Genomic DNA, 56,645 nt, shown 5'->3' with positions numbered 1-56,645 from the left:
TAACATCCTCATCGTAGGGAGCGCCGTCGTCCGGACCAATAATCACCGTCGGGCGAAGCCCTCTATCGGCGTAAGCGCGCAGATGTGACTGTTCGGCCGTGGGCCTGACGCGTCTGCGAGGGTGGGGGATGGGTAGGTGACGATCTGACGTCAAACAGGTCACAGGCTTGTTTTCGGTGTGACGAGTGAAAGCCGGCGCGAGGCCTTTCCGGCGGGAAAAGCGGCTTTAAAAGGCTGAGCGGTGGCGAACCCCCCGGTTCGCCGCCGCTCATCCCCCCAATGTGTGAGCGCCTCCCCAGACGCCACGATCACACGTTTTCCATTATCCCAGGTTCTGTACAAAACACATCCGTGATCAGATCACCGTTTGGTAAAGGTTCGCGTGCTGACTACTTTGTCATCGGCTCTCAGGGAGCGATGCCCGACGAATCCACCCGCCCAGAACCACCGGCCAGGCCTGGCTGGGTCTTTGCGTCACCTCGCCGCGCTCTGTTAGAGTTTTTGCCCGGAGCCCGCCGCGCCGGATACCCCCCAAGTCCGGAGCGGCGGGCTTTTCCATGTGCCGGAAAGGTCTTGCCACGCGGTCCGCGAACGGTCCGGTGTGGCGCGGAGCCCGGCCTGCGGATCAAGTCCGAGGAGGACAGACCATGAGTATGGACCGTGCGGCGATGAGCTCCCTGTACAACCTTTCCCGTGCGCAGGAGGGCAGGCGTCCTTTCTCCCGGGAGACCATCCGCCGTGTTCTCGCCTTCGCCGTCCCGCATCGTGCGCGCTTGGTCGGGTTCATCCTGCTTTCCGTGGTGGCCGCCTTCCTGGCGGTGGCCACGCCCCTGCTGGCAGGCCAGGTGGTCGATGCGATCGTGGCGGGCAGGAACGTGGACCTCGTCGTGCGGCTGGCCGTGCTGATCGCGGTCGTCGCCGTGGCGGAAGCCGGGGTGGGTCTGCTGGTCCGCTGGTTCTCCGCGACCATCGGTGAGGACGTGATCCTGGATCTCCGCACGGCCGTGTTCGACCATGTGCAGCGGATGCCGGTGGCATTCTTCACCAGGACTCGCACCGGGGCGTTGGTCAGCCGGCTGAACAACGACGTGGTCGGCGCCCAGGCGGCTTTCGCCGGAACGCTGTCCTCCGTGGTGAGCAACCTGGTGTCCCTGACGCTGACCCTGGTGGTCATGCTCGACAAGTCCTGGCTCGTCACTCTCCTCGCCTTGGTGCTGCTGCCGCTCTTCCTGGTGCCTGCCCGTCTGATGGGAGGCCGGCTGGCCGCGCTGCGGCGTGAGGCCGCCAGCCAGAACGCCTCGATGGGCACTCAGATGACGGAGCGCTTCTCCGCTCCCGGGGCCACTCTCATCAAGCTGTTCGGCCGCCCCGCGGACGAATCCCGGGAGTTCGAGGTCCGCGCCCACCGGGTGCGGGACATCGGCGTCCGGACGGCGATGCTCCAGTTCACGTTCGTCACGAGCCTCACGCTCGTCTCGGCGCTGGCGCTGGCCCTCGTCTACGGCGTCGGCGGCTGGCTGGCCCTGCACGGCACGCTGGGCGCGGGCGACGTCGTCGTGCTGGCACTGCTGCTGACGCGGCTGTACGTGCCGCTCACCGGGCTCAGCAACGCGCGCGTCGAGATCATGAGCGCCTTGGTGAGTTTCGAGCGGGTCTTCGAGGTCCTCGATCTCCGCCCGATCATTCAGGAGATCGAGCAGCCGCGCACCCTTCCCGCGGGCCCGCTCGCGGTGGAGTTCCGGGATGTCCGCTTCTCCTACCCCTCGGCGGAGCAGGTCTCCCTCGCTTCCCTGGAGGATGTGGCGGTGCTGGACTCGCGCGGTGGCGAAGAGGTGCTGCATGGCCTGAGCTTCCGCGCGGAGCCGGGGCAGACGGTGGCCTTGGTCGGGTCGTCCGGGGCGGGCAAGTCCACGGTGGCTCAGCTGCTGGCCCGGCTGTACGACGTCGACTCGGGCGCGGTGCTTCTGGGTGGCGCCGAGGCGGGGGACGGCGTCGACGTCCGCGAGCTGAGTTTCGACTCGCTCCGGCAGGGCGTCGGCATGGTGACGCAGGACGGCCATCTGTTCCACGAGACCATCGGGTCGAATCTGCGGTTGCCGCGACCGGAGGCGAGCGACGATGAGCTCTGGGACGCCCTCCGGCAAGCTCGCCTGGAGGACATGGTCCGTTCCCTGCCCGACGGCCTGGACACGGTGGTGGGGGAGCGGGGCTACCGGCTCTCCGGCGGTGAGCGTCAGCGCCTGACGATCGCGCGGCTCCTGGTGGCCGGTCCACGGGTCGTCATTCTCGACGAGGCCACCGCCGCGCTGGACTCCGCGAACGAAGCCGCCGTCCAGGAGGCGCTGGCGGCGGCCCTGAGCGGGCGGACCGCCGTGGTCATCGCGCACCGGCTCTCCACCATCCGGGACGCGGATCAGATCCTGGTGGTCGAAGGCGGGCGGATCGTGGAGCGCGGCACGCACACCGAACTGCTGGGTGCGGGACGGCGTTACGCCGAGCTGTACACCACGCAGTTCGCCGAGGCGCATGAGGCCCTGACCGAAGCGGGTCAGGACCTCACGGCTTCGCCGTCAGACGACGGGGAGGGCGGTCTCGCGGCCGAGAAGTGACCGGGAGCGCTCAGCGATCTGGCGACTGGCGGTGCCGTCGCCATACGGGGAGGGCCTGTCTCTCAACGCGTCGCTCCACGACGTGTCCGCCAGGGCTGCCGAAATTTCGGACGCAAGGTCCAGGTCAGGAGTGATCAGGCGGGAGAAGCCGGCATCAATGGATTCCGGACGCTCAGTTGAGCGACGGACCACGAGGAGGGGCTTTTTGAGCACGGTGACTTCCTCCTGCACGCCGCCAGAATCCGAGACGAGCAGACGTGCATGCGATGCCAGCTCCAGGAAATCGGCGTGGCCCACGCCCGTGAGGACTTCGAACCCGTCCAGGTAGCGCTGAAGGCCGAAACGTTCCACTGCTGCCGCAGTTCGGGGGTGGAGCGTGAAGACGACATTGCACCCGACAGTGGACAACGCGGAGACCACCCGTTCCAGTGACTCCGCGGTGTCGGTGTTTTCGGGACGGTGGATCGTCACCAGGACATAACCCTCCTGGAGCGCTTTTTCGCTCACCAGGTCCTGGACTTCGCGATGAGGAAGTTCTCGTGCCAGGAGCGTCGCCTCCACGACGGTGTTCCCGGTGATCAGGACGCGGGACGGCTCGATGCCTTCGCGAAGCAGATTCTCCGCGTTCTGTGGAGTGGCCGCGCAATGCAGATCCGCGATGGCCCCGACCACGAGGCGGTTGATCTCTTCCGGCATGGCACGGTCATGGGACCGCAGACCTGCCTCGACGTGCACCACGGGGACATCCAGATAGTTGGCAGCCTGGGCGCCGATCGTGGTGCTGTTGGTGTCTCCCTGCACGATCACTGCGGTGACGGGATGGTCCTGGAAGTGAGCCGCCAGTTCGGAGATGCCGTTTCCCACCTGAAGGCCACGGATCTGGCCCTCCACGGTTTCGAGCCGCACATCGGGTTCTCCGATGCCGAGATCCCGGAAGAACTTACCGGCCATGTCGTCATCCCAGTGCTGACCGGTGTGAACCGTGCGGGCGCGTGGGCCGAGGTGACGGATGATCCCTGCGAGTTTGATGATTTCGGGCCGGGTACCCAGCACGACGGCGATATCCCCCAGGTCCGGTGCGGGAACGTTGAGCACAGCCAAGATGCCCTCCTCAAATGAGCTGTCGAGGAAGTGGTGCCTGTGCAAGGCATGGCCAAGCGATCCCGTCTTCCCCTCACGACGAGTGATGAGCCGCGGCCACCTCAGCGGCCGGACAGCTTCATGGTATCGGATGCCTGGAGCGGCAGGGCTGTGAACGGGAGGCGTTGAGGTATATGACTTTCAGACCCGCGGTCTTGACGGCTCAGCGCTCTGATTCAGAGGCGGAGGTCATGGCTTCCCGTTCACGGTGGAGCGTTCCGGGGGCGTGAGCGGATTCTGGCTGAACGCGTCCCGGGGCTGGAGGGAGAATCCCTGCCAATGCACGTCCATCGGGCTCTGGTCCTCGTCTCGGGGCACGTGGTGATAGGACACCGCCACCCAGGAGACCACGTCGCTGAGCTTCTCCCCGGAGAGGAACTGCGGTATCCCTGAGCTGGGGCATCCGGCGGACAGGTTCTGCGTGGCGTAGCGTTCGCAGTCCCTGAATTGCGTGAAGGCCACGTCGTAACCGAACGCGGCGTCTCCCGCGCCGGGTCCGTCCTGTCCGGCGTGATCACCGTGGCTGTGCGGTGTGTACCCGTCGCTCTGGTCCAGCTGGATGCGGTACGAGATCTGATGTCCGTCCGGGTTCTTCCCGTCACCCAGAACCCGCCACCAGCGACGGTCATCGCGGAGCCTCTGCGTCTCGGTGGGCAGCGGGGTGAAGGTCCCGTTCACGATCGCCGCGTCCTTGCCCCGCTGCCCCGTGAAGTCGGCGTTGTACTCCTGGACGCTCTGCGGGCCCGGCAGTCCCCAGTGGATCCGCCAGACGGCGTTGTGGCTGTGGCTCGTGGCAGCTTCGGCGCCGCCCGGACCGACGGGCGAACCGTGGGCGGCGTCGTGCGAGTAATCCTCGGGGGAGAGATCGCCCGTGGCGCCGAGACGGGGCGTGATGCTCCCGTCCTCGCCGAAGCTGTACAGGGAGAGGTATTCGTACCAGCCGACCACGGAGAGCGTGCTGATCTCGAAGGACCGCCCGCGCTGGGCCACCGGGCTTCCGGTGTACTCGCTGCGGCGGCCCAGGCCGGCGTCGACCTCTTCCGTGCAGAGCACCTCACGGGTCTCCGAGCCGCCCACGGCTCCCGTCCCGAAGTCCGGCAGGGTCGCGGCGATCCGGGAGCCGGCGCATTCGGCGGAACCGAGCGTCTTCATGTTGCGGCCACCGAATCCGTGCTCGGTGATGTCCTTGGTGGTGCGTACTCCGGTGTCATACGGGACCTCCAGCTGCGAGAGCGAGATCTCCCCGAGCACGGGAAGAGGCTCCTTGCCCGGAGCCGTGTAGGTCACCCGGGTGAGCGTGAGCCCCTGCTGGGGGTCGATGCTCCAGCACATGGTCCAGGAGCTGCCGGCGGGGAACCGGTGGCTGAGCGCTGTGGCGCCGTCTCCGCAGTCCTGTGCTGCCGGAGCACCTTCCGTCTGGGCGGACGACGGCGGCGCAGGGTCCGCGGCGGCGGTCCGGCCGGGTGCCGCGAGAGTTCCCCCGGCCCACCCGCCGAGGAAGACGAGTGCGGCGACGGCCAGGGCGAGAAGGATCTTGTTCCTCCGGGTCAACATTCCTCCAGGAAGGGTCTGCGGCGGGGCCGGCGGGGCGCCGGTGGCGGACACGCCGAGGGTGCGCCGTCCGGGAACGGCACACCCTCGGGTCAGGCAGGAGCTGGTCAGCAGCCGGCCGGGGTCGCTTTCGTGGTGGACTTGCCCAGGTCCAGACGTGCGCCGTCGGCGGACTTCAGGAAGGACAGACTCAGAGCCGAGAGCGAGTGCGAGCTGGGCACCGGGGTGCCGCCCGCCGGGGTGCAGGTTGCGGTGCTCTGGCTGTTGACCTTGACCGACACCACCTGCGTGGCGGCGGTGAAGACCGGCTGGAGCATGTTCACCACGGTGGAGGTGAATCCGAACTTGATCTGGTTGATCAGCAGATCGAACACCCCGTCACCGCCGTTCGCGATCACCAGGTTGTAGACCGGACGGAAGACCGTGCCGACCACATTGGCCGACTTGGCGAGGGTGGTCACCAGGGTGCCCACCAGACTGCCGAGCAGGCCGCTGCTGTTGTTGACCGGGGCGGGGAGCGTGCCCGTCGCAGCCTGCTTCAGGGTGAAGCTCCAGCTGATGTTCAGCCCGTTGGGGCTCAGGAGCAGCGGGCCCACCCAGCTGAGCTTGATCTTGACGGCGTCGAGCGAGTTCTCCACGGCGCCGACCGCGATGTTGGTGGCGTCATGCATCAGATCGTGAACCGTCTGGGCGATCAGCGGGTAATCCTTGGAGTCGATGAGCTCCTTGTTCGGGCTCTGGGAGTTCAGCCCGCCGGACGCGAGCTGATCCAGGTGGACCTTGACCGTCCCGGTGGACAGGTCGACGGTGACGAGCTTGTTCTTGGACGTGAGCGGCTGAGCCAGCAGCTTCGCGAAAACCTTGTCACGGGTGTTGCTCTGGACGGTCATCGTGGGCGTGGGGAGCACGACGCCGAGCAGGCCGTTGAGCTTGTTCAGCGGGATGCCCTGGTTGACGATCTGCTCGATCTTGCGGTCCACCGCACCCAGGCCGTTGTACAGCTGGGAGGCCGCGTTCTTCACGGCGGAGGACTTGACCGTCACGTCCGCCTGACCCACACGGTAGCGGCCCGGGCCGCCGACTCCGTCCGGATCCTGCAGACGGCCGTTGACGAAGCTGGTCTCCGACGCGAAGGCACCGAGGTCCAGCGTCACACTGTCCACGAGCCCGGCGGGGATGGTCGATCCGGCGCCGGCCTTGATCAGATCGATGTGAGCGGCCTGGGACGGGTCGCCGGTGGTCGGGAACGTGAAGTTCTCCCCGAGCGCCCCTGATGCGCCGCGGGAGTTGAGGGCGGAACTCGCCTGGCTGATGCTGGTCAGCAGACCGCCGGAGTCCAGCCTGACGAAGCTGGAGAGAGCCACGGATGAACCCCCGATGTTCGTGCTGGCGGATCCGAGCTGCACGTCGTTCGGAATGTAGCCGTAATTGGGGCCGGGGTTGGACGGGTAGGCGGCGGAGCTGCCGCCCCAGGTCACGGCGTTCTTCCCTGTAAAGGACACCGAGACCGGAGCGGAGGAGGCCGTGGACGACGAGGGCGTGTCGGCCACTGCGGGGGAGAGCCCGGCACTCACGGTGGTGAGGGCCACGACGGCGGTGACGGCGCCGATGCGGCGTCCCTGTTGCCATCGCACGGAGGCGTGAGAGTGGAGTGATGAGGTCATGACAGATTCCTTAGGAGTGAATGAACGATGAGATTTCTCTCAAAGGATGTTGGAACTGACATCACAAACGTTGACATCTTGGTAAATCGGTGTCAATAAGTGTCCACATATATGGCGTTTTCAGAATGCCGGAGAGGTGCTCCGGATAGAAGCTTGGCGTCTTTCGGGCGTGCCGCTGAGCTGGGAGCATGCTCTTCGCGGTAGGGAAATTCCATTGAGTGGAATGGGATCGGACAATGGAGCGGAGGTTCTGTCACTCCGGAAAAGAACCCCTATTCAGCGCGCCCCGTGGGCACGTGGAAAGGCCCCGGATGCGCTGCGGCATCCGGGGCCTTTTCCTTGTGTGGCGAGAGTCAGCCGTGGCGTCCTTTGAGTTTTCGGGAATCCTCAGGTCCTGTGCGCCCCGTGGAGGATGGCCCGGGATACGTCCGGCGCGCGGTGTCTCAGCGAGATCCGCGCGCCTGGAGAAGGGTGGGGAGCACGTGTTCGGTCAGGAGAGGGGCGAGGTCCGCTGGCCACTCCCGGTCCAGATCGAGCCATCGGACAGCCTCGATCTCCGCGGCGGGGACGGCCTGCCAGGTGCCGGGCGCCGTGAAGACACTGGCCCTGATGACGGTGTTTTCCTCATTGGCCGCGGCGGCATCCCATGTGCCCAGGTGCTGAAGCTCGTCGGCGCCGATCCTGATGCCGACCTCCTCCTGGAGTTCCCGGGACGCGGCCTGGGCCGCGGACTCGCCGGGCTCGGGCTTCCCGCCAGGGTGCATGAACTTCTCCGTGCCGCGTTTGCGCACGGTCAGGAGCCGACCATCCTCGTCATAGACACAGACTGCGGACACGATGAGGAGGTGGGGTGAACTCATGGGTCAGTACCCTAGCAAGCCCGGATGAATGTGGGGCTGGAAAGCGCGGAACCGCGGCACGCGATGGCGTGCCGCGGTCCGGCGTCGAACGATGTGTGCCCTCGATTGGATTCGAACCAACGACACCGGCTTTAGGAGAGCCGTGCTCTATCCCCTGAGCTACGAGGGCGGGCGAACAACGCCTTTAAGCATACAAGCTCGGAGCAGGGCCCTAGGCCTGGGCCTTCCTCCGGCCGGGCAGCAGAACGACGACGGCGCCGATCAGACAGAGCACGAAAAGCGCCCAGCCTGCCACGACGAGGAAGGAGGCCCACGCGACCGCTCCTGCCGCAGGGGCGGCGGCCGAGAAGAGGGAGTCGATGGCGAAGTTGCCGACGATCCGGACCACCACGAACAGGCCCGTGAGGGACCAGAGCGCAGTGCGGAACCAGGAACGCGCGGTGTTGACGCCGATCAGCAGGGCCCAGGCCAGACCGAAGAGCAGGGGGAAGAGCATGCCCGCCGTCTTGTGCACCCAATTGAGCTGGCCACGCGCCGCATCGTCCATGGCTCCGCGCAGCTGATCGATGGCCGCCGCGTCGAAGCCGAACACTCGGGAGTCGGGCATGGCGAGGCCGCCGGTGAGCTGCGTCATCTGGGACAGGACCATCAGGTGGAAATACCAGAACATGAACAGCGCGGCGACCACCGCAGCGATGACCAGCATCTTCGCGTTCGACTGAGGCTGCTGGGCAGGCTGTCCCGGGGCGCGCTGCCCCAGAGCACGTTGCGCCGTCGGGTTGATGACGGGCGGGGGAGCGGTGTCCGGGACGTCGGCCCGGGAGCCGTGCTTCTTGATGCGCTGGGCTGGCGTTTTGGACATGTCCTCCATTATCGCGGATACGCTGGAGACATGAGCATTGGCCGCCACAGCACCGCCAACCCCGACCCTTCTCTGAGCGACGCCGCGCTGGCCGAAGTGCTGGTCCGGGAGGCCGGCACGCTGGCGCAGTTGATGCGGGCCGCCGGAGTCACGTCCCAGCGGAAGACGAACGTCGCCGATGTGGTGACCGAGGCCGATCGTGCGGCCGAGACGTACATCGTCGAGCAGCTCCGCCGCTGCCGTCCGGAGGACGGGATCCTCGGGGAGGAAGGCTCGTCCCATCCCTCGTTGAGCGGCCGCACCTGGATCATCGACCCCGTGGACGGCACGTACAACTTCCTGCGGGGTTCCACCTACTGGTGCTCCGCCGTCGCGCTCGTGGCCGAGGGGGACGGTGAGCGCCGTCCGCTCCTCGGCGCGGTCTACCAGCCGGAGGAGGACAAGCTGTGGCTCGGGGGCGAGGGGCGCGCGGCCACGCTCAACGGCCTCGCGCTGAGCGGGCCGGCCGGCAAGGACCTGGCCGAGTCGAGCGCCGCGACGTACATCCATCCCACCTGGCTGCAGGACCCTCTCTGCGCGATGCCGTGGCACGCGGCCGCCGTGGGGGCGGCGTCCCTGAGGATGCTGGGCTCCGGATCCTGTGATCTGGCCCGCGTGGCCCAGGGCGAGCTCGATTGCTGGTTCCAGCACTCCTGCCCCGAGTGGGACTGGTTCCCGGGAGCCGCGCTCGTGCTGGCTTCCGGTGGCGCCGTGGACGTCGTGTCCGTCAACGGTCTTCGGTGGTTCCTGGCCGGAAGCGCGACGGCGGTGGCACAGCTGCGTGCCGCGATGCTCAGCACGCACATGGGCGGCTGAGCGGGCGGTCTCGGCGGCGGGACGTCTTGCTCGTTCCCCTTGACGGCCAGAGGGCCCCAGGCGAATGCCTGGGGCCCTCTGTGTGCAACCCGATCGGCTTACGGGACGGGAGTCGCCGTGGCCGTGTAGTTGAGGGTGCCGACGCCGTTACCGACCAGCGGGACGTTCGCGACGATGCCGGTGGCGAGGCCGCTCAGGTTCCAGGTCAGCGTCACCGGGCAGGTGATCTGCAGCAGCGAGGGCAGGCCCACGAGAATGACGTTCACCGTGGCCGAGATCTGAACCGGGTGCACCTTGCTGTTGTCGCCGAGGATGTAGGTGCCGTTCGGGATGTTGATCCCGCTGAACAGCCAGGTCCCGGGAAGCACGCCGATCTGGCCGAAGGTGCCGGTGGCGGTGCCGAGGCCCGATCCGGCGTAGGTGCTGCCGTCGCTCATGGTCAGAGTGGCGGAGGTGATGATCGAGGTGTAGGCCGGCTGGAACAGCGTGAGATCACAGCTGCTGGAATCCATGCCGAACAGGCCGGCGAAGGCCAGCGTGCCCTTGTTGTTGGCCACTACGATCTGGGTGGTGGTCACACCGCCGAGCAGGACGCCCGGCTTGATGCAGGTGGGGCAGACCGGTCCTCCGGAAGCGGCCGCTGCGGGGGTGCCGATGGCCGCAGCCAGCACCGGAGTAGCCCAGGCGGCGCCGCGGAGAACCCGGCGTCGCTCAATGGACTTGTTCGTCTCATTACTCATTATTGGCTCCTGGAAGATGCGTGTGATGAGCCGGATCCCTAATTCCGGCTTCTAGAGAGTTGTATCACGATGTCAGCGTCACTTGTCAATCAATTAAAACTCTGCGACAGATAGTCATACTTATTTGATAGGTGTCTCTCGGGAGGTTCTGGCTGGGGCGCGAGAGCATCGGTGGGCTTCCTGCAACCGGGATATTCCACCGCCATTTCTGCGGGCGGCGGTGGAAACACGACGACGGCGGGGCGGCCGCCGTCGTCGTGTTTCTGGAATTATGCGCCTCGGACGGATTGCGGGACTTTCAGTGCTGCTCCGCAGCCTCACGCAGGACGTCCGCTATTTCCTCGACGAAACTCTCCATCTCCTCCAGACCTTCCACGGGGCCGCCGGCCAGATAACCGTCCGCTCCCAGGAGGACCGCGGACGGGGAACTCGTGAGCCCCAGGGCCTTCCAGGCGAGGCTGTCGTGATCGTAGAGAACCCCCTCGGCAGTGGGGATGGAACGACGGAGCGGCTTGTGCGGCACCGTGCTGAGGATCCGCACATCGACCTCCGGGATGCGTTCGCTCCACTCGGCCACCTTGCCCGCGGCCACGTGGCTCGGCTTGCAGACGCAATTGAAGGCCACCAGGAGCTGGGCTTTGGCCGACGCGAGCTCACGCAGCGTCTGAACGCCGCCGTCTTCGGACTGCAGCAAGGCCGCGGGAATAGGGTCGCGGCTGAAGTCGTCGTCTTCGGAACCCGGATCACCGGCGCCCGAAGCCTGCGCCACGGCTCCCGGCCGGCTCGCCTCATTCGAGCGGTGGACGATCAGACCGGCCAGCACCAGCAGAAGGGCGCTCAGGACGATCCACCACAGGGCCGACGGATCGCCTCCGATCAGGGAGATCACGGTCCCGCCGCTCAGAGCCAGCCAGAGGGTCAGCGCGCCGAGAACCACCAGAAGGGAATTCCGCACGAGCGTCTTGGCCGAAACACTCTGATCACCGATGCGGCCGAAGCACCCGCAATCAGGCCGGGGATCGAAGGTCAGGGCGCGTGCGATAACGCCCCAATAGCCCACGAACAATGCCAGGGACAGCACTGCGGCCACGCTGAATACTCCGGACCAGGGGGAGAACAAGAGAAGGGCCAGGAGAATCTCGCCCACGGGCAGGGCCCAGGCGAAATAGTCACGGCGCAGGAATCCCGGCAGCCGGAGTTCGGTCACCACGCTGAGTGTGGATTCCCGGTCCCGCAGCTTGGCGATTCCACTCAGCACCAGAACGGCGGCGAGACCGATCGGGGCGAGGACCAGCGCATCCGGTGTCAAACTTCCTCCTCTGATTCCGCTGTCGCGGGAAAGCCTGGGAAACGCTCAGTTCCCGTTTTTAAGATTGTTGGCTGCGACGAAGTCGGGCATCTTCCCGGCTTTCATCGCATCGGCCAGGCCCTTCGCCTTGGCGGTGTCCAGGTTCACGATCGACTGCCCGTCGGAGGACCAGCCGGTGCCCAGGGTGGGGAGCGTGAACATGACGGTGTTCGAGGGCCGGATGTCCTTGAGATCCAGGGCGAGTTCTCCCGCCTTCTGTCCGGTGAGGGCCGAGTCGACCGTGATGTACGGGGAGATCTCATTGACGATGGAACTGAGGGTGCCCGGATTGGCGAGGACCTCGGGCTTGGCGACCTTGGTCATCAGGGAACGCAGGAAGATCCGCTGGTCCCGCACCCGCTGGTAGTCCCCGTCGTTGAAGGCGTAGCGCTCCCGGACGAAGGCCAGAGCGGTCGTCCCGTCCATGTGCATGGTGCCCTTGGGGTAGTGGACGCCCTTCTTGCCGTAACCGCTCGAGGTGAAGGCCACCGGCACATCCACATCGACGCCTCCGACGGCATCGGTCAGACCTTTGAACCCTTCGAAGTCGATGAAGGCCACGTGATCGATCCGCTGCTTGAGAAGACCTTCGACGGTCTGGACCAGGAGCGGCACACCGCCGAAGGCCAGGGCGGCGTTGATCTTGGCCTCGCCATGGCCGGCGATGGGAACCCAGGTGTCCCGCATGATGGAGACGAGGTAGGCGTTCTTCCGGTCGGCCGGCACGTGGAAGAGCATGAGGCTGTCCGCCCGCTGATCGGACGCGTTACCGGCCTCGGCGGTGTCCACACCGGCGCCGCGGCTGTCCGAACCCACCAGCAGGATGTTCACGGCCGCCTTGTCGCCCACCTTGGTGACCGCCGGACGCTGGCTCTCCGCAGGAAAGGCGGAGGGGAGCTTGGCCGTTTTCGAATCGAAGGTGTTCATCAGCCCGGCGACGTAGATGAAGGCGGCCACGCCTGCCAGCACCACGATCGTGGCGAAGCTGACCAGGGTCCAGAGCGCGATCCGCTTCTTCCGCTTGCGGGGCTGAGTGGAGTCCGCGGGGGTATCCGAGGGGAGGTCTGTGGGGCTCATGGCTTCCTTGAGGTTGCTCGAACGGGAAGAACTGTTCCCGGGATGGTCTCGTGGTCTTTTCCTGTAGCCTGCTGAGGTTGTTCCGCTGGAGAAAGGGGTCCCATGACGCGCGGATGGCTGCTTGCGGCTCGCGGTGCGTTCGCCATGTACATCGTGGCACTCCTCCTGGTGGTGCTCCTGCCGGCGGACGACGCGCGCCAGGTGACGGGCTTCGTCTCCGTCATCGCCGAATTCCTCTCCACCTTCGGGATCCCCCGTCAGCCGGCCGAAGTGGCGGTCGAGTTCGTGTCCAACATCGTCCTCTTCGTCCCCTGGGGTTTCTTCCTCAGGCTGTTGAGCCGTCCGCATGTGCCGGACTGGGCCGTCGCGTTCAGCGGGACGGTCCTGTCCACGGTGATCGAGGTGCTCCAGCTCGTGATCCCGGGACGGGTGACCGCGCTCTCCGATGTCATCGCCAACACCCTCGGCACTGTCACCGGGCTGCTGTTGCTGAAGGTCATCGTGATCATCCGTGGCCGCCTCAGCGCACGAGGTGCCGACTGAGTCCTTCGGCGATCCGCTGGGTCAGGTCGTTGATCTGCCGGCCGACCGCGCGGTGCACGTCTTCCGGTTTGTTGATCGGGTCCCGCACGTCATCCTCCGGGGAGAGCGGTGCCAGGTGACGGGCCGACGACGCCGAGCGCACGATGCCGCTCAGCGCGGAGCCGGTCGTCGCTCTCGTCGGCTGACCCCACAGAGGTTCGCCGGCCGCCGTCGCACTGTGGCCTGAGACCGGCAGAGCGGCGACGATCCTCCCGAATTCGGCCAGCGTGAAGGTCCGCTGAGCGGCCGTCGGATAGCGCTTGACCAGATCGTCGCGCTGACCGCGGGTCATGGTCAGGACCAGGTCCGAGGCTCCCACGATCTCCGCTGAGAGCTGCTTGCCGACCGCGCCCGTGGGGTCTGCCCCGTACTCCTGGGACAGCGCGGCGGGCCACGGTTCCATAGGCGCCCCCACCACGGCATGCAAGCCGGCGCTGAGCAGTTCGAAGTCGCCCGCCCCCGCCTGCCCCAGGCGCGCCCTCAGGAGCTGTTCGGCCAGGGGCGAGCGGCAGATGTTGCCGATGCACACGGTCAGAACGGTCGACGGCGGCCTGTGGGCAGACTGGGCGGAACGGGACATCAGGCCCTGCTACGGTCCCGGCGGCGCATGTGGCGCTGCGGTTCGAGCTCCACCGGGTCGGTCTCGCTGACGGGGGTCGACTCGGTCACGGGAACGTGGCTGGCGCGCGGTGACTTATCGCCGGCGTCCTTCCGGTTGTAGTACGTGTAGTACTGGTAGCCGTAGCCGGATCCCGCCGCGGACTTGCGCGGCACGCCGTTGATGATGATGCCGAGCGGACGGCCCTTGACGCGCTCCAGGTTCTGCAGTGCGCGCTTGAGCTCGTCGTAGGTGCTCTTGCCGGAGCGCGTGACCACCAGGGCGCCGTCCGTCTGAGCGGTCAGGATGGCCGCATCCGTGACGGGGAGCAGCGGGGGAGCGTCGATGAGGACGATCGCGTGCTTGGCGATGTCCTGCAGCATCTTCTGCATGACGTTGGAACCGAGCAGTTCGCTGGGGTTCGGCGGAACGGAGCCGGCGCCCAGGACATAGAGGTTGCCGCTCTCGCCCCACGGCTGGAGCACCTCGTTGAGGTTCGCCCGGCCGATCAGGACGTCGGTGAGGCCGATGGTGGTGAGCAGACCGAACGTCTTGGCGACGGTGGGGCGGCGGAGATCGCCGTCGACCACGACCACGCGCTGGCCGGACGCCGCGATGGTCTGCGCGAGGTTCGCCACCACGGTGGTCTTGCCCTCGCCGGGGAGCGCGGAGCTCACGACGATGATGCGCGGCGGGTTGTCCACATCCATGAACTGGAGGTTGGTGCGCAGCTCACGGATGGCCTCGGCCACCGCGTGGTCCTGCTGGCTGGTGTTGTCCAGATCGTTGCCGCCGTGCGACGCGACGATGCGGTGGGTGCTGTCGAAGTCCTTGTTGAAGGGCACGGTGCCGATCACGGCCAGACCGGTCTCCGATTCCACCTGGGCGGCGGAGCGGACGCGGCGGTCGAAGATGTTCCGCAGGAGTGCGTAGAGCACGGCCAGCACCAGGCCGGCCACCAGACCGATCACCAGCGCGAGCTTGGTGTTGGGCGAGGTGGGCGAGGTGGGCAGCTGGGCGGCGTCCAGGGACCGGAAGCTCACGATGGACTTGTCCTTGGAACCCGCGGGGCCCTTCTCCAACTCGTCGACCTGGCTGCCGACCGCACGCACCCACGCTTCAGCGAGATCGCGGGCGCCTTCAGGCGTCGAGGCCTGAGCCGTGAATTTGAGCGTTGCGGTGTCCTGGGGGTTCTGAGCGGTGACCCTGCCGATCAACTGTTCGGGCGTCGTGTTCTGCAGTTTGAGGTCCTGGATCACAGCCTCCGCGACCGAACGGGACTTGGCCGCGTCCAGGTAGGCCTTGGCCCGGGATTTCGAGTAGCTCTCGCCGATCATGGCGGTGCTCAGATCCTTGTTGACGCCGACCGACACGATGCCGCTGGCGTCGGCGCTGTACACCTTCGGCTGCAGCAGACTCCAGCCGAACGCCACGAGGACGCCCAGGACTGTGATGCCGAGGACGGAAACCCAGTGTGCTCTGAGAATTTTCCAGTAATCGGTCAACTCCATGTAGATATCCCCTTGGTGGTGCGGTGAAGAAAAAGTCCCGGCGCCAGTGCAGAGGCCTGGCATCCTGAACATCCTAGCGTGTGGATCTAAAGTGTTACTCAATAACTTTGGTATGACATTCGAGTCGCAAGCCGGACGGGCCGACAAGCCGGTGTTGCGTAAATCCGAGGTGTGGACAGCGAAAGGCTCGTGGTTCGTGTGGTGGGGGGAATAGTGGTGCGGCAGGATATTCTGGCGGGCCGGGTGAAGGCGACCGGGCTGCCGACGCTGGACGGCGGGTTGCAGGAGCCGGAAAATCCGGAAGAGTGCGTGGTGGGCGAAATCGCCCTCTGCCATCGGGAGGGAGACCTTTCCGCGCTCGAATTTCCCACCGGCTGGGTGGACCTCTACTTCCTGAATCGTGCGCTCGTCGTGAATCCGGCTGACGGTCTGGCGAAGGAATGTGGCGGTGCCTTGCTGGTGGTGCCTGGTGGGCAGGACGTCGAATCCCCGTTTCTGGGCTACGGCGACGTCGATCGCATCCGGCTGGCCCGCGGCACCGCCGAGACTTTCGCGCCGCACGCCCTGACCGGTGTCCAGTTCTTCCCTACCCTGACCAGGCTCGACCGAGCGGCCCACAGTTTCATCCGCGCCATGATGGGACATCCGGTGGAGCACCGGAGATCCTCGATCGAGGATTACGCTTCGGAGCAGATCCTCCTGGAACTCGCCGGCAGCGTCCTGCTGGAGCACTGTGGGTCGTCGTGGGCCCCGGGCTCGGCCTCGTCGGCTCTGCGCGATGAAGCCATGGCGGTGATCGCCCAGCGGTGTGCCGATAAGCATCTGAAGCCCGAGGCCGTGGCGAAGGCCGTGCAGTCGTCATTGCGCAGGGTTCAGGCCGCCTTCGCTGAAGTCGGCAATTCCATCGCGGCCGAGATCAGGAGACAGCGAGGCCGATTGGCGAAGAACCTGTTGACCGATTCCCGCTACGACGTGCTGAGCGTGCAGCAGATCGCCGAACAAACCGGATTCGGCACCACGACCGCCCTTCGGCGCGCGCTCGATGAACTGTACGGCTGCGGCCCGCGTGAATTGCGTGAAGGCCGCTGGTCCGGCGTGGAATAAATCCGGTTTAATAAGTGAGAGAAGCCTCCTGGAAAGGCGGGGAGGTCTCCGTCTGACGATTTTCGCCGGTTCGCTCCGCCCTGGGCGTCGCGGAAGGTGCCGAGGCGTCGCCATAAAGAACATTGCGCGCAGATCTTGTGTCGTTAAGCGCCAACTTTCCCGGAATGGTCTCCGGCGATCCGCCGCCATGGTTAGGCTCGGAATCATCCGGGGGGAACCAGCATTCGCAGGGTTCCGTTGCCCACAGACTTTTAGTCGTGAATCGAAACATTGAGGAACCATGAGCGCAGATCTTAAGCTTTCCAACTCCACCACTCGCCGTGCCGTCGTCAAGGGTGCCGCCTGGTCGGTGCCCGTCATCGCCGCCGCGGTCGCTGCTCCGGCCGCCAGCGCCTCCACCTCCGAGCTCGGCGCCCTGGCGCTGAACGGCACCTGTGGCATCCTCGGCGTCATCGGCCCGGGTTTCACCCTGACCGCGTCCGCCACCGCTCCGATCCCGGCCGGCACCGTCATCAACATCACCGGTTCCGGCGTGGCCAACATCGGCGTCTTCAGCGTCACCGGTGGCCTTGCCTCCGTTGCTGTCCTGAGCGGCACCGACCGCCAGATCACGCTGACCGCAGATCTGCCGGCAGGCGGCACTCTCAACCTGCGCACCACACTGTCCATCAGCGTCGCCTTCAGCCTGTCCGCAGCGCTGACGCTGCCCAGTGGTTACACCGCCACGGGCGGCAAGCTCACGGGATCGGTCAACTCGACGCTGATCCTCTGCAACGCCGGCTGATCACCCTTTCGGGCTCCGCCGTGAGCCCGTTCCGGATCGCAATGCCTCTGCCGGCGCCGCCTTTCGGAACGGCACCGATGAAACTCACCACTCCGTATTTTTCGGTGCGGACGGGTCTCGTGAAACGCGTCAGCAATTCTGCTGGCGCGTTTCGCGCATCCTGAAGAGTGAACTAGGGTATTCGGAGAGTCTGCGACGTCGTCGTGCGGTGTGACTTTGCGGTTGAAGAATTCATTGCTGTGGGGGGAAATTGCAGTCCAACGACATTCTGGTGAATGCCTTGGGCGGGGTGGTCCGGGTGCGCCTTGACTTCGCCGGTCATTCTCTGGACGAGACACGCCTTCGGGCCCTGCAGGACCCGTGGATGGACGCCAGGCCCCTGGACCAGGATGCGGCGACCAGGGATCTCGACGTCTTCGAGCTGAGCTGGCCGTTTCCAGACGAGGAAAGCCTGCAGCGTTCGATCGCCGATCTGTCCACGCATGCGACCCTTGCCGCCATCGAGGGACGCCGCGGGCAGTTGCTCATGCTTCATGCCGCCGGCATCGCCGATGACACCGGGAAAGTGCTCGCCTTCATCGGCCCATCCGGCAGGGGGAAGACCACACTTGCGAGGACCGTGGGGCAACATTATTCGTATGTCACGGACGAAACCGTGGGGATCGAACCCGACGGCACGGTCCATTCCTACCGGAAGCCGCTCTCCATCATCCGTGAGGGAGAGGACCACAAGGAACAGGTGGCGCCTTCCCTTCTCGGGCTGAAGGAACTGCCCGACGCTGAGCTGCGCCTCGGCGGTCTGGTGCTGGTCTCCCGGTTGCCCGAGCTGCCGGAGGGCCCGGAGATCAGCCGCTTGGAGCTGTGCGAGGCCCTCGCCGCGATCGTTCCTGAGGTCAGCTACCTCGCTGACCTGGATCAGCCTCTTCAGACGATGGCGCGGCTGGTGGACCGCTGTGGTGCCATCCGGCAGGTCACTTACAGCGAAGCCGCGGACGTTCCGGACCTGGTTCCCCGGCTTCTGGCCGCCGCGGAGCCTGATCGCTGGGAAGCCGTCCTTCCGGAACCGGATCCTGCCGGAGCTCACAGTGCCCCGAACGGGGAACGGTATGTGCCCGCTCGCGTGCTGGACGCGGTGGAGTCCGCGGGACAGACGGCCATCATCGACAGCAGCCGTGTGGTGCACATCCTCGACGGCGTGGGCCCCGTCATCTGGCGCTCGCTCTGCGCGGGTCGGGACTTCGACGGCCTCGCGCGCGACGTCGAGGCGCAGTTCGGTGTGCCGCCGGAGCGCAGCCTGGAGGAAGCGGTCAGCATGGTTCTGCGTGCCCTGGCCGACGCCGGCCTGCTGCAGCGATTTCCTGACAGCGCGGCATGAGCACCGGAATGCCGGGCGGCTCTCAGCCTGAGCCGCAGAACACTGCGCCGGACAGCGGGGAGCGGGGCGCGCCGGCTCCAGCGGCCGCGCGCCGTCGTCGTCCGCTGCTGAAGTCTCTCTGGTTCCAACTGCTGATCGCCGTGGTCGTGGTGGCGCTCGTTCAGGGATTCTTCGTCAAGGTGTACCAGGTCCCCTCCGGTTCCATGGAGAACACTCTGAATGTGGGAGACCGGCTGCTCGTCAACCGTGTCGCCTATGCGGGGTCGGCGCCGCAGCGGGGTGACGTCGTGGTTTTCCGGAAGCCTGCTTCCTGGGGGCCGCAGAGCGAGCATGGAGCCGTCCGGACCGCGATCGGGTGGTTCGGGGACCTCACGGGCATCGGCCCCGGCAACACGGACTACATGGTCAAGCGCGTGATCGGCGTGCCCGGCGACTCGGTCGCCTGCTGCGACGCGCAGGGCCGCGTGATGGTGAATGGCGCGGCGATCGATGAACCGTACGTCTACCAGGATCTTCCCTGGACTGCCGGGACGTCGAAGTGCACGGGAACCCAGTGGACGGCACGCTGCTTCCACAAGGTCACGCTCGGTCCCGATGAATATCTGCTGCTCGGCGACCACCGCTCGAACTCCGCCGATTCCGTGATCTCCTGCCGCAACGCCGCGGCCACGAGCGGGTGCGCCAGGACGGCGTCCCGGGAGGAGATCATCGGCCGCGTGGACTGGTTCCTCTTCCCGTTCAGCAAATGGGGCAGGCATGTTTGAGGCCACGATAGAAGCCACCGTGATGGTGGGATGGAGCGGGTCCTCCCGGACCGCGCAGGGGAGTGTGCATGGGTAATCTGAATCGACTGGTGGCCGGCCGTACGGTGCCCGTGGTGGTCTCCACGCAGCGTCAGCTTCTGAGCAGAGGCAAGCGGATCGATATCGAATCCGGGGTCACCGCTGTGCTTTCTCCAGCCAGTTATGGCTCCTTCGGCGACGAGGGGATGATGCAGGGCAGCCGCGACAGTATTCTGGCCGCTCACGGCCGTCCGGAGCTCTTCACCCCGGGTGATGGCGAATCGTGGAGTGAGATGGGCGTGGACGGGGTGGCCTCGTTCGACGGCGTGATCGCGGTGGGCGGTATGCATGTCGATGCACGGAAGTTCGCTCTGCTCACCAGCGCCGCTCGAGTGGTGGTTCTCGGGGCGGACTCCATTGACGGGGCGTACGGTATTCGTTCCATTGCTCAGCGGGTCAGTCTGCTCAACGTGGCCGTGGCCCAAGGCCGTTCTGCGGAGCTGGCCAACTTCAGTTTTCGCAAGCATGCCAGCCAGGATGCGCTGGCTGCGCTCCGGCACCTTGATCCTCGCGTGCGGCTCACTGCCCGTGATCGCAACTCGCAGAAGCGGATCGTGGCCGCCTTGCGGCGGGAGGTCGGTGTCTTCCCTGATGTGGCTGCGTACATGCAGCCCTCCTCGACATCGGCAGTCGAAGAATTGTCCGACTGGATCGTCAGCCGGGGCAGGCCGACGGCCGTGCTCGTGCCGAACACTCACTTGGCCGCGTTCAACGGAACCGGTCACGAAGAAGTGCGGCGACGTTTCGCCTCCTACGTTTCTGCCCTGGTGGGAGCGGGTTTCGCAGTCGTGGTCCTGGCGCACGACATCCGAGAGGAGCCCGGCGATGTGGCGCTTTCCCACGAACTCGTCGCGGGGGCGGATCCTCGGACGTGCAGAGTGGCGGTTCCCCGCAACGCGCAGGAGGCCAAGGGCATGCTCGGGGCCGCCAGCGTCGTGGTGACCGCTCGCATGCATGCCGGTGTGGCCGCCCTCAGCCAGGGGATACCCTGCGTCGGCCTGGACTACGTGGACAAATTCACCGGTCAGTTCGAGTGGTACGGGGCTGACCGGTACGTGGTCGCCTGGGAGGACAAGCCTTCTCCCGACCACGTCACCGGACTCGCTCAGCAGGCGTTCGAAGCCGCGGCTGTCCGGGAAATGAGCACCCCTGCATTCGTGAACGCGCCGCCATCATGGTTGCTGTAGCGCAGACAGTCACGCGACGGCATCACGCGCTCAATGCGGTGGGGTCGATCCTCATACCGATGAGCTCGCTGCTCGTGGCGCCGCTATTGACGCGCTCTCTCGGCCCAGCGGGACAGGGCGATTTCTCCACCAGCCAGTCGGTGATCGTCGTATCCGCCTCCCTGCTCGGTCTGGGGGCCTCGGACTCCCTCGCGGTCTACAGCAATTACTGGAGCAGGAAGTTTCGGTGGGGTATCTGGGCGGCCGCTGTCGTGGTGGCACTCCTGATGGCACTCGGCGCTGCAGGATCATTCGCGCATGCGGGGCTACTGCATGATGAGCTGGTGCTACCGCTGGCGGCGGGGGCGGTGATCTTTGCCCTTGCGCTGGTTCAGCGCGGTGAGGTGCTCAACCGGAACATGATCCTTGAGACGTCCGTCGAGAAATGGATCACGGCCCTGACGCGTCTGGCAATGACCGCGGGACTTTTCGTCACGGGTCACCTCAACCTTCAGACAGCGGTCCTTTCCCTGGTGCTGCCGCAGGTGTTCGGTTTCCTTTACCTTTCCCTGGCCACTGCGCGCATACCGCGCCAAACGGCCGAGATCACGACACGGGTCATGCGGCGAGTGACAGACCGTCCTCTGAAGACTGCGGCCTGGGCTGTTCTGGGCGGCCTCGGGGGTGTGCTCCTGGTCAATCTCGATCCGATCGTTCTCAGGCCCCTGATCGGGGCGGAACAGTTGGGTTATTACGCCATTGCGATGCTGATCGCGGAGCTCTTCACGGTGGCCGCCAAGCCCTTCCGGGATGCCGCCCTGGCCGGCAGCAGTGGTTTGCGCAAAATCCACGAATTCACCACGATCATCAAGTGGTGTGCCCTGGTCATGACTGCGGGGCTTCTGGTGTGTGTGGGAACTCTTTGGTTCCTCATACCGTTCGTATTCGGCCATGCTTTTCAGGGTGCAGTGCTTCCTTCCATGATCCTGGCAGTAGGAGGCTGGGCCAAAGGCTTGGGCTTCCTGGTCAACGGGATACTGGTCCGTACCGGGCATGCTCGGATGCGGGCATATGCCACGCTGACTGCGGTGGCCTTCAGCGTCGGAGGGATGATTCTTCTGTCGCCCTGGGGGGCCTGCGGCGCGGCGGTGGCTGGAGCTTTCGCCTACGTGGTGATGCTGGCGCCGGGCGTGATCTTCTTGCGGGGCAGACAGAGGATTTCGAGGAGGGGACGCTAACGAATGCAGCAGGAATCGGAATATGCCAGGACGACCTCGGTCTCACTCCCGATGTCTTCCGCGACACCACTGGCCTACGTCATGGTGGACCGTCTGGCGCGGAAGCACGATATCCGTGCCCTTGCGATCAAGGGGCCGGTATTGGCTGAACTGGGATTGCGGCCCAGGAAAGTCTCCAGTGATGCTGACATCCTGGTGGAGCCGGGCCGGATCGCCGAACTCTGTGCTGTTCTGGAAGCCAAAGGCTGGAAGGACCGCGAAGTCCGGTTCTCGCCCAGCATTCTGGATCCCCACTCACGGACTTTGATTCACCCGGAATGGCCGTGCGACATCGATGTCCACTCCTACTTCCCAGGTTTTTTCGGTTCTCCTGAGGACGTCTTCGAATCGCTTTGGGCGGGGCGCACGCGGGTCCGCATGGCCAATATGGACGTTCAGACACCCAGTCGGGTGGCCAACGGGGTGGTGGCGTTGCTTCACCTGAAGCGGAACTCTCCGGACTCGAACGACAACTCTTACCACCGCGCCTTGATGGAAGCACTCGTGGAGAGCGATGGCCCGGGGCAAAGGGCCGAGCTCGAATATCTCGCCAGGGCCGGCAGGTTCCGGCGGATTCTCGAACCCGAGTTGCGCTCGCTGGGTCTTGAAGGGTCCTTCGATGATGTCTCGGACCGGGACATGGCTCGATGGGAGATCAACCGGACGACGCACGCTGAGGCGACGACCGGAAGCTGGCTTTACGCGATCCGCACGGCATCAGGCTGGTCCAAGATGACGGTCTTCGTGAAAGCCGTCTATCCGAGCAGTGCGGAATTACGGAAGGATCCCGGAATGGAAGAATCCGGTGTGTTGCGGCTGATGGGAGTTCGCACCAAGCGCCTGGTCCATGGAGTCAGGACGCTTCCGTCTGCGGTGGTCAGCCTGTTCCGGAACTGGAGGCAATAGTGGTGTCTGCGTGGTATCGGTCCCCGGACGTTGCCTTTGAGAGCCTGGGAGAGGATATCCATCTCCTTGATCTCCGTGATCTGAGCGGGTTGCTGATCCCTCGTGCCTTGGAGGGGCCCGCTGCCGTCATCTGGCTTGCGCTCGGCAGCGAGGAGGCTCCTCAGGCAGAGGGAACTGTGGTGGGCCGGGTTGCTGAGCAGTTCGGTCTCGAGGAAGAGGACGTACGTGCTCAGACCGTGGCCTTCCTTCAGGATCTGGCGGACCACGGATTAGCTCGCTTGACGGGGAATGTCTCCGGCTGATCCCGATTTTCCGCACGACGAAGCCCGATTTGCCCGAAGTCGTGCTGCTGTCACGGTCGAATTCCCGCAGCCCTCATGGGATAGAATTTGTTCAGGCTCACGTTTAGGCACCGGGCCGTATTCATGTTGACCGGGCATTCCATCGAAGCCCTGTCATTTTTTGGGGGGAAGAATTGATGGAACCGATTCATCGGTCCCGGCGTCGGCTGCTGCAGATCGGCAGTGAGGGTTTGCTCTCAATCTGCCAAAAGAGATTCGTGCCGGGGGCTGCCGCCTGGGAAGGGCGCTGCCATGCCGGCTGAGGTCTCGGCCGTTCGGCCCCTCGTGGACGAGAAGAATCCCGTCTTTGTCAGCTGGATCGATTTTCATGGACGCAGCGAGGGCATTGCCCGCCGTCTGGGAATCGAGGAATGGGCACAGGGCGGCGGAAATGGTCCGGTTCCTTTGCGCTACCTTCGTCTCTGGGCTGCGACGTGGAAGTACCTTCGTCGGAAGAAGCCAACCGAAGTCATCGTGATGCAGCCTCCTGTCGTCGCTCTTCTTGCCGTCCGTGCTGCGGTGGGCCGCAATGTCCGGATCTGCGGGGATCTCCACACGGGGACGTTTTACGATCCGAAGTGGAAATGGTCCACCAAGCTTGTCCTGAAAGTGCTGAAGGCTCCGAACATATCAATCGTGACCAACGACGCTCTGGCTGCGAAGGTACGGAGTCTCGGTTCTGAAGCAGTGGTTCTTCATGACCTGATTGAAAGCTACGAGCCTGCCGAGGCGCTTGGTCCATTTGAGGACCCGGCACTGGAGTCACTCCTGGAATGCCCCTATGTGCTGGTGCCGATCACGTATTCCTATGATGAGCCGCTCGACGAGCTGGCCGCTGCGACCCATCGAACGCCCGGCGTCCGATGGGTCTTCACCGGAAGACCCCCGGCGTCTTTCGTCGAACAATGCGATCAGAGCAATACCGTTTTCCCCGGGTTCGTGTCCCGCGAGGAATACCTTCGGCTGCTGGCCCACGCCAATATTCTGTTGGCGCCCACCACTGAAGAGGACACCATGCAGCGCGCGGGCTACGAAGCCATGTGCGCCGGCAAGGCGCTTGTCACGTCGGATACAGCCGTCCTGCGTGACTTCTTTGCCGATGCTGCTCTCACGGTGCCGCCGAAATCGGAACGTTTTGCGGCCGCAGTCCTTCGGGCAGCGGAGGAGCAGGAGACGTTCGAGGGCAGGATGAAGGATCTGAAGGTGCGTCGCGAACAGGAACAAGAGGACGCGCTGGCCCGGCTCGTCGAATGGATCAATGAGGGTAAGGGGAACCAATGACGTCCAAGGCAGGTCTTTTCAAGCGACGCAAGCGCGTCTTTGACCTTCCCCTCGATCTCCTCACCATGGATGAGTCGGTGGAGCGCTGCCATGAGCTCATTGACGAGCGCGGGCACTGGCGTGCCGATCTGAACGCATCGATCGTGCTCGATGCTTTGGACGACCACAAGCTTCGCGAATACGTGGAGACCAGCGCCATCAGTAATGCGGATGGTCAGTCGATCGTCTGGGCGAGCCGTCTCCTTGGTGCGCCTGCGCCCGAGCGTGTCTCCGGCATCGATCTGTTCCTTGAACTGATCCGCCACGCGCCGAACCGTGGTGACAAGGTGTACCTGCTGGGTGCGGAAGAAGACGTCGTAGCAGCCGTGGCCGAGATCTTCGCCGCGCAGGGCGTGGACGTGGTCGGGTACCGCAACGGATTCTGGACGGCGGACGAGGAGGACGGAGTGGTGCAGGCTATCGCGGACGCCAAGCCGGACATCCTGTTCTTGGCTCTCCCCAGTCCGAAGAAGGAGCATTTCGTCCTACGCCATAAGGACCGCCTGGGCATGGGCCTGGCTTTCGGCGTCGGAGGTTCCTTCAACGTCGTCTCCGGTCAGTTGAAGCGTGCCCCGCAGTGGGTTCAGCGTTTCGGGATGGAGTGGTTCTATCGTTTCATCCAGGAGCCTCGTCGACTCTTCAAACGGTACTTTGTGGGTAACGCCAAATTCGTCATGCTCACGCTGAAGGCCCGGCTCAAGAGCCGCTGACCAGGGACCGTGATTTCGTAGTGGGAAGCATTCAGAAGTTGATGACCCATCGGGACTGGCGGGCGACCCCTTTGTGGTCCTGGGGTGTCGTCTTGCCATTGCTGGTGGGGCTGACCTATCTGGCCGTGGCGGATCACACGATCGCCATAGGGGCTCTGGCAGTCCTGATTTCGGTGATTGCGCTGTGGAGCCATCCTCAGTCAGCGGTGCTCTTCTATGTGATTCCACTTTTGATCGGTGAGCAGGCCTTGGCGATCGTCCTGGGCGGGGATCAAGGGAACACCGTGCAGAAGGTATCACTCATCGCGGTGACGATCCTTTGTGCTCTTCTTGCCGGACTCCGGCGCCCACCGGCTGCGGTCTTGTTCGTCATCAGTGCTTACTTCGTCCTCCTCGGCGTGTCGCTGCTGGTCAATCTCCGGCCCCCTCAGTCGGTCACGAGCTTCCTGACATCTACAGCGGGCTACTTGATCCCGTGGTTGATCTTCTTCGTGGACTGGCGACGAGTGACAGTGGTCACGATCATGCGGACGATAGCTGTCGTTCCCATCGCCACCTTGATGTGCAGTATCGCGCTCGATGCGGCGGGCGTCGTCCCGCTCTTCACGTCGGGAACATTCGACATGTCTCGACTGGGTGGAACGCTCCCACCCGCATACCTCGGGGCAGCTGGCGCATTCGGTGCCATCGCTTCGTTCTGGCTGTGGCTGAATCGCGCCAAGGGTGCGCTCATCACGTTGGTCTTCGGGCTTGTCGTGGCCGCCGCAAGTGCTACCCGTGGGCCCATTGTCGTGATGTTCTTTGTGATCCTTTGCTTGGTCATGTTCAGCCGCCGATTGCGGAGCAGGATGGCGGGCGTCATACGCATCGCGGTGCTCGGAGCGCTCACCGTGGGCGCCGGGCAGATCGCCCCGGTGCTGATCGAACGTACTACGGACCAGGATCAGTACCACGGCGGCGGTCTGTCCGGCCGGAATCTCGCGTGGGACTATTTCTGGTCACGCTTCTTGGAGCAGCCCTGGCTGGGGCATGGCCCGGGAGCAAACGCTCTGCTTTCGCAGGAATCAAGCGTTGAACTGGTGCGCCAGTACTTCATCGCCCCCCACAACACCTACTTGCAGCTCCTGGTGGACTTCGGGATCGTGGGTGCCATCCTGATCGGTCTGGGGATCGTGCTGGTGTTCGTGTCGGTCGCGCGTCGGCTCACGGAGCGCCGGGACAAGGTCCTGGTGGTCTCTCTGGGCCTCGCCATGCTTTTCTACGCCTTCTTCGACAATGTGCTCGCGGCCCCGCAGATCTACATCCCGATGGCGCTGATTCTGGCCTCGCTGTCGGCACACGGGAAGGCCGCGGGAGCTGAGGCCGAAACGGAGCCCGGGGAGCCGGAAACCGCGGGCCAGGATCAGGAAGGTCTCCGGAAGGAGCCGGCCCTGGCCGTCTCCTGAGATCGCCAGGCTTCGATCCAGCACCGACTCGCGTAAACCCCGGACGGATTGCGTCAGGTGCGGCTGAAGGCGTCCGGCATGGCTTTCACGGGCCGGGCTCTGGGGATCAAAGCGGCTCCGACGACCAGCCAGAGGGGAACGGTGGCATTCATCGAACCGGCGGTCTCGGCGAGCATCGCGATGATCAGCGCACCGAACGCCAGATACTGCTCCCAGCGGGCGGGCTCGCGGAGGATGTTCACCACCAGCCGGCCCAGGGCCAAAGCATAGATCACCACTGCCACGAGGCCCACGGCGGAGAAAGCGATGCCCGAGAGGCTCTCGGAGGCCTCTTGCAGCGTGCCCAGTTTGCCGGCGAAGTTGCCGACATACCCGAAGCCCCGCCCGATGACGGAGTCGATTGCATGCTCCAGTCCGATCGTCAGCCCATCCACATGTGAGTCGGAATTGCCGAGGTCCGCGATGTTGCTGCCAGCCATGATGACGGGGACACTCATGGCGGGCAGGGCCACCAAGGGGTGGAGCTTGCGGGAGAGGAACGGGCCCACCAGTCCGATGAGCATGAGAAGGATGCCTGCGCGGCTGATGGTCGCCACCGTAGCGAGTCCGAAAGCGATGACCAGGAGCAGTCTCCACCGGGAGCGGTAGACGTAGTTCACGATGACGGCCGCAGTGCCGGTGGCAATGCCCGTCGTCGGCGGATTCAGGAAGAGACCGCCCGCCCTGGCGACCAGATCGCCGCTCAGGTTGTAGGACATGTAGTACCCGGGCAGACCGTTCGGGTAGATGGCCGTCTTGCTCAGCAAGGCGAACGGTGTCGGATTGATGATGCGGATTCCCGCGGCCTCCAAACCGATGTAGGCCGCGTTGAGTCCGATCACGGTGACTGCCACGGCGATGATCCACCGCCATTCCCTGCGGGTCATAGCGAGACCGGAGACGATGACCAGGACGGGCATGCACACCTGTCGGAAGAGGAAGAACGCGGAATCCGAAGGGAGAATGCCCTCGTCGATCGTTCTCCAGAGCGCGACAGCGCAGCTCACCATCCAGATGAGGCAGACCAGTCCTGGAGCGCTGAAACGCCGGAGCATCCGCAGGAGAGCCACCAGGAACATCAGAACGATGCACGTATCGTCCATCAGGTTGAATCCACCGAAAGAGGAGTAGGTCAGGAGGATGTTCTGCGCGAGGCCGGTGAGAATGGCCCCGATGGCGAGAAAACCGAGAAGCCATCCGCGATTCTCCGGAACGAAGGAGTTGTTCAGCCGGGCAGGATCTGGCGAGGACCGTCGTCGGGGCGCGGACGGGGAGGAGAGCTGGGTCTTCATGCGATCCCTTTCAGGGATGGCCAAAGACGGAGACTGCACCCGGTCCGGGGGAGAGTACTGGGGTGCGGCGACCGTGATGGGGGGGGAGGGGGGAGTCGTGCGGGAGGGGTGCTGCTTTGACGGGCTCTGGCCCGGAGCCCTCAGGGCGGTCCGGTGGGGAACCGGTCAGCCGCAAGGCTCATGCCGTTCCGGGTGGGCCCGGCTCGGCTCGAAGGGATTCGGCTCGGCTCAGTAGGCGCCGTCCTTGCCGAACACCGCTTTGGCGGTCCGGAAGAGGATCAGCAGATCCTGTGCCAGGGACCAATTCTCCACGTAGTAAAGGTCGAGCCGGATCGATTCGTCCCAGGAGAGATCGCTTCGTCCGCTGACCTGCCACAGCCCCGTGATCCCAGGTTTGACCAGGAGACGGCGGTGCGCAAAATTGTCGTAAAGCGCCACCTCTCGGGGAAGCGGTGGACGAGGCCCGACCAGACTCATGGTGCCATTGAGCACGTTGAACAGCTGAGGCAGTTCGTCGATCGAGAACCGGCGGATCCAGGAACCCATACGAGTGACTCGCGGGTCCTTCTTCATCTTGAAGAGGACGCCGTTGCCTTCGCTCTGATCTTGAAGATTGATCAGCTGCGCTTCGGCGTCCGTGCGCATCGAACGGAATTTGATCATCTTGAAGGGCTTTCCCCGCTTACCCACGCGTTCCTGGAAGAAGAGCGCGGGTCCTGGGCTGTCCAGCCGCACCAGGAGGGCCACGATGGCCATCGGAATCGCGAGGACGAGAAGGATGCAGGACGCCACTGCGATGTCGAAGATCCGCTTGGCGAACGCCTTCACTCCTTCAAGCTTCGGCGTGGTCACGTGGATGAGGGGCAGGCCGGCCACGGGCTGCATGTGGATCCGGGGGCCGGACACGTCCGTCAGGGCGGGAGCCATGATCATGCCCACTTCGCGAGCCGACAGAGCCCATCCCAGGTGGCGCAGGAAAGTCGGGTCCAGCTCGGCGCCGCTTGAGATGGCCACGGTATCGGCTCCGGAACGGTCGATGGCGTCGAGAACCAATTCGACCGTCGGGAGGCCATGGAGAGCAGGCAGCTCGCCGCGAATGGCGCCGGAGTCCGTCAGCACCGCGGCGACCGGCTTGTACCCGGAAATGATGTGCTGCTCGAGTTTGCTGTTCAGGTGGTCCACGCTCGACGAAGCGCCGATCAGAAGGACTCGGTGAAGGTTGAGGCCCTCCTTGCGGGTCTTCTGAAGAGCCTTGCGCTGGACCCATCGGGAGGTGACCAGGAACAGCACACCAAGCGGCAGTGCGACGGCGACATAGCCGCGGGCGGTCTGGAGCTGGAAGACGTAGGAGAACACCGCCACTGCGCCGAAGAGCCAGAGAGAGGTCGCCGTGACCCTGCGGTACTCCTCGATGCCGGTGCCGATGAATTTGGTGTCACGGGACCCGGTGTATTCCAAAGCCGACCACCACGCGATGATCAGCAGCAGGGACACTGTCACATAGGAGAATTCCGTGATCTGACCCCGGAGCGCGGCATCGTCATTGGAACCGAAACGAAGGGTGTAAGCCCCGCTGACGGCCAGCACGATGCAGAGGAGGTCCAGAATGCGCATCCGAATGGCATGGGAACGCAGCCATGTGGCGGAATTGATGGGGCGGAAATCGCTGGCGGTGGTCACCGAAGCAGCCATGGCGGAGCCCGTCAATTCCGCGAGTCAGACGAACGCATGAGGCCCGGTGCGGAAAAGACCGGCCTTACTCGAACGAGACACCTATTCATGTTTTAAGCCCCCACAGCTTCCCCCTGAGTGCCTCACGGCAGACCCAATAATATGACGTATCAGAAGTGCGAGAGTGCTTGACTTGACACGTCGGGTTCAATCCTAAATCCAGACCACTTAGGGTACAAATTGTTTCCGCCTGCGTCGGGGGTTTTTCGCCCGATTCGGGAATTTAACCGTTTCAGGCCCGCCTCCACCGCTCGAGGACCCCTCTCGACCGGTTCGACGCTGACTGTCAGACGCCCCGCCTAAACTGGAGGGACCATGGACATGCTCTTCGATCCCTATGCCACCACGCCCGCACCAGCAGCCTCTCGCGGAGAGCGCGACGCGGGGGAATCGGTGACCGGCGCCACCGGGGGCGGCCGGGCCCCGCAGGAGCGAGGGGGCGTGCACAACCCCTCGGCCGAGTCACTGACCGAAGGCCTCAACCCGCAGCAGCATGCCGCCGTCGTGCATTCGGGACGACCGCTACTGATCGTGGCCGGCGCAGGTTCCGGCAAGACGCGTGTCCTGACCCACCGGATCGCGTACCTTCTGGCCACCGGGCGGGCGCACCACGGCGAGATCCTGGCCATCACGTTCACCAACAAGGCCGCCGCGGAGATGCGGGAGCGCATCGAGAACCTGATCGGCCCCCGTGCCAAGAGCATGTGGATCTCCACCTTCCACTCGTCGTGTGTGCGCATTCTGCGACGGGAGGCCGCCAATGTGGGCCTGAACTCGAACTTCTCCATTTACGACTCGGCGGACTCTCTGCGCCTGATCACCCTGGTGGCCAAGAATCTTGATCTGGATCCGAAACGATTCGCTCCCAAGGCGATCGCACACAAGATCTCAGCGCTCAAGAATGAGCTGATCGACGCCGAGGAATTCTCTTCCACGGCGAGTGAGAACAACCCGATGGACCGGGCTGTCGCCGACGTCTATCTCGGGTACACCCAGCGGCTGCGCCAGGCCAACGCGATGGACTTCGACGACCTGATCGCGCAAGTCGTCTACATGTTCCGGGCTTTCCCGGCCCTGGCCGAGTCGTACCGTCGGCGTTTCCGGCACGTTCTGGTGGACGAGTACCAGGACACCAACCATGCGCAGTATGCCTTGGTGAAGGAGATCGTCGGCACGCACGACGGCGGTCCGGTGCCGCCCAGCGAGCTGACCGTGGTCGGCGACTCGGATCAGTCGATCTACGCCTTCAGGGGTGCGGACATCCGCAACATCGTGGAGTTCGAAAAGGACTATCCGGACGCGGAGGTCATCAAACTCGAGCAGAACTACCGCTCCACCCAGAACATCCTGTCCGCCGCGAATGCCGTGATCTCACGGAATCCGGACCGCCAGGAGAAGCGTCTCTGGACGGCTTCCGGCGACGGCCCCAAGATCATCGGCTACGTGGGGGAGAACGAACACGAGGAAGCCGCGTTCATCGCACGTGAGATCGACCGGCTTCAGGATGCCGAGGGGCTCCGCCCGGGGGATGTGGCGGTCTTCTACCGCACGAATGCCCAGTCCCGTTCGCTGGAAGACGTCCTGGTCCGCATGGGTCTGCCGTACAAGGTGGTCGGTGGCACGCGGTTCTACGAACGTAAGGAGATCAAGGATGCGCTCGCTTATCTGCGCGTGCTGGTGAACCCTGAGGACGACGTCAACCTCCGCCGGGTGCTCAACGAGCCGAAGCGCGGGATCGGGGACCGGGCGGAGGCCGCCGTCGCATCTCTCGCCGAGCGGGAGCGCATCTCCTTCATGGCTGCGGCGCGTCGGGCGGAGGAGGCTCCGGCCATGGCGACCCGCTCCGTCAACGCCGTCCTGGGTTTCGTGAAGCTCATGGACGATCTCGCCGAGGTGGCCTCGGGCTCCGGAGCCGTAGCCGCGCTGGAGGCCGTGCTGGAGCAGACCGGATACCTGGCCGCGCTGCGGCTGAGCAATGACCCGCAGGACGAGTCCCGCGTGGAGAACCTGGCGGAACTGGTGGCCGTGATCCGCGAGTTCCAGAACGAGAATCCGGAAGGCACCCTCGGGGACTTCCTGGAGCAGGTCTCACTGGTGGCGGACGCCGATCAGATTCCGGACACCCCGGGGGACGTGGACGAGGCCGTGGCGGAGGCCCGACGCCTGGGCGTCGTGACGCTCATGACCCTCCACACCGCCAAGGGTCTGGAGTTCCCGGTGGTGTTCCTGACCGGTATGGAGCACGGTATCTTCCCGCATGCCCGCTCCGCGACCGACCCCAAGGAGCTGGCCGAGGAGCGCCGCCTGGCCTATGTGGGCCTGACCCGTGCCCGGCAGCGCCTCTATGTGACGCGCTCCGAGGTGCGGAGTCTCTGGGGCCAGAGCCAGTACAACCCCGCGAGTCAGTTCCTGGACGAGATCCCGGGCGAACTCATCCAGTGGGAACGTGAGGGCACCGTGCGGCCCGTGAACCCCGGATGGGCCAACGACGGGATCGGCAGCAGCCGCTACGGCGGGTCGTACTGGGGCGCGGGGTCCTCCCGCAACTCCCGCGGCGCGGCGGCCAGCAGCACTGCGGGCTTCGATGCGGACGTGCCGGCTTCCGTGGTGCGGGGCCGGGTGCAGCCGCAGAAAGAGGTCATCAGCGTTTCGCCGGGCGACAAGGTGAACCACAACGCCTTCGGCGAGGGCGTGGTGCTCAGCGTGGAAGGCGTGGGTGACAAGAGCGTGGCCAAGGTGCGTTTCCCGGTGGGGGAGAAGCGCCTGCTGCTGCGTTATGCGCCGGTCACCAAGGTGGACGGCTGAGGCTCAGGAGGAGGCCGCGGCAGGGCGTTTTTGCCGCCCTGCCGCGCGCATAACAAAACCAAGGCGAGTTCTACAAATCATAGAAATGTGGCCTTGGTCACGAAACCGGTAGTCTGGGAGCGGCGCAGCCCCGCACAGGGCTAAAGTTCCCAGTGGAGCACCTCCTGCGGAACGGTCGCAATATCCCGTCACGGGGAGGCGCCTGCACACCTACCTCGACGTAGAAGGACACCGAACCGTGGACCTGTTTGAATACCAGGCTCGCGACATGTTTGAGGCGCACGGCGTTCCCGTGCTCGCTGGCATCGTCGCGACCACCCCTGAAGAAGCCAAGGCCGCAGCTGAGAAGATCGGCGGCGTCACCGTCGTCAAGGCACAGGTCAAGATCGGCGGCCGCGGTAAGGCCGGCGGTGTGAAGGTGGCCAAGACCGCAGATGAGGCGTTCGAATACGCCGGCAACATCCTGGGCATGGACATCAAGGGCCACACGGTCAAGAAGGTCATGATCGCCCAGGGCGCGGACATCGCCGAGGAGTTCTACTTCTCCGTGCTGCTGGACCGTGCCAACCGCAACTACCTCGCCATGTGCTCCGTCGAAGGTGGCATGGAGATCGAGCAGCTCGCCGTCGAGCGCCCCGAGGCTCTTGCCAAGGTTCCCGTCGACCCGGCAGTCGGCATCGACCAGGCCAAGGCTGACGAGATCGTCGCCGCCGCAGGCTTCGCCGAGGACATCCGCGAAAAGGTCGCCGCCGTCCTGATCAAGCTGTGGGACGTCTTCAAGGGTGAGGACGCCACGCTGGTCGAGGTCAACCCGCTGGTCCGCACGGGCGCGGGCGACATCGTGGCACTGGACGGCAAGGTCTCCCTGGACGAGAACGCCGGCTTCCGCCACCCGGGTCACGAGGATCTGGAGGACAAGGACGCTGCGGATCCCCTCGAGGCCAAGGCCAAGGCCGCTGACCTGAACTACGTCAAGCTCGACGGCGAAGTCGGCGTGATCGGCAACGGCGCAGGTCTGGTCATGTCCACCTTGGACGTCGTCGCCTACGCCGGCGAGAACCACGGTGGCGTCAAGCCCGCCAACTTCCTCGACATCGGCGGCGGCGCCTCCGCTGAGGTCATGGCCGCAGGCCTGGACGTCATCCTGGGTGACGAGCAGGTCAAGAGCGTGTTCGTGAACGTGTTCGGCGGCATCACCGCCTGTGACGCAGTAGCCAAGGGCATCGTCGGCGCACTCGCCGAGCTCGGCTCCTCTGCCAACAAGCCGCTCGTGGTCCGCCTGGACGGCAACAACGTGGAGGAAGGCCGTCGCATCCTCAACGAGGCCAACCACCCGCTGGTCACCCTGGCCGCCACCATGGACGAGGGCGCCGACAAGGCCGCCGAGCTCGCCAACGCCCGCTAAGCCCGGATAACTGAGGTAAAAACATGTCTATCTACCTGAACAAGGACTCCAAGGTCATCGTCCAGGGCATCACCGGCGGCGAAGGCACCAAGCACACCGCCCTGATGCTCAAGGCCGGCACCAACGTCGTCGGCGGTGTGAACGCCCGTAAGGCCGGGACCACCGTGCGTCACAACGCGGCCGACGGTTCCGCCGTCGAGCTCCCCGTGTATGGCACCGTCAAGGAGGCCATCGCCGAGACCGGCGCGGATGTCTCGATCGTCTTCGTGCCGCCGGCGTTCACCAAGGCCGCCGTGGTCGAGGCCATCGAGGCCGAGATCGGCCTGGTCGTGGTCATCACCGAAGGCGTGCCGGTGCAGGACTCGGCCGAGTTCTGGGCGCTGGCTCAGTCCAAGGTCGATGCCGACGGCAAGCAGATCACCCGCATCATCGGCCCGAACTGCCCCGGCATCATCACCCCGGGCGAGTCCCTCGTGGGCATCACCCCGGCCAACATCACCGGCAAGGGCCCGATCGGTCTGGTCTCCAAGTCCGGCACCCTGACCTACCAGATGATGTTCGAACTCCGTGACCTCGGCTTCTCCACTGCCATCGGCATCGGCGGCGACCCGGTCATCGGCACCACCCACATCGACGCCCTGGCCGCGTTCGAGGCCGATCCGGAGACCAAGGCGATCGTGATGATCGGCGAGATCGGTGGCGACGCCGAAGAGCGTGCCGCCGACTTCATCAAGGCCAACGTCACCAAGCCGGTCGTCGGCTACGTGGCAGGCTTCACCGCTCCCGAGGGCAAGACCATGGGCCACGCCGGCGCCATCGTCTCCGGCTCCGCGGGCACCGCTCAGGCCAAGAAGGAGGCCCTCGAGGCTGCCGGTGTGAAGGTCGGCAAGACGCCGTCCGAGACCGCCGCGCTGCTCCGCGAGGTCTACTCGGCTCTCTGAGTCTGAAACGCAGTCATCGACTGCTCCGTACCGCGCCGTCTTCCCTCGTTTTCGAGGGGATTCCGGCATCGTATGGAGCAGTCGATGGTGTTTAACGGGTGTGTATCCGCCGCTCCGCGTCCTCCAGGGCGAGGTCGGCGTTGACGGCGGCCCCTGCCTGCACGCCCGACGCCGAGGAAGCCGAAACCATGGCCATCGGGTTCTGCGCATTGCCCGCCACCCAGACGCCGGGGACGGGGGTCCTGCCCATCGGGTCTGCGGGGATCGCCCGGCCCATGGGCTGCTCCTCGGGGTCGCCGCCCAATTGCTCGTAGAGTTCCGTGCGGGCGACGAACGACGGCGCCACGACCACGGCGTCCAGCTCCAGCCGGCTTCCGTCCGCCAGGAGAGCGGCACGGACCTGGGTCCCGTCCAGACTCAGGGCGGTCACCGGAGCGGACGCCACGGGAACCCCGAGGGCCTTGAGCAGCGCGTCGTCGTCACCGGCCTCCCACGCGACTCCGGCGGTGCCCTCGGACTGCGAGGTCCAGCCCGGGAGGATGGTCACCCGGTCGCTCAGCTGGTGGAACAGCAGTGCCTGGTGCGCGGCCCGGGCGTCGCCCGCCAGGATGCCGATCCTCTGGTCCCGCACCTCCCAGCCGTGGCAATACGGGCAATGCAGCACGGAGTGCCCCCAGCCCTCCTGCACGCCCTGGACGTCGGGCAGCACGTCCACCAGGCCCGTGGCCAGGATGAGACGGCGGGCGCGCACCGTCGTGGGCTGAGAGTCGCCCGTCGCAGGGGAGCCGTCGACGCCGGTGCCCGCCCCGCGGTCAGGGAGCTGCACCGTGAGGCGGAACCCGCCGTCGTCGTGGGCGGCGGTGCGGACGGCGCCGCCCAGGAAGGTGACCCCGTAGGTGGACGCCTCGGCACGGCCCCGGGCCAGGAGTTCGCCGGGTGTGATGCCTTCCAGACCCAGCACATTGTGTGCCCCGTCGGCCGGCGCGTTCCGAGGGTGCCCGGCGTCGATGACGAGCACCGTGCGCCGCGAGCGGCCCAGTGCGATGGCGGCTCCGAGTCCGGCCGGTCCGCCGCCGATGATCGCGACGTCGTAGGGTGCGATGTTCATGATTCCTCCGTGAAGTTCTTGTGAATGATTCTCATCTACGCGATCTAAACTGGCAATGCCACTTGCCGAAGTGGCAAACTGGGCACATGGCTTCCTCGCAGGGCACCCACGATTCCGAACTGACCTCGCTCCTGACAGGCGTGGGCCCGCGACTGCGCGCCATCCGGGAGGCGCGGAATCTCACGCTGGGGGAGCTGTCCCGCCTGACCGGCACGTCCATCAGCACGCTGTCCCGGCTCGAATCGGGCGTCCGCAAGCCCACCCTGGAGCTGCTCTACCCGCTCGCCCGGGCGTACCGGGTACCGCTCGACGAACTGGTGGGCGCCCCGGCGGTCGGTGATCCGCGGGTGCACATCAAGCCCATCAGCAGGTACGGGCAGACGCTGCTCCCACTCAGCCGCGGAGACAGCGGGATGCGTGCCTACAAGCACGTGCTCCATGGCAAGTCAGCGCCGGAGGAGCCCCGGCCGAAGGTCCATCCGGGCCACGAATGGCTCTACGTCCTGGCCGGCGAGCTGCGGCTGGTCCTCGGAGGCCAGGAGTACCGCCTGGGGCCGGGCGAAGCCGCCGAGTTCGACACGACCACCCCGCACTGGTTCGGCGCCGCCGGGCCGGTCGCCACGGAATTCCTGGGAATCTTCAGCGCGGCCGGGGAGAAAGTCCACGTCAGCGAATTCTGAGCGGCCCCGGAAGGTGTCTCCGGTCGCAGCGGCCGTGGACAGCAGAGGGGAAGCGGTTAGGCTGGCGCTGTCATCACATCGTGTCCGCAGGGGGAGTCCATGAATCGAGCAGTGAACTCAGTGATCCGCGCCGGCCGGGCGGCGGCAGCGCTGCTCTTCGTCGCCGTCGTCGCCGTGCTTCCGGTGCTGGCCACGGCACTCCCGGCGCGGGCTGACACGGTGTCGGACCTGGTGATCGAGGACACCGCCGGTGCCCTCTATCTTCCGCAGCTCCGGCCGGCCATCGAGAAGATCTCCTTCCACCAGCCCACCAAGGTCGTGATCTTCACGCGAGCCGGCCGCCAGTCCGACGACCTCAACGAAGAGGTGCTGCGCTTCGCGCGGTCCCGGCATCCGGAGTGGATCACCGCCGACGGGCAGAAATGGGCCGATGGTCTCTTCGTGTTCGCGCTGGACACCACGGGACGTCATGTGGGCACCTACTTCGGAGAGGACCGCAAGATCTCCCTGGAGGAGCAGAAGGCGATCCAGGAGGACACGAAGTCCCTCTTCCGGCAGGCCCAGTGGACGGACGGCACCATCGAGGGCGTGCGCTCCGCGGCGTCGCGCATCGCACGTCCCTGGTATCTGGCCCCTGCCACCCTCTGGACCGGCGGCATCCTCGGCGGCGGAGCCCTGGTGGGCGGTGGCGTCTGGGCGGGCATCCGGGCCAACAATCGCCGCAAATTCACTGAAGCCTTCGACGCCGGCGACCGCGCCTACGCCTCGGTCGCCCTCCAGCTTCAGGAGACCGCGCTCAACGCCTCCACCATCCCTGACACCTCCGCTTACGGCGCACGGGTCCTGGAACGCTGGCACACCCTGGAGGAGCAACTGCGGGAAACCACGATGCTCCGCGACAAGCTCGCGGCGCTGACTCCCAAGCAGCGATCCGTGTCGGCGAGTGTCTCCGAGGCCGTGCGGTTCCAGGAGGTGGCGGAGACTCTGGACGGCCTCGACGACGCGATCGCCGACTCCAACGCTCTGCTCAACCTCAACTCCAGCTGGCGTGAGGCCTGGCGGAATCAATCGGCCGGCCTCGCAGAAGAACTCTCCGAGGTGGACCGCATGCTCAGCGGCAATCAGACCGGAGCAGGCCTGGAATCCGCGGCGGCCTTGCGGGCCCACGCCGCGGGCGCGCTGGAGCGGCTGTCCGGGCTGGAGGCCGGCCTGGATGACCGCAGCGTCACGCCGGATGCCGCCCTGGACGCGCTCAAGACCGAACGTGAACAGATGGCCACCCTGCTCCAGCAGCATGCCGAAGCGGTCATCGCGGCCAACACCCGCTCGGAACGGGAGGCCCAGCTCATGCGGGAGAAGATCGACGCGGCCTCCACCTCCCGTCCGGACACCCGGCACTACAACGGCAGCATCGTGGACATCGCCTTCCCCCGGGTTCCGATCATCTCCGTGGTGAATTTCGGCAGTGGGATCGACGCCGGTCAGCACGCGGTCGACTCCGCCCGCAGTGCCGCGAGCTCCTCGTCCAGTAGCAGCAGCACCGGCTACGGCTCGAGCGGTGGGAGCTTCTCGGGCTCGGGGAGCTCCTCGAGCTTCTGAGCCCGCCGATTCCCAGTGACGCCCCAGGCAGCGGCAAGCCACGTCCCATGTTCCTGCGTCAGAGTGGGAAGTGCGGGGCCGGAGACGCCGGGCCGCAGCTGATGTGAGAGGGGATGGTGACGCCGATCGACGGAGGCCCTTTTACTACCCAACCCCGTTGTCAGCCCCGGAAATGGCGTGCTGTGGTCACAGACAGACCGCGCCCACTCCGGGGCCGACGGCGTTAACGGGTCCTGTAGGTCCAGTAGGTGATCGCGGTCAGAGCGTGACCGGACGGTCCAGGTGGGTGGGGGCGAACATCCGCAGTTTGGTGTCCACGACGACGACGTTGGGTCCTTCCGCGGCGAGGGCGTCACGCAGCGCCTGCTCGACGTCCTCGGCGGCCACACGGCGGGCCGGAACCCCGAAGGATCCGGCGAGAGCGACGAAGTCGGGGCGCGACAGCTCGGTGGCGGTGGCTTGGCCGAAGGCGCTCTCCATGTACTCACGCAGGATGCCGTAGCCGCCGTCGTCCACGATCAGCCACGTCACGGGCGCGTCGTGCTGACGGGCCGTGGCGAGCTCGGAGATGGAGTACATCGAGGACCCGTCTCCGGACACGGCGAGAACGCGTTCGCCGAGCCCCACGGAACCCCCGATCGCCGCTCCGTATGCCCAGCCGATGCCGCCGGCGCCCTGGGCCGAGTGGAACTGACCGGAGCGGGCATCCCAGCAGCTCCAGCCCCAGTAGGCGGAGATCGTCATGTCCCAGAAGGTCTGCATGCCGTCGGGGACGGCTGCGCGGATGGCCGCCATGAAGGCCAGCTCGTGCTCCAGGCCCTGCCCGGCGAGGCGGTCGCGGACGGTGGCGAGGGCGGTGGCGACCACCTCGCGTGGTGAGCGGCCGTGCCAGTCCCGGGCGGCGTCGTCGTGCTCCGGCGCGTGCTCCAGCAGCTCGACGACGGCGGCCCGCAGCGCCGGGAGGGCCTCGCCGGCATCGGCGTGGATGCCGAGCGCGGGATGGTTGGATTCCAGGACGCGGGCTTCGGCGTCGATCTGGATCAGACGCCCGCGCGGCGCCAGGGTGAAGTAGTTCGACGTCACTTCGCCGAGCGAGGTTCCGACGGCCAGAAGCACGTCGGCGTCCTCGATCAGCTCGCTCATGTGCACGTCCTCGATCCAGGACTGCAGGGACAACGGGTGTTCCCACGGGAAGGCGCCCTTGCCTCCGGGGGAGCAGATGACGGGCGCGTCCAGGGCTTCGGCCAGCTCCAGGAGAGCGGCTTTGGCCTGGCCGCGCCGGACGCCGCCACCGGCGATCACGAGGGGCCGCCGGGCCGTGGCGAGGAGCCGCGCGGCTTCCTCGACGAGTTCGGCGCGGGCGCGGACGGACTCCGCCTCTGCGGTGACGTCCCGCACCGGGGGAATGGTGACGGGCTCCAGCAGGATGTCCTGCGGCACCTCGACCCACACCGGCCCCTGAGGTGCGGTGATGGCCTCGGCCCAGGCTTCCCGGAGTGCGGAGGGGATGGCGGAGGCGTGCTGGATGGTCCGCTGGGACTTTGTCACCTGGGAGGCGGCCAGGGCCTGGTCATCGAGCTGATGAAGCATGCCGCGGCGTCGTGCGCCGAGGCCGGCGGTGGGGATCTGGCTGGCGACCACGACCATCGGAACGCCCGTGGCGTAGGCCTCCTGGAGTCCGGCCAGCGAGGTCAGCGCGCCGGGCCCCGTGGAGAGGAAGAGGACGCCCGGCTGTCCGGTGGCGCGCGAGTAACCGTCCGCGGCGAAGGCGGAGTTGTTCTCGATGCGGCTGGAGACGAAGTGCAGGTGACCGCGGCCCATGGCGTCGAAAAGGCCCAGCGCGTGCTGTCCGGGGATGCCGAACACGGTGCTGGCTCCGAGAGCCTGCAGCGTCTCCACCACCAGATCGCCGCCATTGCGTGCTGCCGGGTGCTCTCCGGACATCTCTCCCCCTCGGGTAGCCATTCGTGTGGGCGCGGACCGGTTCCCGCAGGTTACCGCGGAGGGTGATGCGCGCAACACCATGGTACCTGCGTGTTTTCCAATATGCACCCGTTGTTGCTGATTGGTTGACTTTTGCTGAGGGCGAAACTTACCCTTGTGTCAGTCGTCACGCGCGGTCGTGACCCAGCGCACCACCCTTTGAGTAAGGTTCACCATGGACGGAAACATCATCAATTCGGGGATCGTGATCCTCTACCTCGCGGCCATGCTGGCCTTCGGATTCTGGGGCAAGTCCCGGACCAAGAACAACAGCGATTTCCTGGTGGCGGGCCGGCGCCTCGGCCCCCTCCTGTACACCGGCACGATGGCTGCCGTGGTCCTCGGCGGCGCCTCCACGGTCGGCGGCGTCGGCCTCGGGTACAAGTTCGGCATCTCCGGCATGTGGCTCGTGGTGGCGATCGGCGTCGGCGTCCTGCTGCTCAGCCTGCTGTTCGCGGGCATGATCCAGAAGCTGAAGATCTACACGGTGTCTCAGATGCTGACCCTGCGGTACGGGACCCGTGCCACACAGACCTCCGGCATCGTGATGCTGGCCTACACTCTGATGCTCTGCGCCACCTCCACCAGTGCGTACGCCACCATCTTCGTGGTGCTCTTCGGCTGGGAACGCTGGGTGGCCATCGCCGTCGGCGGTGCGATCGTGCTGGTCTACTCCACCATCGGCGGCATGTGGTCCATCACTCTCGCCGACCAGGTCCAGTTCTTCATCAAGACGATCGGCGTCTTCTTCCTCATGCTGCCCTTCGCCCTCGGCGCGGCCGGTGGCTGGGACGGCATCAAGCAGCGCGTGGACGCCTCGTTCTTCCAGTGGGACGGCATCGGGGTCCAGACCATCATCACGTACTTCGTGGTGTACACCCTGGGCCTGCTGATCGGTCAGGACATCTGGCAGCGCGTGTTCACCGCGAAGACCCCGGGCGTGGCCCGCTGGGGCGGCGCCACCGCCGGTGTCTACTGCATCCTTTACGGTCTGGCCGGTGCGATCATCGGCATGGCCGCCCATGTGGCGCTGCCCAACATCGACGTGAAGAACCTCGGCAAGGACGTGGTCTACGCTGAGGTCGCCACCCACATCCTCCCGGTCGCGATCGGTGGTCTGGTGCTCGCCGCCGCCGTGGCGGCCATGATGTCCACCGCATCCGGAGCGCTCATCGCCGCTGCGACGGTGGCCCGCACTGACGTCGCCCCCTTCGTGGCGAGCTGGTTCGGCCGCAACGTCCCGGTGGAGCACGACAAGAACCCGGAAGAGGACGTCAAGGAGAACCGTCTCTGGGTCCTGGGGCTCGGCGTGGTGGCGATCATCCTCGCCATCCTGGTCAAGGACGTGGTGGCGGCGCTCACCATCGCCTACGACATCCTGGTGGGCGGTCTGCTGGTCGCGATCCTGGGCGGCCTCGTCTGGAAGCGCGGCACCGGCATGGGCGCCGCGATCTCCATGGCCGTCGGCACCGTGGTGACCCTCGGCACCATGATCATTCTCGAGATCAACGCCAAGGTTCCGCTCGATGGCGTCTACGCCAACGAACCGATCTACTACGGCCTGATCTCGTCGGCGGTGGTCTACATCGTGGTGTCCTTCCTGACTCCTCCCACTGACGCCAAGGTCATCGAGGCGTGGAACGCCCGACTGGCGGGCGCGGGCGCCGAAGAAGGAGCAGAGGTCTCCGCCCACTGACTCCGATGCTGAGTTCGCGCCTGGTGCCGGGTGTCCTGCGCCCTGCTTCCTGGCGCTGAACCCGGTCCTGAAGTTCACCCAGGAAAGCCGCCCCGGTCTGTGACCGGGGCGGCTTTCCTCGTCTCCCGGGCCTGTGCGATCTGCGGGCCGGTGAGGCTGCGCTGCAGGCATGAGTGAGGTAGGAAGTCTAGCTATCTAATGGGAATGCGACGACGGCGGCAGGAAATCGGGGTCTTCTCTTGGGTTCTGGGGTGGAGGCCTGAGTTGAAATGACGACTAGCTAGACAAGCGAGCTATGTGTTAGCGTGATGCGCATGATCCATTCCGTCGCCGGGAGGGGGCGGAGGATCGCGGTTCCCCCGCCCCTGGGCGGTTGCATTTCTTGGCTTGCACGTTGTGGAGAATTCGGGAGAGCGAGATGGAAAGCTATCAGAGCCTGGTTGCCAGGGCCTCTGTCAATGCGGCGAAGGCGCACCCTGCGCTTGCCGATGCGAGTGTCCGGGTCGAGGAGGATCCGGACGGACTCGTATTGCACGCCGTCTACACGATGACCGATACCGCCGATCCCGTGGCCGTGATGGCCCTGGTGGAGGAGCGGCTCATTCCGGACATGGAGAACCTGCTCGACGCGAGCTTCGTTCAGCGTCACGTCCGCTTCGCCGTCGAAGCCACGCCTGACGCGCTTCGCGCGGATCGCCATTCGGGTTCCCAGCCCGCCCTGGTCACCGCCTGACAAACTTCACCGACACACTGTTCAGCACTATTTGAGGAGGACATCATGGGATTTCTCGGTTGGATCATTCTGGGCCTGATCGCAGGCGCCATCGCCAAGGCCATCACGCCGGGTGAGCATGGAGGCGGTTGGCTTTCGACGCTCATCCTGGGCGTCGTCGGAGCCCTGGTCGGCGGCTGGATCGGATCGGCCCTGTTCCACGAGGGCGTCAACAGCTTCTGGTCCCTGGGATCCTGGCTGCTCGCGATCGGCGGCGCCGTACTGGTCCTGGTCGTCTGGGGAGCCGTGACCCGCAAGAGCCGGGCCTGACGGTTCCGGTGCCCGGAAACTGACCGGGCGCTGATCTGAACACTGAACTGTTTCTTCTTCTTCACCAATGGAAAGGACGAGCATCATGAGTTTCACGGACAAGGTCAAGAACGCCGCCGATCAGGCGGTCGGCAAGGCCAAGGAAGCCATCGGCGAGGCGACGGACAATCACAAGCTGGAGGCTGAAGGCAAGCTTCAGCAGGCCAAGGGTGATGTCAAGCAGGCCGGCGAGGACGTCAAGGACGCCTTCAAGGGCAAGTGACCGAGATTTAAGTGACCAAAGGTAAATGACCTGGTGCCGTCGGGGCCGGCATCGACCCACACCATCGTGAGTGTGCCGGCTCCGGCGGATCGCCGGCGGGAAGAGATTCCCGCCCGTCCGCGGAGGCAGGGAGCGTGAGCATCCGGCCTCCGCGCCGCCCCACCGGCCCCGGGCGCGTTCGATGTGTCCCCGGATCGGCGGGTCCGTAACACCCCACTCGAAAAGGTTGAATTTCGATGGCGCTCGAATTGATCGACAAGCGCTGGCAGGAAAGCGACCATCATGATCAGGCGCTTTCCGCCCTTCATCATCTCCGTGAGCTCACCGTCGTCGTGGAGCAGGCCCGTGAGGGCCTCCGCGAGGAACTCGGCGTGAACTCCACCGATCTCGCCGCGTTGCGGTACCTTCTCGCCGAGTCCGGCATCCGGCAGGTCACTGCGAGCCGGATCGAAAGACATCTGGGGCTCTCCTCGGCCTCCACCACCACCCTGGTCGCGCGTCTGGAGAAGGCCGGGTACCTGATCCGCCAACCCGACGACCGGGACCGGCGCTTCAACATCCTGCATCCCACTGAACGTGCTCGGACGGTGGTCCACTCGATCCTCGAGGTTCAGGCCGAGGCCCTGACCGTCGTCGCACGGTCCTTCGACGACGAGGAGCTCGACGTCGTGGAGAAGTTCCTGACGGACTGCATCGACGCGCTGCGGGATTCACGCTTCCGCAGCTTGCGGGAGACGTCATGACCAGCGGTAGGACTCCCACAGCAGCGCGAGGCACCCGAGAACGATCGCCGCGCAGACCCCGAAGTTGATCCACTTGTACTGCAGGAACACCGCCACGAACTCGCGCAGAAAGGCGCTGGGAACGAAGTAGGCCGCGGTCTTCGAACCACGGACCACTGCTTTCATCCCGGCCCGGCGGGTGTACATCGCGGTCCGGAAGACGTGGTAGCTGCTGGTCGTGACGGTGATGACCGGGTCCGGTTTCTCCATGAGAGCTCTGGAGAACTCGAGGTTCTCCATCGTGGTCCGGGCCTGCGTCTCGGCGATGACATTGGTGGAAGGAACGCCCGCGTCCAGCAGGTGCTCGGCCATCGCCTCCCCCTCGCTCCGGGGCTCATCCGGCCCCTGACCGCCACTGGGGATGAGCACCGGGCGTGAGCCCTCGGGAGCGTTGCGGTGGATCTGGACGGCCTTGTCGAGCCGCCCGGCGAGCAAGGGCGGGACCTTGCCGTCGATGAGCCCGGAGCCCAGGACGATCACGTAGTCCGGATGCTTCCGGCTGGTGGTGCGCGCATAGATGAACGAGTACAGCAGGAAAGCGCAGAAGACGAAGCCCACATACGCAACCAGCATGAACAGCAGGAACGGGAGCATGCTCACCCAGATCGGGGCCTCAGGACCGCCGGACAGCCGGGCGAGCAGGCCCGAGAGGAACGGCGCGAGGAGTACGAGAAGGCCCACGGCCAGCGAGAGGAGATTCGCGATCGATCGTCCCTCCCGTCGCAGCATCACCACGCCGTTGACCACCAGGAACACGCCGAGGACCGGCACTGCGAGGATGGCGAGCAACGCGAAGACCACGGGCAGCCACAGAGTGTCGTCGTTCCGGCCCAGGCTCAGCAGCGCGAAGCCCAGGGCGAGAAGCAGGAACACCCCGTTCCGCATTCGGCGGCGGTCCCGCCAGGTGCTCACCGCGGCCGCCAGAGCGAAGACGATCGCGAGCACCGTCGTGATGTTCTCCAGGATGACCCCGGTCATGTTGTTCATGCATTCCTCCCGCAGGTAACTCTACGCAGAGGCCGGAAGGCTCAGGGCGGGGGCGATCCGTCTGTGGGCAAAGACGCACCCTCCGCCTGTGGGCCGGCGGAGGGTGCGTCGTCGTCGGGCGGGCTGGGGGATCAGCCGATGGTGGCCCCGAAGAGGAGGCCCAGCGCATAGGTCGCTCCGGCCGCCCCGAGCCCGATCAGCAGCTGGCGCAGCGCGCGGCTGAGCGGAGAAGTGCCGGACAGCAGCCCGACCACTGCGCCGGTGCCGAGCAGGACCAGGCCCACCAGGACGACGGCCAGGGCCAGGGCGCCGAAGCCGCTCATGCCGAAGAGGAACGGCAGGATCGGGATCAGGGCGCCGGAGGCGAAGAAGCAGAAACTGGAGGACGCGGCGCCCCAGGCCGTGCCGATCTCCTCGTGATCGTTCGTGGTCTCGGGGGCTTCCGGCTGCAGTGACAGGCTCGGGTCACAGTCGCAGCTGAAACGGCCCATCCGCTCTGCGGCCCGGTGCTCCGCCGCCTCACGGCTCATCCCGCGGGCCAGGTAGACCAGGACCAGTTCGTTGTGCTCCAGGTCGAGGCGAGGGGCGGCGTCGAGCGTGATCTGCGTGGGACGGCTGGCCTCCAGCAGCTCGCGCTGAGAACGGACCGAGACGTATTCTCCGGCGCCCATCGAGAGTGCACCGGCCAGGAGCCCTGCCACACCGCTGAAGAGGACCACCTGGCTGTCGACGCCGGTGGCCGCCATGCCCATGACCAGGGAGAGGTTGCTGACCAGGCCGTCGTTCGCGCCGAACACCGCTGCTCGGAATGTTCCGGAGAGTCGGGCACGGCCTCGGGTGGCGAGACCGCGCACCACCTCCTCATGAATCTGTTCATCGGCCGCCATGGCCGGGGTCGCGTGGGGATCGGTCGCATAGGGGGACCGGCCTTCGGCACGCTGAGCGAGCGCCAGCACGAACACGGAGCCGAAGTTCCGGGCCAGGAACCCCAGGAACCGGCTGTTGAGGGAGGCGTGGCGGGACTTGTCCGCCTGATCGCCCAGCAGGGCGAGCCAGTGGGCTTCGTGGCGGCCCTCGGCTTCGGCGAGGGCGAGGAGGATGGCCTTCTCCTCACCGTCGCGACGGGCGGCCAGATCGCGGTAGACGGAGGCCTCCGCGCGTTCGTCGGCGAGGTACTGCTGCCAGCGCCGGATGTCGGCGGGCGAGGCCTGAGGGGTGTTCATGGGATCCTGCTCCTGAGAGGTGGTCGGAGGTGGCGCCCCATTGCGCAGCCCTCACTGTAGCGCGAAATTCCGCGGATTTTCGGACGGTTCACCGACGCTTCGGGTTTCGGTGGACCGCAAAAGGGGGAGTGGCTGCAGGGTGAAGCGGAGCTCCCGTCCGGCGCGCTCTCCCGTGACCGCCACACGGACCGTCAGCACGCCGTCGTCGCCCCAGACGGGGGACCGGACGGCCCGGGTGAGGGCGTCGATCAGCTGGTGAGGCTGTGCGCAGAAGTACAGGTGGCTGCGTCCGCGGAGGAAGAGGGTGACCCGGCCACTCCGGAGGTCGACGGCGGGGAGTACGGTGACGGACATTGAGTATCCTTGCGTGTGCTCTTGCCCCGCCAGGAGAACGGGGCCGCTTCTGCATCCGAGCCACCCGTGAACATGGGGTTGGCGGGTGGCCAGTCGGAGCTTGGCGCCACCTCTCGTGAAGCTGTCTCCACTGTAGCGGACCGACGACGCCGTGCCGCCGGGACGGTGCGCTCGCAGACTCCGTGTGACGTCGTGGTGAGTTGGGAGGATACGGGCGACGGCGGCGCGAAGTTGAGGTGCAGGCATAACTTGATCCCTGGTACTAAACTCGCTTGCAGAAGCTGCCCAACGTGACCGGGAACACTTCCGTGCCCAACTCGTGGACTCCCACCCCTCGAGCGGCGCCCGCGAATGAAAGGCCATCATGAAAGCCCTCCCCATCGAGCCGAGCAATGCGCCGATCAACATCGGTTCGCGGATCCGCGCGGCCCGCAAGGCCCAGCGCATGACCATCGAACAGGTGGCCGAGGTGACCGGCCTGACCAAGGGTTTCCTGTCCCGGGTGGAACGTGATCTGACGTCTCCGTCCGTCGCCTCGCTGGTGACGCTGTGCCAGGTGCTGTCCGTGGACATCGGGGACCTGTTCGCGGCGACCGATGTGGCCCTGACCCGTGCCGCCGAAGCGCCCAAGATCTCCTTCGGCGGCGACGGCATCGTGGAGACGCTGCTCACCGCGCGATCGGAGCGGCGGGTGCAGGTGCTCAAGGGCATCATCGCGCCCGGAGGCAAGGGGGAGTCGGAGCTGTACTCGGTGGACTGCGATGTGGACGTGCTGCACGTGGTCAAGGGCCGGATCGTGCTGATCCTGTCCAACGAGCGCTACGAGCTGTCCGCCGGCGACACTCTCAGTTTCCCCGGACGCGAACCGCACACCTGGCTGAACCCGACGGACGAGGAAGTCGAGGTCCTCTGGGTCCTGGTCCCGGCCGCCGCGGCGTAGGGGCGTTTGGGGGGCGTTGCCTAGTCCGCCGCGCCTTACTTCGCTGAGTCCGCTATTCAGCCCGTGAGTCCGCTACATCTGATGGCGGATTCACCACTCCGATAGCGGACTCAGCCGGTTTGGGCCGCCACGTGACGCAGTGTGGGGCCGGAGAGCAGCCTTGATCCTCCGGCGGACTTCAAAAGGGTTTTCCAGATCCGACCATGTCAGTCTGACGAAGCGCCAACCGAGCTCCATGAGGTGGCGTTCCCGGAGGCGTTCTTCGTAGAGGGCTCGGTCCGTGGGCTTGTCCCCGAAGTACTTGACCATCCCGTCGAACTCTGCGGCCACCATCTCCTCCGGCCAGGCGAAGTCGAGGTATCGCTGACCCAAGTGTGTCATGACCTTCCACTGCGGAACTGGCGCGGGGATGTTCTCCTGGTGAAACAGCAGCCGCGCACGGGACTCGGCCACCGACTCGCTGCGTGGATCGGCCAGTTCCACAACCTGCCGCGCATTTATCACGCCGCGGTAGCCGACCATTCCTTTCAGCCTTTCGAACATGACCCGGCGGTCCGCTCCGAGCACAAGTGCCTGGTCCGCCAATACCAGTGCGTCCTCAACGGGAAGGATCCGTGCGCAGTCGATGACCGTGCGTTCGAGGCTGGTGACAGGAACCCCGTGGAGCATCAGGCGATCGTGCTCCGGAACCGGAATGAAATGGGCGCGGACACCTGTCCCTAGACGCTGAGCGCACGGCTTGCTGTGGCACGAGACGTGGATCAACGCAGAGTCCCGTAGGAAGACGAGTCCGTGGAGCCGGGCGGCTGAAGTGTGACTGTAAAGATACGCCGGATTGAGCTTGCCCTGGGTGAGTCTGACGTGGGCCGCCAGCCGGACATCTGCGCGTTCAGCCGCCGAGCGTTGACGCGTGTCTGAGGGACGAACGAAGACACCCTTCCGGGCCCGGAGGATCGCTCCGGTCGTGAGCAGCCGTCGTCGTGCGTCTTTGCTGATTCCCCGGATGTCGAGTTCGGAGGCCAGCCAGGGCCCGTCATCGTGGGGAAGCAAGGTCATCAGGTGTTGGTCCATAGGACAACGCTCTGCCGCGAACGAGTCACAGGCGATGGGTGACCTACGCGATGTGGACGAGGAAGCGTACCCGTCTGTGGAAGATAGGCCTCCTGGCAGCCTGAGTCCGCTATTCAGGTGGTGAATTCGCTATCAGATGTAGCGGATTCACCACCTGGATAGCGGACTCAGCGGGCGAAGGAGACAAGGGCTCTCAGGCCCCCACCCTCACCCCACGTGGACCCAGGGCCTCCGGGTGATGTCGGGCTCGGCCTCGCGCAGGACCTCGCGGGTCACGGGGGCGATCTCGCCTTCACCGAAGAAGAGGTACTTCAGGAGGTTGGAGATCGGGTTGCCCTCGGTCCATCGGAAGTAGATGTGCGGCATGAGGCCCGTGACGTCGCGCAAGTGCAGCAGGACGGCGGCCAGCGTGTTCGGGACGTTGCCACTGTGGACCTCCAGGACACGGTATCCGTGGCGGATCCGGCCCTGGACCAGCAGCTCCTCCTCGAAGTCGGAGCTGTCCTCCACCACCACCTCGATGAACATGGCGTCGGTGCCGGGCAGGTGGCTCGCCAGCTGCGCGTGCTTGAACTTCGTGATGTAGCGCTGGGCTTCCGTGGACTTGGGCTCATGGGCGATGAGCCTGATGTGTCCCTCCTCCTCCGAAGCCAGGAACTGCAGGGCCTGTTCGTCCAGCTTGATGGTGGTGGCCCGGAGCTCGAAGGACCGCCTGACCCGGGACGCGAAACTCACCACCAGGATGCCGAGGATGAAGACCGCGGCGATCTTGATGCCGTCGGGCCGTTCGACCATGTTCGCGATCGTCGTGTAGACGAAGACCGTGGCCACCAGACCGAAGGCCATCATGGTCTTCTTCTGTCCGGCGTCGCGGGCGGCGAGCGTCACGGCCACGGAGGCCGAGGTGATCAGCACCAGGACGCCGGTGGCGTAGGCGCCGCCCTGGGCGTCGACGTCGGCGTCGAAGATCACGGTGATGACGAAGGCGACCACGGTGAAGACGAGCACCAGGGGGCGGATGGCGCGGGCCCAGGCCGGCGCCATCCCGTAGCGCGGCAGGTAGCGGGGGACGAGGTTCAGGAGCCCCGCCATGGCCGAGGCGCCGGCGAACCAGAGGATCGCGATGGTGGCGACGTCATAGACGGTGCCGAAGCCGTCGCCGAGATACTGGTGCGCCAGGAATGCGAGGGCGCGTCCGTTCGCCTTCCCGCCCGGCTGGAACTCCTGGGCCGGGATGAGGACGACGGTGGAGAGGGAACTTGTGACCAGGAACGCCGACATGATGATCGCGCTGGTCGTCAGCAGCTTGTGGGCGCCGCGGATCCTGCCCGCGGGATTCTCCTCGGTGTCGCCCTGTGCGCCGCGGATCTGCGGCATGACGGCGACGCCGGTCTCGAAACCGGAAAGGCCCAGGGCCAGCTTCGGGAAGACCAGGACGGCCAGGGCCACCATCATGACGGGATTGCCGTGCTGCTGATTGAGTGCGGTCCACCAGTCGCCGACCAGGACCGGTGATGTGAAGACGTGCAGCAGGGAGACGAGCACCACCACGAGGTTCAGCGCCAGGAAGGCTGCTACCAGGAACACCGCGACCTTGATGGCCTCGGAGAAGCCGCGCAGGAACACGACGCCGAGCCCGGCGAGGAGCGCCAGGGTGATCACGAGTTCCTGGCCGTGCAGGAAGTCGGGGGCGAACGGATTATGGGTGAGGTGCGCGGAGGCGTCGGCCGCGGACAGCGTCATGGTGATCATGAAGTCGGTGGCGGCAAACCCGAGGAGCGCAAGCACCACGAGTTTGCCGCCCCAACGGGGGAGGAGGCGCTCAAGCATGGCGATGGAGCCCTCACCGCGAGGGCTCTCCTTCGCCACTCGCCGGTACACGGGGAGTGCGCCGGCCAGGGTGACCACCACGAGGATGACGGTGGCCAGGGGGGAGAGCAGTCCTGCAGCGAGTGCGGCGATCGCCGGTTGGTAACCCAGGGTGGAGAAGTAATCGACGCCGGTCAGGCACATCACTTGCCACCAGGTCTTCCGGTGGTGCTGGTCGGCCAGGCCGTGGGGGCCGGTCTGCTTTCCAGCGCCTTCGGCGGTCTCCGCCATCAGCCATTCCCGCAGCGTGGTGCGCTTGCGGGGTTCGGAAGGATCCGCGGGTACGCGGGTGAGCGTGGTCACGAGATCTCCTGTGATGGTGGAACCGTTCGCTGTGGACGCTTTCACGCTAGGCCCGCACTCGAGCCTCGGCGGCTGATCTTTATGAATCCTTTACGCCCGTCCTGGCGGGGAGTGCGAGCTGTACGGACGACGGCGGCGGGCCGGCTCTGCGCGGTCCGCGACCGCCGATGTTAAGTAAACAGCTGTTGCATAAAAGAAAACAATGTCCTTATGATGGTGATCACAGACTCGCCCCCGCCGGGGCCGTTCAATGGAGAGTGAAGGACGGATATGGAAGAGCTCCGCATCGAAGCCAATGGCAACCTGGGTCCCATCGACTCCTCCCGGATCCCGCGCTATGCAGGGGCTGCGACGTTCGCCCGCCTCCCGCGGCTGGATCAGGTGGAGAAGGCCGACGTCACCGTGGTCGGCGTCCCCTTCGACACGGGCGTCTCCTACCGGCCCGGGGCGCGTTTCGGCGCCAATCACGTTCGTGAGGCCAGCCGCCTGCTCCGCCCATACAACCCGGCCTGGGACGTCAGCCCGTTCGAGAACGTGCAGGTGGCTGACGCCGGCGACATGGCGGTCAACCCCTTCAACATCAACGAGGCCATCGAGACCATCCAGCAGAACGCGCTGGACCTGACGGCCAACGGCAGCAAGCTCGTCACCCTCGGTGGCGACCACACCATCGCCCTGCCGCTGCTGCGCGCCGCCGCCGAACGGGCCGGCGAGCCTGTCGCCATGCTGCACTTCGATGCCCACCTGGACACCTGGGACACCTACTTCGGCGCCGAGTACACCCACGGAACCCCGTTCCGCCGGGCCGTCGAGGAAGGCATCCTGGACACCGAGGCGATCAGCCACGTCGGCACCCGCGGCCCGCTCTACGGCAAGAAGGACCTCGACGACGACCACCGCTTCGGCTTCGGCATCGTCACCTCTGCGGACGTCTACTACCAGGGCGTCCTCGAGACGGTCGAGAAGATCCGCGACCGGATCGGCCGCCGCCCGCTCTACATCTCCATCGACATCGACGTCCTGGACCCGGCGCACGCACCGGGCACCGGAACTCCTGAAGCGGGCGGCATCACCAGCCGTGAGCTTCTCGAGATCATCCGCGGCTTCCGCGGCATGAACCTGGTGGGGGCCGACGTCGTGGAAATCGCTCCGGCGTACGACCACGCGGAGATCACCGGCGTGTCCGGCAGCCACGTGGCGTACGAGCTCGTCACCCTGATGGCGGACTCCGCCGTCGAAGGCGACCGCTTCGGCGCCCCGAACGGCTACGCCGCCCAGGCGCTCGGCCAGTCGGATCACCGTCCGGCGGGTTTCAACGCCTGATCGCTGAACTGATCAGCGAACGCCCGACGCCGTGAACCGCGTCGGGCGGTGCGTGGCGGGGTCTCCTTGAAGCCCTGTCCGTGCAGTGTCATCCAGAAGCGCCCCGGGAAACCGGGGCGCTTCTGCGTTTAAAGGGGATGGTCGGTTTTCTGCAAGAACTGCTTCGCACCCTGGTCCCGGAGCGCCGGAAAGCATAGCCTGGAGGCATGTTCCCAGGATGACACCCCATGATATGGTTGCCTACCGCAACCAGCCGGGCCTTCGGGCTCCGTCCACTCCCCGTCGCCGATCGGGGCGCAGGCCCTCCGGCCCGTCCGTCCGCGGCAGGAGTATCCTCCAGGCGGATTGTTGGCATTCCGACCCGCAAAACCGTCCTCCTGAAGGATGATCTCGCTGTTTTTCCCCTTTTTTGTCAGACCCTGTTCACTAGGCTGGATTCCATGCTCCTGACGCTCATCAAGCGCTACTCAAAGCCTTACCTCGGCCAGATCCTGGCTGTGCTCATCTTCCAATTGGGCTCCACCATCGCAGCCCTCTACCTTCCCAGCCTGAACGCCCAGATCATCGACCAGGGTGTCTCCAAGGGCGATACCGATTACATCTGGCGCACCGGCAGCGTGATGCTGATGGTCGCCTTCATCCAGGTCATCTGCGCCATCCTCGGCGTCTACTTCGGTTCAAAGGCCTCCATGGCGATCGGACGCGATCTGCGCCGGGGAATCTTCCGCAAGGTGACCAGCTTCTCCGCCAAGGACGTCAACAAGTTCGGCGCCCCCACGCTGATCACCCGCGGCACCAATGACGTGCAGCAGATCCAGATGGTGGTCCTGATGGGCCTGAACTTCATGGTGTCCACGCCGATCATGTGTGTCGGCGGCATCATCATGGCCCTCAAAGAGGACATCAGCCTCTCCTGGCTGGTCTGGGTCTCGGTTCCCGTCCTGGTGGCCGTGGTCGGCTACCTGGTGGTCCGCCTCATGCCGCTCTTCCGGGGGATGCAGGGCAAGATCGACCGCATCAACGGTGTGCTGCGTGAGCAGATCATCGGCATCCGCGTGGTCCGGGCCTTCGTCCGCGAGCCTTTCGAGAAGGACCGGTTCGGCGTCGCCAATCAGGACCTGACCAATGTCTCCCTCAAGATCGGCGCGCTGTTCGTCCTGATGTTCCCGGCCATCGGCATGATCCTCCACCTCTCCACGGCCGCAGTGCTGTGGTTCGGCGGACAGCGTGTGGACCAGGGCGTCATGCAGGTGGGTTCGCTCACCGCATTCCTGTCTTACCTTCTGCAGATCCTCATGGCCGTCATGATGGGCACCTTCATGGCCATGATGATCCCGCGTGCGTCGGTCTGTGCCGACCGCATCGGCGAGGTTCTGGATGTCGAGCCGTCGATGACCGAGCCGAGCAACCCCCGGCAGCCGGCGGAACTGGCGGGACGCGTCGAATTCCGTGACGTGACATTCGCCTACCCCGGAGCCGAGGAGCCTGTCCTGAGTGACATCTCCTTCACCGCCGAACCCGGCCAGACGCTGGCCATCATCGGTTCCACCGGAGCCGGCAAGACCACCCTGGTCTCGCTGCTCTCGCGCCTCTACGACGTCGCCTCCGGAGAAGTGATCCTGGATGGCGTGCCCGTTCCGGACCTGGCACGTCACGAGATCACCCGCCGCGTGAGCATGGTGCCGCAGAAGCCGTATCTGTTCTCCGGGACAATCGGGGACAACCTGCGGTTCGGCCGCACCGAGGCCGACGACGACGAACTCTGGGACGCCTTGCGGGTCGCCCAGGGCGAAGACTTCGTGCAGGCCAAGAGCAAGGGGCTGGACTCGAGGATCGCGCAGGGCGGCACCAACGTGTCCGGCGGACAGCGTCAGCGCCTGTGCATCGCACGGGCGCTCGTGAGCCGCCCGAAGGTGTACGTGTTCGACGATTCGTTCTCGGCCCTGGACGTGACCACGGACGCCAGGCTCCGTGCAGCGCTCAAGAAACAGACGACCGATGCCACGGTGATCATCGTGGCGCAGCGGGTGTCCACCATCACGGATGCGGATCAGATCCTGGTCCTGGACAATGGCCGGATCGTGGACCGGGGCACCCATCAGGAGCTCCTGGTCTCCAGTCCCACGTACCAGGAGATCGTTGAATCCCAGCTGAGTGCCGAGGAGGCAGCATGAGCGGCGACAGCAAGTTCGCAGGTCGCGGCAAGCGCGGCAAGGGCGGAACCGAGCCGGAGGAGACGACGGCGGCTTCCGCAGTCGACGTCGCGGACGACGGCATCGAGGAGCAGGAGTATCAGCCCACCGAGGCCGACGGCGGCATGTTCGGCGATGTCCCGGCCAAGAAGGCGAAGAACTTCTGGCCGAGCGCCAAGCGTCTCTTCGGGCTCCTGAAGCCCGAGGCCGGTGGCGTCTGGTTCGTGGTGGTGCTGGTGATCATCTCGGTGGTCCTCAACGTGATCGCCCCCAAGGTGCTCGGCAAGGCGATGGACGTCATCTTCGCCGGTGTGGTCGGCAAGAATCTGCCGGCGGACGCCACCAAGGAGCAGGTGGTCCAGGGTCTCCGGGCGTCGGGCCAGAACAACTTCGCGGACATGGTGTCCAAGATGGACCTGGTCCCGGGCCAGGGCATCGACTTCCAGCAGCTGAGTTTCCTGATCGCCTCGGTCCTGCTCATGTACTTCGCGGCCAATCTGTTCCTCTGGGCTCAGGGTTACATTCTGAACCGGATCGTCATGAAGGTGGTGCGCCGACTGCGTGACGACACGGAGGCGAAGCTCAACCGCCTGCCGCTGAACTACTTCGACACCCGTCAGCGCGGCGACATCCTGTCGCGCGTGACGAACGACGTGGACAACGTGCAGCAGGGCCTCCAGCAGGCGTTCTCCCAGCTGGTCTCGTCCGTGCTGACGGTGCTCGGCATCGCGGTCATGATGTTCGTGGTCTCCTGGCAGCTCGCGCTGATCGCCCTGATCGCTCTGCCGCTGTCAGGCATCGCGGCCGGAGTCATCGGCAGCCGGAGCCAGAAGCTGTTCGCAGCGCAGTGGAAGAACACCGGTGAACTCAACGGCCAGATCGAGGAGTCCTTCTCCGGTCACGACCTGGTACGGATCTTCGGGCGCGAGCAGGACGTGCTCGACCGCTTCGAAGAGAAGAACGAGTCCCTGAACAAGGCGGCCTTCGGCGCCCAGTTCGTGTCCGGCATGATCTTCCCGGTCATGCAGTTCATCTCCTACCTGAGCTATGTGGGTATCGCCGTGGTGGGCGGCCTGCGGGTCGCCGCGGGTCAGATGTCGCTGGGTGACGCCACCGCGTTCATCCAGTACTCCCGCGAGTTCAGCCAGCCCCTGGGACAGATCGCCGGCATGGCGAACATGCTCCAGTCCGGGGTCGCGTCCGCGGAGCGCGTGTTCGAGTTCCTCGACGCCGACGAGCAGGACGAGGAGACCGCCACCGAGCACCTTCCCGCGAAGACCGACGGACACGTGGAGTTCCAGAACGTCACCTTCAGCTACACCGCGGACAAGCCGCTCATCGAGGATCTCTCGTTCACTGCCGAACCCGGCCACACCGTGGCGATCGTGGGTCCGACCGGCGCGGGCAAGACCACGCTGGTCAACCTGGTCATGCGGTTCTACGAGCTGAACTCGGGACGGATCACGCTGGACGGTGTGGACATCACGCACCTCAGCCGGGCTGAACTCCGGTCCAAGATCGGCATGGTGCTCCAGGATGCGTGGCTCTTCGGAGGCACCATCTACGAGAACATCCGCTACGGAAACCTGGATGCCACCGAGGAACAGATCATGGCCGCCGCGAAGGCCACCTTCGTGGACCGCTTCGTGAGGGCGCTCCCGGACGGCTACGAAACAGTGATCGACGAGGAGGGCAACAACGTCTCCGCGGGTGAGAAGCAGCTCATCACCATCGCCCGGGCTTTCGTCTCGGACCCGTCCCTGCTGATCCTCGACGAAGCCACCAGCTCCGTCGACACCCGGACCGAGCTGCTGCTGCAGAAGGCCATGGCTGCTCTGCGGACGGACCGGACCAGCTTCGTCATCGCGCACCGGCTCTCCACGATCCGGGATGCTGACACCATCCTGGTGATGGAGGACGGGCGGATCGTGGAGCAGGGCAACCACGCGCAGCTCCTCGCGAGCGAGGGTGCGTACTACCGCCTCTACATGTCGCAGTTCGCGGGAGGCGTGGAGGACGAGGAAGAGCCCGCAGCCGTCGGGGCCGGAGAGTGACCGTGCACTCGCGGAACCGCCCCGGCGACGTGCGGGTGGCATCGCTTCCATGACGCCGGGGTGTGGTCCGGGGCCGGAATTCCGGCCCCGCACCCGCTCGTTGATTCAGGCACCGGGAGCCCTCGGCGCAGAACCTCACGGCGCACGACCGCTGGGCCGCTGAACAGGAAATACAGGGGAAACGCATGTTGCTCGAAATCGCCGTCACCTCGTCCCGCGGGGTGGCGATCGCCGCCCAGGAGGGCGCGGATCGTGTCGAACTGACCACCGCACTGGAACTCGGTGGGCTGACCCCGT

Annotated in this window: 49 protein-coding genes, 1 tRNA gene and 1 riboswitch (1 of these 51 only partly in view); of the genes, 30 read left to right on the top strand and 20 right to left on the bottom strand. The window is 65.7% G+C overall.

Features of this window, described 5'->3' with window-relative positions:
• The first annotated feature begins 647 nt into the window (after positions 1-647).
• The gene (locus tag AB4Y75_RS10105; protein WP_441435731.1) at positions 648-2,609 is read left to right on the top strand and encodes an ABC transporter ATP-binding protein; all 1,962 of its coding nucleotides are present in this window, start codon (positions 648-650) and stop codon (positions 2,607-2,609) included.
• Here AB4Y75_RS10105 and wecB read toward each other — a convergent pair.
• The 6 genes from wecB to AB4Y75_RS10075 form a co-directional block, all read right to left on the bottom strand.
• Positions 2,571-3,704: a non-hydrolyzing UDP-N-acetylglucosamine 2-epimerase gene (gene wecB, locus AB4Y75_RS10100; protein ID WP_441435783.1), complete on the bottom strand. Its 1,134-nt coding sequence runs from the start codon at positions 3,702-3,704 to the stop codon at positions 2,571-2,573. The genes AB4Y75_RS10105 and wecB overlap by 39 nt on opposite strands.
• 234 nt (positions 3,705-3,938) lie before the next feature.
• Entirely contained in the window at positions 3,939-5,303 is a 1,365-nt protein-coding gene (locus AB4Y75_RS10095; RefSeq protein WP_441435730.1) for a copper amine oxidase, read from the bottom strand.
• Between the two features lie 104 nt (positions 5,304-5,407).
• On the bottom strand, positions 5,408-6,964 hold the full coding sequence (locus tag AB4Y75_RS10090; protein ID WP_441435729.1) for a choice-of-anchor G family protein: 1,557 nt from the start codon (positions 6,962-6,964) through the stop codon (positions 5,408-5,410).
• Between the two features lie 443 nt (positions 6,965-7,407).
• Positions 7,408-7,824, bottom strand: a complete 417-nt coding sequence (locus tag AB4Y75_RS10085) for an NUDIX hydrolase (RefSeq protein WP_441435728.1) — start codon at positions 7,822-7,824, stop codon at positions 7,408-7,410.
• 96 nt (positions 7,825-7,920) lie between these two features.
• Positions 7,921-7,993: transfer RNA gene (locus AB4Y75_RS10080), tRNA-Arg, on the bottom strand.
• A 42-nt stretch (positions 7,994-8,035) separates the two neighbouring features.
• Entirely contained in the window at positions 8,036-8,686 is a 651-nt protein-coding gene (locus AB4Y75_RS10075; protein WP_441435727.1) for a hypothetical protein, read from the bottom strand.
• A 30-nt stretch (positions 8,687-8,716) separates the two neighbouring features.
• Between AB4Y75_RS10075 and AB4Y75_RS10070 the strand changes: the two genes are divergently transcribed.
• Positions 8,717-9,541 carry an inositol monophosphatase family protein gene (locus AB4Y75_RS10070; RefSeq protein WP_441435726.1) on the top strand — a complete coding sequence of 275 codons (825 nt, stop codon included), beginning with the start codon at positions 8,717-8,719 and terminating at the stop codon, positions 9,539-9,541.
• 98 nt (positions 9,542-9,639) lie between these two features.
• Here the strand turns inward: AB4Y75_RS10070 and AB4Y75_RS10065 are convergent, their stop codons facing one another.
• The 3 genes from AB4Y75_RS10065 to AB4Y75_RS10055 all read right to left on the bottom strand — a co-directional run bounded on the left by AB4Y75_RS10065 (position 9,640) and on the right by AB4Y75_RS10055 (position 12,706).
• Entirely contained in the window at positions 9,640-10,281 is a 642-nt protein-coding gene (locus AB4Y75_RS10065) for a hypothetical protein (protein ID WP_441435725.1), read from the bottom strand.
• A 298-nt stretch (positions 10,282-10,579) separates the two neighbouring features.
• Positions 10,580-11,590, bottom strand: coding sequence for a MauE/DoxX family redox-associated membrane protein (locus tag AB4Y75_RS10060; RefSeq protein WP_441435724.1), 1,011 nt, complete (start codon positions 11,588-11,590; stop codon positions 10,580-10,582).
• Between the two features lie 45 nt (positions 11,591-11,635).
• Positions 11,636-12,706, bottom strand: coding sequence for an LCP family protein (locus AB4Y75_RS10055; RefSeq protein WP_441435723.1), 1,071 nt, complete (start codon positions 12,704-12,706; stop codon positions 11,636-11,638).
• A 102-nt stretch (positions 12,707-12,808) separates the two neighbouring features.
• Here AB4Y75_RS10055 and AB4Y75_RS10050 point away from each other — a divergent pair, with 102 nt between their 5' ends.
• Complete coding sequence (locus tag AB4Y75_RS10050; protein ID WP_441435722.1) at positions 12,809-13,249, top strand: VanZ family protein; 441 nt, start codon at positions 12,809-12,811, stop codon at positions 13,247-13,249.
• Here the strand turns inward: AB4Y75_RS10050 and AB4Y75_RS10045 are convergent.
• Together AB4Y75_RS10045 and AB4Y75_RS10040 are read right to left on the bottom strand one after the other, a co-directional pair.
• Entirely contained in the window at positions 13,227-13,868 is a 642-nt protein-coding gene (locus tag AB4Y75_RS10045; protein WP_441435721.1) for an arsenate reductase/protein-tyrosine-phosphatase family protein, read from the bottom strand. The two genes, AB4Y75_RS10050 and AB4Y75_RS10045, sit on opposite strands and share 23 nt — an antisense overlap.
• Complete coding sequence (locus tag AB4Y75_RS10040; RefSeq protein ID WP_441435720.1) at positions 13,868-15,397, bottom strand: polysaccharide biosynthesis tyrosine autokinase; 1,530 nt, start codon at positions 15,395-15,397, stop codon at positions 13,868-13,870. The genes AB4Y75_RS10045 and AB4Y75_RS10040 overlap by 1 nt, the downstream gene beginning before the upstream one ends.
• Positions 15,398-15,568: 171 nt before the next feature.
• On the opposite strand from AB4Y75_RS10040, the gene AB4Y75_RS10035 reads away from it, so the two are divergent.
• From AB4Y75_RS10035 to AB4Y75_RS09985, 11 genes are all read left to right on the top strand, one after another.
• Positions 15,569-16,501 (top strand): helix-turn-helix domain-containing protein, encoded by a 933-nt coding sequence (locus tag AB4Y75_RS10035; protein WP_441435719.1) that lies wholly within the window; start codon positions 15,569-15,571, stop codon positions 16,499-16,501.
• A gap of 280 nt (positions 16,502-16,781) precedes the next feature.
• A complete protein-coding gene (locus AB4Y75_RS10030; protein WP_441435718.1) occupies positions 16,782-17,285 on the top strand; it encodes a hypothetical protein in 504 nt (167 codons plus the stop codon).
• Between the two features lie 364 nt (positions 17,286-17,649).
• A complete protein-coding gene (locus AB4Y75_RS10025; protein ID WP_441435717.1) occupies positions 17,650-18,660 on the top strand; it encodes a hypothetical protein in 1,011 nt (336 codons plus the stop codon).
• A complete protein-coding gene (gene lepB / locus AB4Y75_RS10020) occupies positions 18,657-19,424 on the top strand; it encodes a signal peptidase I (RefSeq protein WP_441435716.1) in 768 nt (255 codons plus the stop codon). Before AB4Y75_RS10025 ends, lepB begins: the two co-directional genes overlap by 4 nt.
• Before the next feature lie 68 nt (positions 19,425-19,492).
• Positions 19,493-20,689, top strand: coding sequence for a polysaccharide pyruvyl transferase family protein (locus tag AB4Y75_RS10015; RefSeq protein WP_441435715.1), 1,197 nt, complete (start codon positions 19,493-19,495; stop codon positions 20,687-20,689).
• Positions 20,677-21,906 (top strand): lipopolysaccharide biosynthesis protein, encoded by a 1,230-nt coding sequence (locus tag AB4Y75_RS10010; RefSeq protein ID WP_441435714.1) that lies wholly within the window; start codon positions 20,677-20,679, stop codon positions 21,904-21,906. The genes AB4Y75_RS10015 and AB4Y75_RS10010 overlap by 13 nt, the downstream gene beginning before the upstream one ends.
• A 3-nt stretch (positions 21,907-21,909) precedes the next feature.
• The gene (locus AB4Y75_RS10005) at positions 21,910-22,851 is read left to right on the top strand and encodes a nucleotidyltransferase family protein (RefSeq protein ID WP_441435713.1); all 942 of its coding nucleotides are present in this window, start codon (positions 21,910-21,912) and stop codon (positions 22,849-22,851) included.
• A gap of 2 nt (positions 22,852-22,853) precedes the next feature.
• On the top strand, positions 22,854-23,153 hold the full coding sequence (locus AB4Y75_RS10000) for a PqqD family protein (RefSeq protein WP_441435712.1): 300 nt from the start codon (positions 22,854-22,856) through the stop codon (positions 23,151-23,153).
• Positions 23,154-23,444: 291 nt separating this feature from the next.
• The gene (locus AB4Y75_RS09995; protein ID WP_441435711.1) at positions 23,445-24,473 is read left to right on the top strand and encodes a glycosyltransferase; all 1,029 of its coding nucleotides are present in this window, start codon (positions 23,445-23,447) and stop codon (positions 24,471-24,473) included.
• Positions 24,470-25,222, top strand: coding sequence for a WecB/TagA/CpsF family glycosyltransferase (locus AB4Y75_RS09990; RefSeq protein ID WP_441435710.1), 753 nt, complete (start codon positions 24,470-24,472; stop codon positions 25,220-25,222). The genes AB4Y75_RS09995 and AB4Y75_RS09990 overlap by 4 nt, the downstream gene beginning before the upstream one ends.
• A gap of 20 nt (positions 25,223-25,242) precedes the next feature.
• Positions 25,243-26,667, top strand: a complete 1,425-nt coding sequence (locus tag AB4Y75_RS09985; RefSeq protein WP_441435709.1) for an O-antigen ligase family protein — start codon at positions 25,243-25,245, stop codon at positions 26,665-26,667.
• A gap of 53 nt (positions 26,668-26,720) precedes the next feature.
• Here AB4Y75_RS09985 and AB4Y75_RS09980 read toward each other — a convergent pair whose 3' ends face one another.
• Together AB4Y75_RS09980 and AB4Y75_RS09975 are read right to left on the bottom strand one after the other, a co-directional pair.
• Positions 26,721-27,998, bottom strand: a complete 1,278-nt coding sequence (locus AB4Y75_RS09980; protein WP_441435708.1) for a hypothetical protein — start codon at positions 27,996-27,998, stop codon at positions 26,721-26,723.
• 228 nt (positions 27,999-28,226) lie between these two features.
• The gene (locus AB4Y75_RS09975) at positions 28,227-29,612 is read right to left on the bottom strand and encodes a sugar transferase (RefSeq protein ID WP_441435707.1); all 1,386 of its coding nucleotides are present in this window, start codon (positions 29,610-29,612) and stop codon (positions 28,227-28,229) included.
• On the opposite strand from AB4Y75_RS09975, the gene AB4Y75_RS09970 reads away from it, so the two are divergent.
• The 4 genes from AB4Y75_RS09970 to sucD all read left to right on the top strand — a co-directional run bounded on the left by AB4Y75_RS09970 (position 29,605) and on the right by sucD (position 34,880).
• Positions 29,605-29,730 carry a hypothetical protein gene (locus AB4Y75_RS09970; protein ID WP_441435706.1) on the top strand — a complete coding sequence of 42 codons (126 nt, stop codon included), beginning with the start codon at positions 29,605-29,607 and terminating at the stop codon, positions 29,728-29,730. The genes AB4Y75_RS09975 and AB4Y75_RS09970 overlap by 8 nt on opposite strands.
• A 314-nt stretch (positions 29,731-30,044) precedes the next feature.
• Positions 30,045-32,534 (top strand): DNA helicase PcrA, encoded by a 2,490-nt coding sequence (pcrA, locus tag AB4Y75_RS09965; protein ID WP_441435705.1) that lies wholly within the window; start codon positions 30,045-30,047, stop codon positions 32,532-32,534.
• 238 nt (positions 32,535-32,772) lie between these two features.
• On the top strand, positions 32,773-33,939 hold the full coding sequence (sucC, locus tag AB4Y75_RS09960; protein WP_441435704.1) for an ADP-forming succinate--CoA ligase subunit beta: 1,167 nt from the start codon (positions 32,773-32,775) through the stop codon (positions 33,937-33,939).
• Between the two features lie 23 nt (positions 33,940-33,962).
• Entirely contained in the window at positions 33,963-34,880 is a 918-nt protein-coding gene (gene sucD / locus AB4Y75_RS09955; protein WP_208188095.1) for a succinate--CoA ligase subunit alpha, read from the top strand.
• A 91-nt stretch (positions 34,881-34,971) separates the two neighbouring features.
• Here sucD and AB4Y75_RS09950 read toward each other — a convergent pair whose 3' ends face one another.
• Positions 34,972-35,988, bottom strand: coding sequence for an NAD(P)/FAD-dependent oxidoreductase (locus AB4Y75_RS09950; RefSeq protein WP_441435703.1), 1,017 nt, complete (start codon positions 35,986-35,988; stop codon positions 34,972-34,974).
• An 86-nt stretch (positions 35,989-36,074) separates the two neighbouring features.
• On the opposite strand from AB4Y75_RS09950, the gene AB4Y75_RS09945 reads away from it, so the two are divergent.
• Together AB4Y75_RS09945 and AB4Y75_RS09940 are read left to right on the top strand one after the other, a co-directional pair.
• Positions 36,075-36,668 (top strand): helix-turn-helix domain-containing protein, encoded by a 594-nt coding sequence (locus AB4Y75_RS09945; protein WP_441435702.1) that lies wholly within the window; start codon positions 36,075-36,077, stop codon positions 36,666-36,668.
• Positions 36,669-36,779: 111 nt separating this feature from the next.
• Entirely contained in the window at positions 36,780-38,267 is a 1,488-nt protein-coding gene (locus AB4Y75_RS09940; protein WP_441435701.1) for a DUF5129 domain-containing protein, read from the top strand.
• Positions 38,268-38,525: 258 nt separating this feature from the next.
• Here AB4Y75_RS09940 and AB4Y75_RS09935 read toward each other — a convergent pair whose 3' ends face one another.
• Complete coding sequence (locus AB4Y75_RS09935) at positions 38,526-40,211, bottom strand: thiamine pyrophosphate-binding protein (protein WP_441435700.1); 1,686 nt, start codon at positions 40,209-40,211, stop codon at positions 38,526-38,528.
• A gap of 214 nt (positions 40,212-40,425) precedes the next feature.
• Between AB4Y75_RS09935 and AB4Y75_RS09930 the strand changes: the two genes are divergently transcribed.
• The 5 genes from AB4Y75_RS09930 (at position 40,426) to AB4Y75_RS09910 (ending at position 43,993) form a co-directional block, all read left to right on the top strand.
• Positions 40,426-41,946 (top strand): sodium:solute symporter, encoded by a 1,521-nt coding sequence (locus AB4Y75_RS09930; protein WP_441435699.1) that lies wholly within the window; start codon positions 40,426-40,428, stop codon positions 41,944-41,946.
• Positions 41,947-42,364: 418 nt separating this feature from the next.
• Positions 42,365-42,679 (top strand): hypothetical protein, encoded by a 315-nt coding sequence (locus AB4Y75_RS09925; protein WP_441435698.1) that lies wholly within the window; start codon positions 42,365-42,367, stop codon positions 42,677-42,679.
• 45 nt (positions 42,680-42,724) lie between these two features.
• The gene (locus AB4Y75_RS09920) at positions 42,725-42,988 is read left to right on the top strand and encodes a GlsB/YeaQ/YmgE family stress response membrane protein (RefSeq protein ID WP_441435697.1); all 264 of its coding nucleotides are present in this window, start codon (positions 42,725-42,727) and stop codon (positions 42,986-42,988) included.
• Positions 42,989-43,073: 85 nt separating this feature from the next.
• Positions 43,074-43,250 carry a CsbD family protein gene (locus tag AB4Y75_RS09915; RefSeq protein ID WP_441435696.1) on the top strand — a complete coding sequence of 59 codons (177 nt, stop codon included), beginning with the start codon at positions 43,074-43,076 and terminating at the stop codon, positions 43,248-43,250.
• A gap of 236 nt (positions 43,251-43,486) precedes the next feature.
• A complete protein-coding gene (locus AB4Y75_RS09910) occupies positions 43,487-43,993 on the top strand; it encodes a MarR family winged helix-turn-helix transcriptional regulator (RefSeq protein ID WP_441435695.1) in 507 nt (168 codons plus the stop codon).
• Here AB4Y75_RS09910 and AB4Y75_RS09905 read toward each other — a convergent pair.
• The 3 genes from AB4Y75_RS09905 to AB4Y75_RS09895 all read right to left on the bottom strand — a co-directional run bounded on the left by AB4Y75_RS09905 (position 43,988) and on the right by AB4Y75_RS09895 (position 46,596).
• Positions 43,988-45,019: a YdcF family protein gene (locus tag AB4Y75_RS09905; RefSeq protein WP_441435694.1), complete on the bottom strand. Its 1,032-nt coding sequence runs from the start codon at positions 45,017-45,019 to the stop codon at positions 43,988-43,990. The genes AB4Y75_RS09910 and AB4Y75_RS09905 overlap by 6 nt on opposite strands.
• A 131-nt stretch (positions 45,020-45,150) precedes the next feature.
• Positions 45,151-46,242 carry a VIT1/CCC1 transporter family protein gene (locus AB4Y75_RS09900; protein WP_441435693.1) on the bottom strand — a complete coding sequence of 364 codons (1,092 nt, stop codon included), beginning with the start codon at positions 46,240-46,242 and terminating at the stop codon, positions 45,151-45,153.
• 51 nt (positions 46,243-46,293) lie between these two features.
• Complete coding sequence (locus AB4Y75_RS09895; RefSeq protein ID WP_441435692.1) at positions 46,294-46,596, bottom strand: hypothetical protein; 303 nt, start codon at positions 46,594-46,596, stop codon at positions 46,294-46,296.
• A 12-nt stretch (positions 46,597-46,608) separates the two neighbouring features.
• Positions 46,609-46,717: riboswitch (SAM riboswitch) on the bottom strand.
• Between the two features lie 243 nt (positions 46,718-46,960).
• Between AB4Y75_RS09895 and AB4Y75_RS09890 the strand changes: the two genes are divergently transcribed.
• On the top strand, positions 46,961-47,536 hold the full coding sequence (locus tag AB4Y75_RS09890) for a helix-turn-helix domain-containing protein (RefSeq protein WP_441435691.1): 576 nt from the start codon (positions 46,961-46,963) through the stop codon (positions 47,534-47,536).
• A 90-nt stretch (positions 47,537-47,626) separates the two neighbouring features.
• Here AB4Y75_RS09890 and AB4Y75_RS09885 read toward each other — a convergent pair whose 3' ends face one another.
• Positions 47,627-48,607, bottom strand: coding sequence for a type IV toxin-antitoxin system AbiEi family antitoxin domain-containing protein (locus tag AB4Y75_RS09885; protein WP_441435690.1), 981 nt, complete (start codon positions 48,605-48,607; stop codon positions 47,627-47,629).
• Positions 48,608-48,814: 207 nt separating this feature from the next.
• Entirely contained in the window at positions 48,815-50,779 is a 1,965-nt protein-coding gene (locus AB4Y75_RS09880; RefSeq protein WP_441435689.1) for an amino acid transporter, read from the bottom strand.
• A gap of 270 nt (positions 50,780-51,049) precedes the next feature.
• On the opposite strand from AB4Y75_RS09880, the gene speB reads away from it, so the two are divergent.
• The 4 genes from speB to AB4Y75_RS09860 all read left to right on the top strand — a co-directional run.
• Positions 51,050-52,102, top strand: a complete 1,053-nt coding sequence (gene speB / locus AB4Y75_RS09875) for an agmatinase (protein WP_441435688.1) — start codon at positions 51,050-51,052, stop codon at positions 52,100-52,102.
• 440 nt (positions 52,103-52,542) lie between these two features.
• The gene (locus AB4Y75_RS09870) at positions 52,543-54,276 is read left to right on the top strand and encodes an ABC transporter ATP-binding protein (protein WP_441435687.1); all 1,734 of its coding nucleotides are present in this window, start codon (positions 52,543-52,545) and stop codon (positions 54,274-54,276) included.
• Between the two features lie 143 nt (positions 54,277-54,419).
• Positions 54,420-56,348 (top strand): ABC transporter ATP-binding protein, encoded by a 1,929-nt coding sequence (locus AB4Y75_RS09865; RefSeq protein WP_441435782.1) that lies wholly within the window; start codon positions 54,420-54,422, stop codon positions 56,346-56,348.
• A 185-nt stretch (positions 56,349-56,533) separates the two neighbouring features.
• Positions 56,534-56,645 carry the beginning of a copper homeostasis protein CutC gene (locus AB4Y75_RS09860; protein WP_441435686.1) on the top strand. It continues 632 nt past the right edge of the window, so 112 of the gene's 744 nt are visible here — the first part of the coding sequence; the start codon lies at positions 56,534-56,536; its stop codon lies beyond the right edge, outside the window.

The sequence above is a fragment of the Arthrobacter sp. RAF14 genome, from assembly GCF_052114185.1.
GTDB lineage: Bacteria > Actinomycetota > Actinomycetes > Actinomycetales > Micrococcaceae > Arthrobacter_E.
The sequence above is the reverse complement of the archived record's forward strand: the minus strand, read 5'-3'. Positions and strand labels throughout refer to the sequence as shown.

Bases quoted from the DNA above. Each gene is read 5' to 3' on its own strand.
- AB4Y75_RS09915 (WP_441435696.1), top strand. From the start codon at position 43,074: ATGAGTTTCACGGACAAGGTCAAGAACGCCGCCGATCAGGCGGTCGGC.
- AB4Y75_RS10075 (WP_441435727.1), bottom strand. From the start codon at position 8,686: ATGTCCAAAACGCCAGCCCAGCGCATCAAGAAGCACGGCTCCCGGGCC.
- AB4Y75_RS09975 (WP_441435707.1), bottom strand. From the start codon at position 29,612: ATGCGCATTCTGGACCTCCTCTGCATCGTGCTGGCCGTCAGCGGGGCT.
- AB4Y75_RS10025 (WP_441435717.1), top strand. From the start codon at position 17,650: ATGGACGCCAGGCCCCTGGACCAGGATGCGGCGACCAGGGATCTCGAC.
- AB4Y75_RS09905 (WP_441435694.1), bottom strand. From the start codon at position 45,019: ATGAACAACATGACCGGGGTCATCCTGGAGAACATCACGACGGTGCTC.
- AB4Y75_RS09945 (WP_441435702.1), top strand. From the start codon at position 36,075: ATGGCTTCCTCGCAGGGCACCCACGATTCCGAACTGACCTCGCTCCTG.
- AB4Y75_RS09920 (WP_441435697.1), top strand. From the start codon at position 42,725: ATGGGATTTCTCGGTTGGATCATTCTGGGCCTGATCGCAGGCGCCATC.
- pcrA (WP_441435705.1), top strand. From the start codon at position 30,045: ATGGACATGCTCTTCGATCCCTATGCCACCACGCCCGCACCAGCAGCC.
- AB4Y75_RS10005 (WP_441435713.1), top strand. From the start codon at position 21,910: ATGCAGCAGGAATCGGAATATGCCAGGACGACCTCGGTCTCACTCCCG.
- lepB (WP_441435716.1), top strand. From the start codon at position 18,657: ATGAGCACCGGAATGCCGGGCGGCTCTCAGCCTGAGCCGCAGAACACT.
- AB4Y75_RS10065 (WP_441435725.1), bottom strand. From the start codon at position 10,281: ATGAGTAATGAGACGAACAAGTCCATTGAGCGACGCCGGGTTCTCCGC.
- AB4Y75_RS10090 (WP_441435729.1), bottom strand. From the start codon at position 6,964: ATGACCTCATCACTCCACTCTCACGCCTCCGTGCGATGGCAACAGGGA.
- AB4Y75_RS10050 (WP_441435722.1), top strand. From the start codon at position 12,809: ATGACGCGCGGATGGCTGCTTGCGGCTCGCGGTGCGTTCGCCATGTAC.
- AB4Y75_RS09980 (WP_441435708.1), bottom strand. From the start codon at position 27,998: ATGAAGACCCAGCTCTCCTCCCCGTCCGCGCCCCGACGACGGTCCTCG.
- AB4Y75_RS09950 (WP_441435703.1), bottom strand. From the start codon at position 35,988: ATGAACATCGCACCCTACGACGTCGCGATCATCGGCGGCGGACCGGCC.
- AB4Y75_RS10015 (WP_441435715.1), top strand. From the start codon at position 19,493: ATGGGTAATCTGAATCGACTGGTGGCCGGCCGTACGGTGCCCGTGGTG.
- AB4Y75_RS09990 (WP_441435710.1), top strand. From the start codon at position 24,470: ATGACGTCCAAGGCAGGTCTTTTCAAGCGACGCAAGCGCGTCTTTGAC.
- AB4Y75_RS09885 (WP_441435690.1), bottom strand. From the start codon at position 48,607: ATGGACCAACACCTGATGACCTTGCTTCCCCACGATGACGGGCCCTGG.
- AB4Y75_RS10085 (WP_441435728.1), bottom strand. From the start codon at position 7,824: ATGAGTTCACCCCACCTCCTCATCGTGTCCGCAGTCTGTGTCTATGAC.
- AB4Y75_RS10045 (WP_441435721.1), bottom strand. From the start codon at position 13,868: ATGTCCCGTTCCGCCCAGTCTGCCCACAGGCCGCCGTCGACCGTTCTG.
- AB4Y75_RS09925 (WP_441435698.1), top strand. From the start codon at position 42,365: ATGGAAAGCTATCAGAGCCTGGTTGCCAGGGCCTCTGTCAATGCGGCG.
- AB4Y75_RS10010 (WP_441435714.1), top strand. From the start codon at position 20,677: ATGGTTGCTGTAGCGCAGACAGTCACGCGACGGCATCACGCGCTCAAT.
- AB4Y75_RS09865 (WP_441435782.1), top strand. From the start codon at position 54,420: ATGTTCGGCGATGTCCCGGCCAAGAAGGCGAAGAACTTCTGGCCGAGC.
- AB4Y75_RS10095 (WP_441435730.1), bottom strand. From the start codon at position 5,303: ATGTTGACCCGGAGGAACAAGATCCTTCTCGCCCTGGCCGTCGCCGCA.
- AB4Y75_RS10040 (WP_441435720.1), bottom strand. From the start codon at position 15,397: ATGGAGTTGACCGATTACTGGAAAATTCTCAGAGCACACTGGGTTTCC.
- AB4Y75_RS09995 (WP_441435711.1), top strand. From the start codon at position 23,445: ATGCCGGCTGAGGTCTCGGCCGTTCGGCCCCTCGTGGACGAGAAGAAT.
- AB4Y75_RS09890 (WP_441435691.1), top strand. From the start codon at position 46,961: ATGAAAGCCCTCCCCATCGAGCCGAGCAATGCGCCGATCAACATCGGT.
- AB4Y75_RS09900 (WP_441435693.1), bottom strand. From the start codon at position 46,242: ATGAACACCCCTCAGGCCTCGCCCGCCGACATCCGGCGCTGGCAGCAG.
- AB4Y75_RS10030 (WP_441435718.1), top strand. From the start codon at position 16,782: ATGAGCGCAGATCTTAAGCTTTCCAACTCCACCACTCGCCGTGCCGTC.
- AB4Y75_RS10070 (WP_441435726.1), top strand. From the start codon at position 8,717: ATGAGCATTGGCCGCCACAGCACCGCCAACCCCGACCCTTCTCTGAGC.
- AB4Y75_RS09930 (WP_441435699.1), top strand. From the start codon at position 40,426: ATGGACGGAAACATCATCAATTCGGGGATCGTGATCCTCTACCTCGCG.
- AB4Y75_RS09935 (WP_441435700.1), bottom strand. From the start codon at position 40,211: ATGTCCGGAGAGCACCCGGCAGCACGCAATGGCGGCGATCTGGTGGTG.
- speB (WP_441435688.1), top strand. From the start codon at position 51,050: ATGGAAGAGCTCCGCATCGAAGCCAATGGCAACCTGGGTCCCATCGAC.
- AB4Y75_RS10055 (WP_441435723.1), bottom strand. From the start codon at position 12,706: ATGAGCCCCACAGACCTCCCCTCGGATACCCCCGCGGACTCCACTCAG.
- AB4Y75_RS10105 (WP_441435731.1), top strand. From the start codon at position 648: ATGAGTATGGACCGTGCGGCGATGAGCTCCCTGTACAACCTTTCCCGT.
- AB4Y75_RS09895 (WP_441435692.1), bottom strand. From the start codon at position 46,596: ATGTCCGTCACCGTACTCCCCGCCGTCGACCTCCGGAGTGGCCGGGTC.
- AB4Y75_RS09910 (WP_441435695.1), top strand. From the start codon at position 43,487: ATGGCGCTCGAATTGATCGACAAGCGCTGGCAGGAAAGCGACCATCAT.
- AB4Y75_RS09970 (WP_441435706.1), top strand. From the start codon at position 29,605: ATGCGCATCCGAATGGCATGGGAACGCAGCCATGTGGCGGAATTGATG.
- sucD (WP_208188095.1), top strand. From the start codon at position 33,963: ATGTCTATCTACCTGAACAAGGACTCCAAGGTCATCGTCCAGGGCATC.
- AB4Y75_RS09870 (WP_441435687.1), top strand. From the start codon at position 52,543: ATGCTCCTGACGCTCATCAAGCGCTACTCAAAGCCTTACCTCGGCCAG.